We start from the raw sequence: 56,105 nt of genomic DNA on the forward strand, positions 1-56,105 counted from the left end.
CACCGTGATGTAGCCGTCCTCGTCGATCTTCGCCCCGTCCTCCGGGAAGTACACCCACTCATCGGCCTCCTCGTCGGAGTACTCCGCCCAGTACTCCGAGACGAACCGCTCGTCGTTCTCGTACAGCGTTCGCAATATTCCCGGCCACGGCTTGTCGACGGTGAGATAGCCCGCGCGGCCGGCCTCGACCTCCTCGCCGCTCTCGTCGACGATGCGGGCGTCGATACCCGGAAGCGGGGGGCCGGCGCTGCCGGGCTTCATCTCACCGACGCCGGGGAGCGTGGTGACCATCATGCCGCCGGTTTCGGTCTGCCACCAGGTGTCGACGACGGGACACTCCTCGCCGCCGATGTGCTTGTAGTACCACTTCCACGCCCGCGGGTTGATCGGCTCGCCCACCGTTCCCAGCAGTCGCAGCGAGGAGAGGTCGTGGCGCTCGGGGAACTCCGCGCCCCACTTCATGAACGCCCGGATCGCCGTGGGCGCGGTGTACAGCTGGTCGACGGCGTACTTCTCGACGATCTCCCAGAGGCGGTCCTTCTCGGGGTAGTCGGGGGTGCCCTCGTACATCACCGTCGTGGTGCCGAGCGCGAGCGGGCCGTACACGATGTAGGAGTGACCCGTGATCCAACCGATGTCCGCCGAGCACCAGTACGTGTCCTCCGGCTTGATGTCCAGTACGGCCTGACTGGTCCAGCTGACGTACGAGAGGTAGCCGCCGGTGGTGTGTTTCACGCCCTTCGGCTCGCCGGTCGTCCCCGACGTGTACATCAAGAATAGCATGTCCTCCGCGTCCCGCGACACCGGCTCGACGCGCTCGCCCTGGTAGTCGGCGACGAGGTCGTCGTAGTCGTGCGCGCTGTCGCCGAGGAAGTGGGTGAGCTCGTCGCCGAGGCGGTCGACGACCACCACGTCGCTCACCTCGTGGTCGACGCCGCGGAGCCCCTCGTCGGCCTTCTGCTTGTGGTTGAGGGCGTCGCCGCGGCGGTAGTAGCCGTCGCAGGTGACCAGGTACTCCGAGTCGGCGCTGTTCATCCGCGTCGCGAGCGCGTCCGCCGAGAACCCCGCGAACACCACGCTGTGCGGTGCGCCGATACGGGCGCACGCCAGCATCGCGATGGGGAGTTCCGGCACCATCGGCATGTACAGCGTCACCACGTCGTCCTCCTCGACGCCCATGTCCCGCAGCGCCGCCGCGAACTCGTTGACCTCGCGGTAGAGGTCCTGATAGGTGTACGTGCGTGTCTCGCCCAGTTCGCCCTCCCACTTGATGGCGGCCTGGTTCTTCCGGCCGCTTTCGACGTGGCGGTCGATACAGTTGTACGAGGCGTTCAGCGAGCCGCCGGTGAACCACTCGTAGAACGGCGCGTCGGAATCGTCGAGCACCTGATCGTACTCCTCGTCCCAGTCAAGCAGGTCGGCCGCTCGCTCCCAGCACTCCGGCCAGTTCTCCTCGAACTCATCGTAGATGTTCGGGTCCGAGACGTTCGCCTGCTCCTCGAACGACTCGGGCGGATCGAACGCCTCCTGTTCCTCGAGCCGCGCCTCGAGCTGTACGTCCGGGGATTCGTCATCGTCTGCCATACTAGACGCTTTCACGACAACCTTGTTAAACGTACCTCAAGGAGTAAGCGAAACCGCAAGATGGCGCGGGGCGAACCGCCGGTGAGCGCTCGCGGGCAGCGGCGGCGACAGAGGAGTGGTCGTATCCGCAGACCGGTATCGCCGACCCCGTGGCGGCGAACTACGGACCCGACTTCCGGCTGTCCCTGTCAGGCGACACTCGCGGTCTCCTGGTAGGAGCCGTAGCGCTTCTCGAACACCTGCATGATCTCGCCCATCGTGGCGTAGGCCTTCACGGCGTCGACGATGGGCGGCATCACGTTGTCGTCGCTCTCGATGGCGTCGTCGATGGCCGCGAGGGCGGCCTCGACGGCCTCGTCGTCGCGCTCCTCCTTGACGCGCTCCAACCGGTCGCGCTGCTTGCGCTGGACGTCCTTGTCGACCTTGAGGATCTCCGGGCGGGTGTCCTCCTCGATCTCGAACCGGTTGACGCCCACGACGACCTCGTCGCCGCGCTCGACGCGCTCCTGGTACTCGTAGGAGGCGTCCTGGATCTCCCGGTGGAAGTAGCCGTTTTCGATGCCCGTGAGGACGCCGTCGCGAACCGACCCGTCGCCCATCTCCCGGATCTCCTCGATGTACGCCATCGCCTTCTCCTCGACCTCGTCGGTGAGCGCCTCGACGGCGTAGCTGCCGCCCAGCGGGTCGACGATGTCGGCGGCGCCGCTCTCCTCCGAGATGATCTGCTGGGTGCGCAGCGCGACCCTGACGGCCTCCTCGCTGGGGAGCGCGAGCGCCTCGTCGAAGCTATTCGTGTGGAGGCTCTGGGTGCCGCCGAACACGCCGGCGAGCGCCTGGATGGTGACGCGGACGATGTTGTTCATCGGCTGCTGGGCCGTCAGCGACTGGCCGGCGGTCTGGGTGTGGAACTTCAGCTGCTTGGACTCCTTGCGTTCGGCGTCGTACCACTCGTCCATGACCCGGGCGTAGATGCGCCGCGCGGCGCGGAACTTCGCCACCTCCTCGAAGATGGAGTTGTGCGAGTTGAAGAAGAAGGAGAGCTGCGGCGCGAACTCGTCGACGTCGAGCCCGCGGTCGAGGCAGTCCTCGACGTAGGCGAACCCGTCGGCGAGCGTGAAGGCGAGCTCCTGCACGGCGGTCGAGCCGGCCTCGCGGATGTGGTAGCCCGAGATGGAGATGGGCTTGAACTTCGGCGTCTCGTCGACGGCGAACTCGATGGTGTCGGTGACGACGTCGAGGCTCGGCTCCGGCGGGACGACCCACTCCTTCTGCGCGATGAACTCCTTCAGCATGTCGTTCTGGAGCGTTCCGCGGACCTCGTCGCGGGGCACGCCCTGCTGGTCGGCGAGCGCGACGTACATCGCGTAGATGACGGGCGCGCTGGGGTTGATCGTGAAGGAGGTCGACACCTCGCCCAGGTCGATGCCGTCGAACAGGATCTCCATGTCCCGCAGGGTGTCGACGGCGACGCCCTCCTTGCCCACCTCGCCGTCCGAGAGCGGGTCGTCGGAGTCTTTCCCCATCAGGGTCGGCATGTCGAACGCCGTCGAGAGGCCGGTCTGGCCCTCCTCGGTGAGGTAGTGGAAGCGCTCGTTGGTCTCCTCCGCGGTGCCGAAGCCGGCGAACTGCCGCATCGTCCACGTCCGGCCGCGGTACATCGTCGGGTAGACGCCGCGGGTGAACGGCGGCTCCCCGGGGAAACCCAAGTCCTCCGCGTAGTCCGTCTCCGAGACGTCCTCCGGCGTGTAGAGGCGGTCGACTTCCAGGTTCGACACCGTGGCGAAGCGGTCGCGGCGCTCGCCGTAGCGCTCCAGTACCGGGTCGAGCGTCTCCTCCTCCCACTCCTCCCTGGCCTCGCGGATGTCCGCGAGTTCGTCATCGTCGTACATGATCGTAAATATTGCCGGACCGCCCATTAAGGATTCCGGGAGCGGAAGCGGGGACCGGCGAGACGGAGTGAGAAGAACCGACCCGCGCCCCGCCTACTGCAGACGCTCGGTCGTCTCGACGAGCGGGTGCCGCGCGTAGTCGACCACCTCGACGTCTTCCAGCGACTCCAGCCCCTCGTTCGCCGCGGTGCGTTCCATCCCCAGTTCGACGCCTTCGTCGACGACGATGACGTAGGCGTCCATCTCGTCGATGTCGAGGCGGTCGGCGGCGAGGACGCGGTGGTGCCCGTCGGCGAGCAGGAGCTTCCCGTCGTTGTCGATGACGACGAGCGGCTCCGCGAGACCGCGCTCCAGCTCGTAGCGCCGCCCCTCCAGTTCGTCCGCGTACACCCGTCCCTGCGTGGGCGTAAGCTCGGCGAGGGGGACCTCGCGGCGCTCCTCGCGGAGGTCGAGGTCGTGAATGCTCTCCAACGTCCGGCGGAGCTTGCCGACCTTCTCGGGCGTCGCGCGCTCTATCTGGCTCCGGATCACGTCGGCGTTGCTGATGATCCCGACGAGGTTGCCGGCGTCGTCGACCACCGGCAGCTTCTGGATGCCGGAACGCAGGATGACGCGCGCGGCGTCGGTCACCTTCATCTCTGGATGGGCGACGATGAGGTCGTCAGTCATCACCTTGAACAGCGGGTCGGCGTCGTCGGCCAGCAGCAGGTCCCGCGCGCTGACGAACCCCTCGACGCGACGGCGGTCGGTGACGGGGAAGCCGGAGTGCTCCTCGCTCTCGGCGATCCGTTCCGACACCTCGCCGACCGTGTCGTCCGGCGACACCGTCACCACGTCGCGGGTCATGTACTCCCGCACTCGGGGGTTCCCCTCGTCGGCATCGCTCATACGTGCAGGACGCCGCCTGCGAGCAAAAAGGTTCCCGGACTACGTCCCGTGGTCGCCCGGCGAGTCGTCAGGGTCGGCGGCCGCAAAGGGGAACTCGAAGCTCCCAGTCTCGTTCGAGAACGAGGTCGTCCGGTCGACGCGGGTGTCCTGCACCGCGTCGAAGAAGCGGTCGGTGATCACGTCCCGAACGACGCTGTCCAGCCGCTCGTCGGCTTCCACCTCGCCGATGACCCCGAGCGGTATCTGCGCCCCGGCCATGTCCGCGTGGCCGCCGGCGCTGCCGATCTGGTCGTAGGCCGACCGCAGGGTCTCGCCCAGGTCCAGCGTCGCCCCCCGCGACCGCGCGGAGAGGTAGATGACGCCGTCCGCGTAGCCGTACACGACCGTCGTGTGGATCCCGTCCATGTCGAGCAGCCTGTCCGCGGCCTGTGCGAGGGCGTCGCGGTCGCTGATCTCGCCGACGCAGGAGCAGAGCACGTCGTCGCGGACCTCCCGGTTTCGGACGGCGCTGGCGACCGTCTCCAGCGTGTCGGTGCTGACGCTCGGCGACTCCACGCGCTCCAGCACGCCGGCGTCGACGTGGGGCAACAAAAGCGCCGCCGCGTCGAAGTCGGCGGCCGACACCTCGCGGCTGAAGTCCGCGGTATCGATCCGGATGCCGTAGAGCAGCGCCGTCGCCACGGTCCGGTCTATCTCCAGGCCGAACTGGTCGAGATACCCCGTCATGAGCGTGCTGGTCGCGCCGACGTCGCTCCGGAGGTCGACGAACTTCGCCTCCACGGGCGCTCGCGGCGGGTGGTGGTCGATCACCACGTCGATCGGCGTGTCCTCCGGGAGCTGGTCGTTGACGCCGGGCCGCGAGTGGTCGACCAGCGCGAACCCGTCGAACGCGTCCAGGTCGTCGTCGGGGCCGAGCCGCCGGAGGTCGAGGTCGAGCAGGTTCACCAGCGCGCGGTTCTCTTGGTGGCTGATGTCGCCGTAGTAACACGCGACCGCGTCGATGCCGACGGTCTCTGCGACCAGCGACAGCGCGATCGCGCTGGCGATGGCGTCCGGGTCCGGGTTGTCGTGCATGACCACCGCCAGCGTGCCGCCGATCCGCTGGAGCGTCCGGCGCAGGCGGCGCGCCTGCACGCCCTCCTCGCTCGCCACGAGGTCGATCAGGTACGCCGCCGTCGCGCCGCCGGGGTCGACGACCGCGTCGGCCGCCGCTTCGAGGGCGGCGCGCTGCTCGTCGGTCGGGTCGACGCCCGCGTACGCCAGGCGGAAGGCGTCGGGGTACGCCGTTGCCGCCTGCTGCGCGAGGCGGACGTTGCGCTCGGCGTCGTCGCCGGCGACCACCACCACGTCGACCGTGGCCGGCGCTGCCTCGTCGGCGATAGCGGGATCCGCCGGGTCCGCGTGCCGGGCGCGCACGTTGTCGTTCCGAAGCGTCTCGACGCGGTCGCGGTCGCCGCAGACGACTTCGAGGTCGCCGTCGCGGCGGGCGATCTTCTCGACGAGTCGCTGGCCGACCGCCCCGCACCCCAGCACCAGCCGGGAAACCATACCCCTACTCGCGGCCCCGGCGGTTAAAACGTAGCGCTCTCCGGGAGAGCGCGGAAACGAGCCGAGAACGAAACGCGAACGACGAACCGAGAAGCGGTCCGCCCGTCAGGGCACCAGCGCCGCCGCCGCGCTGATGGCCGTCTCGGAGACGGGGCCGAACGCGGGCAGGAGCGCGACCGTCATGACGGCCGCGAACACGATGGCGGCGTAGATGCCGACCGGCTGTTCGGTGACGCCGACCTTCGCGACGTCGTCGCTCGGGTCCTCGATCCACAGCGCCTTGACGACCCGGGAGTAGTAGTACAGCGACAGCGCGCTGTTGATCGCGCCGATCGCGGCCAGCCACCAGAAGCCGGCGTTGACGGCGCCCATGAACAGGATGTACTTGCTCGCGAAGCCGCCGAACGGCGGCAGGCCCGCGAGACTGAGCATGAACACCGTCATCGCCAGCGAGGCGACCGGGGCCCGCGACGCGAGACCGTTGTAGTCCTCGAACGTGCGGCCGACGTCCCAGTACTCCGCGAGTGCGACGAACAGGAACGCGCCGGTGTTCATGAAGCCGTAGACGACCAGGTGCATCATCCCCGCGCCGAGCACGAGGTCGCTGTTCGACCCCGTGATCGCCGCCAGGCCGATGAGCGCGTAGCCCGCGTGCCCGACCGAGGAGTACGCGAGCATCCGCTTGACCTCATCCTGGGTCGCCGCGGCGAAGTTACCGAGCGTCATCGTCACGACCGCGAGGATCTGGACCGCGAACACCCAGTCGACGCCGATCTCGAGGAACTGCTCGACCGGGAACGCGACGGTGAACACGCGGAACGCGACGACGAAGCCGGCGGCCTTCGACGCCGAGGAGAGGAACGCGCTGATGGGCGCGGGCGCGCCCTCGTACGCCTCGGGCGCCCAGAAGTGGAACGGGACGGTCGCGGTCTTGAACGCGACCCCGCCGAGCACCAGCAGGACGCCCAGACCGAGGACGCCGACGAGTTCGGTGCCCGCGGCCGCCTCGGCGACGGCGGTCAGCTGGAGCGAGCCGGTGACGGCGTACACCAGGCTGATGCCGTAGACGAAGATCGCCGAGGAGAGCGCGCCGATGAGGAAGTACTTCAGGCCCGCCTCGACGCTTCCGCGGTTTTCCTTGAGGAACGCGACGAGCGCGTACGAGGAGAGGCTGAGCAGCTCGAAGCTGACGAACACGGTCGCCAGGCTGGCCGCGCTGGCCATCGTCGCCATGCCCGTCGCCGCGAGCAGGACGAGCGAGTAGTACTCGGCCTGGTAGCTGTGACCGCGCAGGTAGTCGTAGCTCGCGACCGTCACCATCGCCGTCACGCTCGTGAAGATGAACGTGAACAGCAGGCTCATCTGGTCGACGACCAGCTGGTCGCCGAACAGCGAGATGACGCCCCGCCCGTCGGGGTCACCGACGCCGGCGGCCAGGAACCAGCCGGTAACGGCGAGCGCGAGCAGGGCGCCGGTCGTCGCGGTGCCGGCGAGCGCGGGGCGGTTCGACGAGTCGGGGTCGATGCTGTCGATGAGGAGCAGGACCAGCGATGTCGCCGCCAGGATCAGCGCGGGGGCGAGGCCGGCCCACTCAGGGAGTTCGTACAGAGCCATCAGTGACCACCTCCGAGGCCCGCTTCGACCAGGGGCATCTGGTTGACGGCGTCACGGATCATCTCGAAGAAGAGATCCGGCTCGACGCCCAGGACGATGACGAGCAGCAGCAGGGCGAAAAGCGGCGCCACGTCGTGCAGCGGCGCGGGGCCGACCTCGTAGTCGGTGTCGAGCCGGAACGGCCCGAACAGCGTCCGCTGCATCGCGAAGAGCAGGTAGCCCGCGACGATGACGATGCCGAACATCGCCACCGCGGTGAACACCGGTGCGCCCGAGAGCGTGCCCGAGCGGAACGCGCCGAGGAACACGAAGAACTCGGCGGCGAAGCCGGACATCAGCGGCAGCCCCATGTAGCCGAACGCGCCGCCGACGAGGATGCCGACGGTGACCGGCATCCGGTCGGCCAGCCCGGACATGTCCGTCACCATCCGGGTGTGGGTCGTGTTGTAGATGACGCCGACGGCCATGAACATCAGGCCGGAGATGAGGCCGTGGGAGATCATCTGGAACGTCGCGCCGCCGACCCCGTAGGTCGTATACGCGACGAGGCCGAGGAGTACGTACCCCATCGAGGAGACCGAGGAGTACGCGACGATGCGCTTGAGGTCCTGCTGGGCCAGCGCCAGCAGGGCGCCGTAGATGACGCTCACCACGGCGAAGATGGCGATTATCTCCGCGTACTGGGTGGCGACGTCGGCGAGCATCGTGAAGTTGAACCGCAGCAGGGCGTACGTACCCATCTTCAGGAGGACGCCCGCCAGCAGCACCGACACCGGGGTCGGGGCCTCGACGTGGGCGTCCGGCAGCCAGGTGTGGAACGGGACGACGGGCACCTTCACGGCGAACCCGGCGAACATCGCGACGAACGCGCCGGTCTTCAGCGCGCTCACGCTCGTCCAGCCGGGCGCCTGCAGCTGGTCGTTGGCCAGCGCCTGCGCGACCGTCGGCAGGTCGAACGTGTCGACGGGCAGGTTGAACACCAGCGCGACGAAGCCGATGAACATCGCCAGCGAGGCGACGTTGGTGTAGACGAACACCTTGATCGCCGCGTACTTCCGGCGAGGACCGCCCCAGACGCCGATGAGCAGGTACAGCGGGACGAGGACGGCCTCCCAGAAGACGAACCACACGAAGAAGTCGAGCGCCGCGAAGACGCCGAGCAGGCCCGCCTCCATGAACAGCACCAGCCCGTAGAACTGGGACTGGCGCTCGTCGATGGGCGTCCACGCCGAGACGATCGCGAGCGTGACGAGCACCGTCGTCAGGACGACCAGCGGCATGCTGATGCCGTCCAGACCGGTGTGCCAGTTGAGCGAGTACGCGCCCAGCGATATCCACTCGGCGGACTGCTCGAAGGCGAGTTCGCCGCCCATCAGGGCGTTGCCGGTTCCGTCGAACTGACTGTACATCACGAGGCTCCCGACGAGCGGGAGCGCGCTGATCCCGAACGCCAGTTCGCCGGCCCAGCGGTTCGGCGCGGCGAAGGTGACGAGCGAGCCGACGAACGTGACGACGATGAGTGTCTCGATCAACATTCAGAACCACCCTCCGTAGAGGCCGACGACGACGAGCAGCGCCACGAGCCCGAGCGTGAGCATGGCGGCATAGTTCGTGACCACGCCGGTCTGCACCTGCTTCAGGCGGCTCCCGGAGTCGAGGCTCACGCGGCTAACGCCGTTGACCGCGCCGTCGATGACCGTCTGGTCGAACTTGTTGGCGGCGCGGGCGATAGGCAGGGTCAGCCCCTCGGCGAGCCAGACCTGGTACTCGTCCTGGTAGTAGTTGTGTTTCAGCAGCGTGCGGATGCTGCCGAGCTTCTCGGTGTGGGGCTCGGGGTCCGGCACGTTGTACAGCGTGTGAGCGAGGAACGCGCCGGCGAGCGCGAGCCCCAGCGACAGCGCGCCGGGGAGGAACGGACCGATGTCGGACGCCTCGAAGTGCGCGGCGTCGTGGACGAGTTCCTCGTAGTGGTGGACCGACGTGACCGTCTCCTCGGGCCCGTCGAGCCACTGGTGGAGGAACTCGATGTTCGAGCCGGTGAGCTCGGCGACCGGCACCATGTTGACGAAGCCGATGAACGTCGCCAGCAGGCCGAGCACGACGAGCGGCACCTTGATCGACCAGCCGACCGCGTGCGGGTCCCGCGCGGTGTCGGATCGCGGTTCGCCGTGGAACGTCAGGAACACCATCCGGAAGGTGTAGAACCCGGTGAAGAAGACGGCGACGAGACCCATCGCGTACGCGCCGAGCAGCAGCGGCTGGTTCCCGAGGCCGTAGTGGAGCGCCTCGAACAGGATTTCGTCCTTGCTCCAGAAGCCCGAGAACGGGACGATGCCCGCGAGCGCGAGCGAGCCCGCGAGGAACGTGTAGTAGGTGACGGGTGCCTCGTCCTTCAGGCCGCCCATCTCCCACATGTCCTGCTCGTGGTGCATCAGCACGATGACCGACCCCGACCCGAGGAACAGCAGCGCCTTGAAGAAGGCGTGGTTCATCAGGTGGAAGGACCCGGCGACGAAGCCGCCGGCCCCGAGGCCGAGCATCATGTATCCGTACTGCGATATCGTCGAGTACGCGAGCACGCGCTTGATGTCGTCCTTGACGACGCCCATCGTCGCCGCGAACAGGGCGGTGAAGCCGCCCACGAACGCGATGAACGTGAGCACCGTCGGGCTCAGCGCGTAGAAGCCGTACATCCGGGCGACGAGGTAGACGCCGGCCGCGACCATCGTCGCCGCGTGGATGAGCGCGGAGACCGTCGTCGGGCCCTCCATCGCGTCGGGGAGCCAGGTGTGCAGCGGGTACTGCGCGGACTTGCCGATGACGCCGCCCAGCACGAGCATGCCCAGCAGCGCGACCCAGGCCTGCTCGCCGAGACCGAGGAACGTCGTCATCGCGTCCGTCTCGCCGTCGACGAGCGCGTGTTCGGCGAGCACCGGGAACGACTCCTGGCCGGCGAACTGCGCCGTGCCGAACGTGGCGATGATCCCGACGACGCCGATGAGGAAGAAGTAGTCACCGAAGCGGGTGACCAGGAACGCTTTCTTGGCCGCGCTCGCCGCGCTCTCGGTGCGGAACCAGAAGCCGATGAGCAGGTACGAGCAGAGCCCGACCAGCTCGAAGAACATGAACGCCATCAGCAGGTTGCTGGCGTAGACGAACGCCAGCATGCTGAAGGTGAACAGGCCGAGTTCGGCGTAGTACCGCGGGAGGCCCGTCTCGCCCTCGTCGTTCATGTAGCCCAGGCTGAACACGTGGACCAGGAACGCGACCAGGCTGACGATGACGAGCATCATCGCCGACAGCGGGTCGATGAGGATGCCGAAGGAGAGGGAGAGCTCCTCTGCGGCGACCCACGTGAACAGGTCCGGCTCGTTGTACACTTCGCCGCCGCTCACGGTGAGGAACGCCCACAGCGACAGCAGCAGCGACCCGCCCGTGGCGGCGATTCCGGCGAACGCCCCCTTCTTGGGCATGTAGCTGCCCACGGAGAGCGCGATCAGGAACGATACGAACGGAAGCAACGCGATCGCGGGCGCGTATTCGAACATGTAGTTACCACCTCATCGTTGCCGCTTTGGTTACGTCCACGTCCTGGAAGTTGCGGTAGAGGACGAGGATGATGCCGATACCGACGGCGACCTCCGCGGCGGCGAGCGCCATCGTGAACAGGCTGAACACCTGTCCGGTGAGGTTGCCGTGCTGGAACGAGAACGCGATGAAGTTGATGTTGGCCGCGTTCAGCATCAGCTCGACCGACATCAGGAACATCAGCGCGTTCCGCCGCGTGAGAATGCCGAACAGCCCGATGCAAAACACCGCGGCCGACAGCACGAGGTAGTACTCGACCGGCACCGCCATCAGAGCTCACCCCCCGGTTGCCCCCCTTCGGGCGCCGTCTCCTCGTCGTCGGCTTCCGAGCGCAGCGGGTTCACGACCTCGCCGCCCTCCTCGCGCTTGGCGAGCATGATCGAGCCCTCGAGCGCGGCGTCCAGCGCGATGCCGATGACGATAAGCGACACGAGGAAGCCCTCGGCGGGGACGGTCTGGAGCGTCGTCAGGTCGAACATCGCGTACCCGATGTTCTCGGTGATGCTCTCGCCGGCCGGGAACCCCGCCGCGTTGCCGAACGACGCGTTCAGGAAGACGTACGCGAAGACGGCGAACAGTGCGACCGCCCCCAGGCCGGGGAGGAGGTCCCTCCCCAGCCGCAGATCCGGTCCGTCGTTCATGTCTCGGCCACCTCCCGCGGCTGTTGTTCGCGCGTGAGCATCACGGCGAACGTGATCAGGATGAGGACCCCGCCCACGTAGACGAGGACCTGCATCGCTGCAAGGAACTCCGCTTGCAGCATCACGTAGTGCACCGCGACGCTGAGCAGCGCGACGCCGAGCAGTAGTGCGGAGTGCCACACGTCCCGCATCAGCACGACGCCGAGACTGCTCGCCACCGTGATAGCGGCGAACAGCGCGAACGCGATGGTCTCGTATGGTGCCATTGCTATAACCTCTCGGCGGATGCCCTTTCAAGATTTCGAGACGGCTACGACGGGCCAGAACCGATAGTCGGGATTCTCAGGATATCTCGCCTGATTTTTCGAGTTGTGTTACCGAGGATCATACGCGCCGCCGAAGCGGCTCGCTGGCAGGTAACGCGCGAGAAAAAGGTCAGAACGCTACTGGTAGTCGAGTTCGCCCTCGCCCTCGCCGATCCAGGCGCCGCGGTCCGGTTCGCGGGATTCGAGCGGGTCGATGTCCTTGTACCACGGGACGTTCTTCAGCTGCTCCTTGTTGTACACCAGGTCGTCCTTGGTATCGCCCGTGAACTCGAAGTTTTGGGTGAGCAGGATGGCGTCGACCGGACAGACCTCCTCGCAGAGCCGGCAGTAGATGCACTGCCCGATGTGGAGGTTGTACTGCTCGGCGTTGCGCTGTTCGTCGGTGACGATCTGGATAGTGTCGTTGGGGCAGACGTTCTCGCACTGCCGGCACCAGATGCACCGCTCCTGGCTGAACTTGTGTACCCCGCGGAATCGCGGACTGACCTCCGGCGCGGTCTCGGGGTACTCGACGGTGAACGTGTTCCCGTCGAGCGCGTGTTTCATCGTCGTCGCCATGGATTTCAGGAGTCCGATCATACTATCACTCCCACGATGATGGCCGTGAGCACCAGGTTCGCGAAGCTCAGTACGAGCATGCCTTTCCAGCCGATCTGGATAAGCTGATCGATGCGGACGCGCGGGATGGCCGAGCGGAACCACTGGGTCAGCAGGAAGACGGCCCAGATCTTGATGATGAACCAGACGATGCCCGGCAGGATCGGGCCCGCGGGACCGCCGAGGAACAGCGTCGCGATGATGGCGCCGCCGAGGAAGATGTGCAGGAACTCGCCGAGGTAGAACAGGACGAAGTAGACGCTCGAGTACTCCGTCTGGTACCCGGCGATGATCTCCGTCGGCGCTTCGGGCGTGTCGAACGGGTTACGCCCGACCTCCGCGAGGTTCGCGACCACGAACAGCACGAACGCGAACGGGTTGACGAACGCGAACCACGACGGGATGGTCAGGCCAGCGACCGTCAGCAGCGGCTCGGCCTGCACCTCGACGATAGTGGACATCCGGAGCGAACCGGTGAAGATGACCACCGACGCCGCCGTGATGACCAGCGGGATCTCGTAGGCGATGTTCTGCGCGATGGCGCGCAGACCGCCGAGCAGCGAGTACTTGTTCGCGGACGCGTAGCCGCCCATCGCCAGCCCGATGCTCGCGATGCCGGCGACGGCGAAGACGTACGCGAGGCCGACCTCGGGGTCGGCGAGGTGGATGCCGTTCCCCATCGGGATGACGGCGAAGCCGAGAAGCGCCGAGGACGCGACGACGATCGGCGCGAGGTCCCACGCCGGCCGGTCGACGTTCTCGGGGACGATGAGCTCCTTCGACAGCAGGCGGACGGCGTCGGCCACGATGATGAACAGGCCGAACGGCCCGATGCGGTTGACGGCGATGCGGTCCGTGAACGCGGCGGTGATCTTCCGCTTGGCCCACGGGCCGGCGACGCCGGTCATCGCCAGCATCAGGTTGCCGACGAGGAAGGCCGCGAGGAAGGTCGCGACCAGGTCGCCGGCCATCCCGAACTGGTTGAGGCCGAGCAGGTCGCCGACCCGCTCGGGCAGCAGGGTCTTCTGCTGGGCGATCATCAGCGGTCCACCTCCCCGAGGATGATGTCGAGGCTACCGAGCGAGGCGATCATGTCTGCGATGTACTCGCCGTTGGCCATCTCCGGGAGCACGGAGAGGTTGTGGAAGCAGGGGCTGCGGATCTTGAACCGGGCGGGCTTGTCCGTGCCGTCGCTCCGGATGTAGATGCCGAGCTCGCCCTTCGCACCCTCGACCGCGCGGTAGATCTCCGTGTCCGGGTCGGGCTTGAGCGTCCGCGGGACGTTGCTCTGGATGGTGCGTTCCTCCTCCGGCCAGTCCTCGAGCAGGTCGATACACTGCTCGATGATCCGCGCGGACTGCTCGACCTCCTGCAGCCGGACGAGGACGCGGCTGTAGTTGTCGCAGCCGTCCTCGGTGACGACGTCCCAGTCGAGTTCGTCGTAGTAGCCGTACGGGTCGTCGCGGCGCAGGTCGTAGTCGATGCCGGACCCGCGGGCGACCGGCCCCGTCGCGCCGTAGGACTTGGCGACCTCCGGTTCGAGGATCCCCGTGTCGATACAGCGCGACTGGAAGATCTCGTTGCCCGTCAGCAGGTCGTGGTACTCCTCCAGCGCCCCCGGCAGGTCGTCGAGGAAGTCCCGCGTCTTCTCGAAGAAGTCCTCGCGGGGCTCCGGCAGGTCCCAGGCGACGCCGCCGAGCCGGAAGTAGTTGAACATCATGCGCTGGCCGGTCAGGTCCTCCAGGATCGTCTGGACCTTCTCCCGGTCGCGCATGGCGTACATGAAGATGGCGGTGAAGTCGCCGTACACGTCGAGCGCGAACGTGCCGACCGCGAGCATGTGGCCCGCGATGCGGCACAGCTCCGCGCCCATCGTCCGAATGACCTGCGCGTACTCCGGCACGTCGAGGTCCGCGAGGTCCTCCGCTGCGCGCGCGTACGCCCACTCGTTGAGTAGGCCGGCCGAGGAGTAGTCCCAGCGGTCGGGGTACGGCATGATCTGGTGGCGGTACGTCCCCTGCTGGGCCATCTGCTCCTCGCAGCGGTGGAGGTAGCCGATGTCGGGTTCGACGTCGGCGACCGTCTCGCCGTCGAGCGTCGCTTCGAGGTGGAGGACGCCGTGGGTCGCCGGGTGGTGCGGCCCGATGTTGACGAACATCGTGTCGGACTCGGCGTCCTTGTGATCCTCCTCCAGCGGGTTCGCGTGCTCCTCGAAGGTGACGATCTGGGGCTTCTCCTGGTCGAAGTCCTTCGCCAGGGGGTGACCCGTCCACGTCTCCGGCAGGAGGATGCGGCGCAGGTCGGGGTGCCCCTCGTAGTCGATACCGACGAGGTCGTACGCCTCGCGCTCGTGCCAGTCGGCCGTGCGGTAGACGGGCTCTGCCGACTGACTGACGGGGTCGTTCTTCGTCGTCGGCACGACGACGCTGACCTCCTGGGTCGGGTCGTCGTACTTCTTGAGGTGGTAGATCGACTCGTACCGGTCCTCGTACTCCTGTGCGGTCACGCAGGAGAGGTGGTCGAAGCCGGCCTCGTCGCGCAGGGCGAACAGCGCGTCCTGCACCTCGTCGGGCCGGACGACGAAGCCCTCCGCGTTCAGGTGGGACTCGCGGTCGATCGCCGTCTCGCCGAGCAGCTCAGCGAGCGCGTCGTAGTCGACGCCGTCGGCGACTTCGAGGTCACCTTCGGGTTCTTTCTGCGTGCTCATGGCGAATCAGCCCAGTTGTAGCGCATGACGAGCGTCTCCTCGTCGATCTCCTTCGCGAGTTCGTCGACGATCTCGTCCTGATCCAGGTCGGCGAACTGCTCGAGTTCGTACGGCTTCACCGTCACCGGCGCGGACTCGCCGTTGGCGACGCGCTCCTGCAGCTTGGCGACGCCGTAGACGAGCGCCTCGGGGCGGGGCGGACAGCCAGGGACGTGGATGTCGACCGGGATGACCTCCTCCGCGCCCTTCACGACGTTGTACCCCTCCTGGAACGGGCCGCCGGAGATGGTACACGAGCCCATGCCGACGACGAACTTCGGCTCGGGCATCTGGTCGTAGACGCGCTTCATCCGGGGGGCGAACTTCGAGACGATCGTCCCCGGCACGATCATCACGTCGGCCTGCCGCGGCGAGGCGCGCGGGACGCCCGCCCCGAAGCGGTCCAGGTCGTGTTTGACCGCGTACGTGTGCATCATCTCGATGCTGCAGCAGGCGATGCCGAACTGGAGCATGAACATGGAGGACCCCCGCACCCAGTTCATGAACTTGTCGAACTTCGTGAGGATGAACGGCGACGAGCCGAACGCCTCCCGCAGCTTCGAGTTGAAGCGGTCGTCGACGCCCTCGCCCATGCGGGCCTCGCGCGTCTTGTTCTGCGGCGCTGTGCTCCCGACGATCGACTCCCGCGGTTTATCGCTGCTCATTGGTTACACTCCGTGTTTGCTGGGGGCTCCGCGCCCACTCGACTGCGCCGTTGCGCCAGGCCCACGCGAGCGCGACGACGAGGATGCCGATGAACACCAGCATCGGCGCGAGAACCTGCATCAGGCTGGCCCCGCCTTCGAGCGCGTTCCGGTACATGACCGTCCACGGGAAGATGAGGACGGTCTCGATGTCGAAGACGACGAACAGCAGAGCGACCATGTAGTACTGGATGTTGAACCGGATCCGCGTCGTCCCCGTCGGGATCTCGCCGCTCTCGTAGGTGGCGCGTTTACTGTCTTCCGGGACGCTCGGCCGGAGGAGACTCGACACCGCCATCATTCCGAGCGGAATGAGTAGTCCCACCAGACCCAGCGCGCCGACTGCTATCCACTGGTTCATTCTCCGTAACGTCCTGAGGTTAGAAACGCACCCATATAAGGGTTGATTCTTGCGTTTTTGCGAGCGTTCGCGGCCATCGCGGCAGCTACGGCGGCTATCCGGATCTCACCCGCCGCGCAGGGTCGCGGGCGGGCGGTTTCGCGGCTGGTCCGTCAGGCGTCCCGTTCGCGGAACCCGGGCGTGCCGAGTTCGTGCAGGTCGCGTGACACCTCGCCGACGGACTGCTGGAGGCCGTCGTGGTACTCGACGAGGCGCTCGCGGAGTTCGTCGTGCTCGCGCGCGAGCATCTGCGCCGCCGACAGCGCCGCGTTGAACGACTTACCGGCGTCCACGGCGACCAGCGGCGCGCCCGTCGGCATCCCGATGACGGAGTCGACGGACTTCTCCTGGACGGGGACGCCGACCACGGGAACGGGGTATGCGATGGAGGCGGTCATGTTGGGAAGGTCGGCCGACTTCCCGCCCGCCCCGGCGATGATGACGTCGATCCCGCGGGCCTCGGCCGTCTCCGCGTAGGCGTACATCAGTTCCGGCGTCCGGTGAGCCGAGGTGACGTACGTCTCGAACGTGAACCGGGACTCCGGCGGGTCGTCGTAGTCGGTCACCTCCTCGAAGCCGAGCTCGGTCAGCGCGTCGTACGCGCCGGGGTCGTCCTCGGTGCCCATCATCACGTCGAGGTCCGAGTCGCTCCCCATCACGATGCCCACGTCGGGCGTGTCCTCGGAGTCGCGGTCGCGGTCGGCCTCGGCTTCGAGCGATGCGATCAGGTCGGAGACGGAGTCTGCCTGTGTCATGGTCGTGGTGGTCAGGTCGGTGGCGCCGGCCGTCAGGAGTCGAACGTCAGTCCGTCGCGCACGTCGCGGGCCTTCGCGAGCAGTTCGTCGGGGTCGCCGCCGTCCTCGACGGCGGTGACGTGGCCCATCTTCCGAAGGGGGTACACCTCGCGTTTGCCGTACCAGTGGAAGCCGACGGCGGGGGTCGCGAGCGCCTCGTCGACCCCGTGGAGTTCGGCCGTCTGTCGCTCGTCCACGTCCTCAGAATCCGAGGGATTCTGATGTGCTCGCGAATCTTTCGATTCGCGAACGTCGCCGAGGATATTCGCCATCGCCGTCGTCGCGCGCAGCTCAGTCGCGCCGAGCGGCCGGCCCGTCACGGCGCGGACGTGCTGTTCGAACTGCGAGGTGAGCGCGCCCTCGATGGTCCAGTGCCCGGAGTTGTGCGGGCGCGGGGCGATCTCGTTGACGAGGATCTCGCCCTCGCCGTCTCCCGGCTCGCTCGCCTCGAACAGCTCGATCCCGTACACGCCGCGGCCGTCGAGGAACTCCAGTACGTCGCGGGCCACCGCCTCGGCGCGCTCGCGCACCGCGTCGCTCGTCCGCGCCGGGACGACCGTCTCGCGGAGGATCTCCTCCTCGTGGACGTTCTCGCCGACGGGGAACGTCGCGACCTCGTCGTCGCCCTTCACGCCGATGACCGAGACCTCGCGCTCGAAGTCCACGAGCTCCTCGACCATCGCGCCGCCCTCGCCGGCGCCGACGGCGTCGAGGACGGCCTCGGCCTCGTCCGGGTCCTCGACCGGCGCGTTGCCGCGACCGTCGTAGCCGCCGGTGCGGGCTTTCACCATGGCGGGCGCACCGAGGTCGTCGAGGGCGTCCCGCAGGTCGTCGGCGTCGTCGGCGCGGCGGAACGCGGGCACCGGGATCCCGGCCTCGGCCAGTTCGCGCTTCTGAACGAGCTTGTCCTGGATCGTCCGGAGCGTGTCCGGCGAGGGGTGGACCGGAACGCCGGCTTCCTCGCCGACCGTCTCCAGCAGGTCGGGGTCCGTGAGTTCGATCTCGAAGGTGAGGAAGTCGGCGCGGTCGGCCAGTTCGCGCACCGCGTCCGGGTCGTCGAAGTCGCCGACGATCTGGTCGCGGGCGACGGGCGATGCGGGGCAGTCCGGCGTCGGGTCGAGCACGACGAGTTCGACGCCGAGCGGCGCGGCGGCCTCGGCCATCATCCGTCCGAGCTGGCCGCCGCCGACCACGCCCAGCGTCGGTCCTGGCGTCGAGAGCGGCGAAGTCATCCTGTGAGCGGCCGTTTCGCCCGCCGTCGCTTAAGGGTTACCACATCGGGATCGACGGCAGGCCAGCCTACAACTGTCTGGGCGTGGTACGCCGTCCGAATGGTCGAGACACTCGTTCAGGCGCTCACGTACACGATGATGGCCGTCGTGGCAGCGCTCGTCGGCGGGCTGGTCGCGGTGTATCGACCGCCGAGCCCGCAGATGGAGAGCAACGTCCAGCACTTCGCCGCTGGCGTCGTGTTCGCCGCCGTCGCCGCGGAACTGCTCCCGGACATCCACACCCGGGCACCGGGCGTGGTCGTCGTCGGGTTCGCGATCGGCGTCGCGACGATGCTCGGTATCCACCGCCTCAGCAAGACCATCGAGAAGCGGGACATCGGCGGCCGCGCGGCGGGGGCGGCGGGCCTGCTCATCACCGTCGGCATCGACATGCTGATCGACGGCGTGCTGATCGGCGTGACGTTCCTGACAGAGGCGGCCACCGGGATCCTCCTCGCCGTGGCGCTCGCCATCGAGGTGCTGTTCCTCGGCGTCGCCGGCGTCATCGCGCTCCCGAAGAAGATGGGGACGGCGAGGAAGATGGCAGTGCCGGTCGGGTTCGGCCTCCTCCTTTTGGCCGGCGTGACCCTCGGGACGTACGCCTTCGACGGGGTCACGGGGGCGCCGGTCGCGCTCGTGCTGGCGTTCGGGTCGGCCGCGCTCCTCTATCTCGTGACCGAGGAACTGCTCGTGAAGGCCCAGAAGGTGCCGGAGACGCCGACATCGACCACGCTGTTTTTCGTCGGGTTCCTGGTCATCTTCCTCCTCGACATGCTGCACTGACGCCCCGGTGCGGTCCGTCGGGGCGATTCGACCTCACGAGCCGCCCTCTACGGCCTCGAGGTCGACGTAGATCACGATCTCCGTCCCGGGCGCGGTGAGTTCGTACGTCCGCGACTCGTAGCCCTCGGCGACCTCGTCGACGAGCGCGCGGTTGCCGGCGCGCGTGACGATCACGGGCGGCGACTCGGCCTCCACCGTCCGGGCGAGTTCGGACTCGTTGTCGGCGCTCGCCGCGGTCGCGTCGTGGGCCTCGAAGTACCAGGGGAGGGGGAGGCGGTTGTACCAGTTCGAGTTGTCCTCCACGAGGAACCCGTTCTCGCCGGTCGCGTTCTCCACCGGGAGCGCGACGGCGCGGCTCTCGTTGTCGACGTGGAAGAACTCGCCGTAGTACAGCACGTCGAGGCCCTCGTTCGCCTCGGCCGCCGCGCCCGCGTCGGCGAGCGTCCCCTTCATCTCCCCGGCCGGCTGGCCGTACTGGACCATCGGGTTGTCCGGGGACTGCGGCGCGACGTGCGCGTAGTGGACGCCGCCGCCGGCGACGCCGACGACGGTGACGAGCAGGAGGAACGCCGTGAGTCCCGCACTCAGCGGGTCGTCGTCCGCGATCGCCTCCGCGCCCCAGCGGTAGACGAGCGCGAGGCCGACTGCGGCGGGGACGGCGAGCGGGACGACGATATGGACCATCGTCCAGGCGGCCTTCGTCGCGCTGACGATGGGGTAGAAGACGACGCTCGCGCCGCCCCAGTACGCCGCGAGCGCGACGAGGTCGCGGGGGCCGTCCGCGGCGTAGCGGTCGGCGAGGAAGCCCACCACCGCGAGCGCGACGAGCGGGCCCGCGGCGACGAGCAGGGTTTCGAAGTAGTACACCAGCCACGAGACGTAGGGGTGGCTCAACTGGACGCCGCTGGTCCAGAAGCCCACCCTCTCCCAGGTGCCGAGCAGCGCGGCGTCGAGGACGGCCGGCAGGAGCGTCGGGTCGCCGAGGGCGTTGCCGAGCGTCGCCTCGCCGGGGTCGTCGCCCCGCGGCGCGTAGAACAGGACGAGCACCGCGACGACCTCGACGAGCGCCAGCGCGACCGGCCCCGTCCAGTACCGCAGTTCGTCGGCGTGGCTCGCGCCCGCCGAGCGGAGGTAGTCGGCCCAGTCCGTCCGCCCCTCGTCCGCCGGTGCGGTCGCCGTCTCGCCGCCGTCGGCCGACGGTTCCGCGGCGTCACCGTCCTCCGGCGATACCGCTTTGTCGCCGCCCGCGTCGTCCCCGCCTTCCCCGTCGGTGGCGCGGAGGATCCGGTGGTCGACGAGGAGGAGCGCCGCCCCGGCCCACGCGAGCAGGTACAGCAGGGCGTTCTCCTTGGTCGTCAGTCCGAGCGCCAGCGCAGCCGCGCCGGCGTAGAGGTGCGGCGGCGAGCGCAGGTCGTAGGCACGGACGAGAAAGCCGAGCGCGAACAGCATGAACGCGGCGACGAGCACGTCGTTGCGCGCGAACCGGGAGTAGTACAGCAGGATCGGGTTCAGCGCGAGGAAGAAGCCGAGCGCGACCGTCTCGTCGTCGGCCAGTCGACCGCGGAACAGCAGGGCGGCGAGGGGGAGGACGCCGCCGACCAGCGCGACGACCAGGCGGGCCGCGAAGTCGGAGGGGCCGAGCAGCCCGAACAGCGCCTCGTTCACGTGAAAGAGGAACGGGCCGTGCAGCGCCGGGTCGTACGCCCACGCGCCAGAGTCGGCGTAGCGAAGGGTCGCGTAGCCGAGTCGCCCCTCGTCCCAGTGGGCGACGCGGGACCCCAGCGCGACGAGGCGGGCGGCCAGCGCGAGGACTGCGAGGGCGACGACCGCCTGCATCGTCCGGTCCCCAGGGCGGTTGCGGACGGCGGGGGAGGGGTCGGCCGTCCCGCCGGCAGGATCGTCTGTCATCGTCACTGTGAGCGTAGCCCGGGGTTGAAACTCTTTATATCGCGGACCGGTCCGCGCGGCCGGATCCGCGGTCCGACGCGGCGACGTCGCTCCGTTCGCGGAGCGGGAGTCGCCGAGACGCGGTCCTGACGCGGGTCGGCCCGCTCCCGGTCGGAACGGCAGGCCTTATGTTCGCCGTCGCGGAATCGGGGAGTATGGTAACGCTCGGACTGGTGGTCGCGGAGTTCAACGCCCCGATCACCGAGCAGATGGAGGAGTCGGCCCGCGAGGCGGCCGACGAACTGGGCGCGGAGGTCGCGGAGACGCTCCGGGTCCCCGGCGCGTACGACTCGCCGCTGGCCGCCGACCGACTGGCGCGCAGGGACGACGTCGACGCGGTGGCGGTCGTCGGGGCGATAATCACCGGCGACACGGACCACGACCAGAAGATCGCCGAGGCGGCCTACGGCCGGCTCACCGACGTGAGCCTCGACCGCGACACGCCGGTCGCGCTCGGCATCTCCGGTCCCGGCATGACTCCCGACGAGGCCCGAGCGCGTACCGACAACGGCGCGAAGGCGGTCGAGAGCGCCGTCCAACTCGCCGAGGAACTATAACATGTCCATGGACTTCGCAGACCGCGTCGAACGAGTCGAACCGAGCGCGACGCTCGCGATCAGCAACAAGGCCTCCGAACTCGAGGCCGACGGCGTCGACGTCGTCGACCTGAGCGTCGGCGAACCGGACTTCGACACGCCGGAGAACATCGTCGAGGCCGGCAAGGAAGCGATGGACGCCGGCCACACCGGCTACACCACGTCGAACGGCATCCCCGAACTCCGGGACGCCATCGCCGAGTACCTGCAGGAGGACTGTGGCCTCCACTACGAGCGCGAGAACGTCATCGTCACGCCCGGCGGGAAGCAGGCGCTGTTCGAGACGTTCCAGTCGCTGATCGACGACGGGGACGAGGTCGTCCTGCTGGACCCCGCGTGGGTGTCCTACGAGGCGATGGTGAAGCTGTCGGACGGCACCGTCTCGCGCGTCGACACCGCGCAGCACGACTTCCAGCTAGAGCCGGCCCTCGACGACCTCGAAGCCACCGTCTCCGACGAGACTGAACTGCTCGTCGTCAACTCGCCGGGCAACCCCCACGGCGCGGTGTACTCCGAGGCCGCGCTGGAGGGCGTCCGCGACCTCGCCGTCGAGCACGACGTCACCGTCATCTCTGACGAGATCTACCGCGAGATCACCTACGGCGTCGACCCGGTCAGTCTGGGGACGCTCGACGGGATGGAGGATCGCACGGTCACGATCAACGGCTTCTCCAAGGCGTACTCGATGACCGGGTGGCGGCTGGGCTACGTCGCCGCGCCGGAGGAGCTGATCGACCAGGCCGGGAAGCTCCACTCGCACTCGGTCTCCTGCGCCGTCAACTTCGTCCAGCACGCCGGCGTCGAGGCCATCCGCAACACGGACGAGGCGGTCGCCGAGATGGCCGAGGCGTTCGAGGAGCGCCGCGACATGCTCGTCGACCTGCTCGCCGACCACGGCGTCGACGTCGCCGTCCCCGACGGCGCGTTCTACATGATGCTTCCCGTCGACGACGACGACACGGCGTGGTGCGAGGGCGCGATCGAGGACGCCCACGTCGCGACGGTCCCGGGGAGCGCCTTCGGCACGCCGGGCTACGCCCGTATCTCCTACGCCAACAGCAAGGAGCGCCTCCGCGAGGCCGTCGACCGCCTCGTCGAGGAAGGGTACCTGTAGCGCCGACCCGTCCTCACCGTTTTTCGCCGCTGGTTACCCACCGCATCACCGCCAGGAGCCCCGCCGCCGCGCCGGGGACGCTGAACCCGGACTGGCCGGTCGATGCGGACTCGCCAGTGTCGTCGTCTCCGTCGGTCGCGTTCTCGTCGGTCGCGTCGTCGCCTTGCGTACGGGTTCCGTCGCCGTCTTCCCCCTCTTCCGCCGGTTCGATCCGGAAGACGACGCCCGTTTCGCCCTCGGGCGCGAGTTCGAGGCTCGTCAGCGCGTAGAGCCGGCCGTCGGCGTCGCGGCCGAGCGAGAGGAGGTACCGGTCGAGCGACCCCGACACCGGCACGAGTCGTTCGACCGCCCACTGCCCCTCACCGTCCTCGGGCGGCGTCGCGGCGAACAGCGTCCCCGAGGGGTTTCCGAACGAGGCGCTGAAGTCGCCGAAGACGAACCGTCCCTCCAGCGCCGGAACCGCCCCGGTCTCGGCGAGGTAACCCCCGACGGTGGAACTGCCCACCGACTCCCCGTCTGCCCGCTGCGGGTACTCGATGACCGGGTCGACGAGGGGTTCGCCGCCGCGGACGTCCTCCGGGGTCGCGTCGGGACAGTCGTCCGGCGGGTCGGTCGGGCTGTCGGGACTGAAACAGCGGCTCCCCTCCTTCACGTTCCACCCGTAGTTGCCGCCCTTCTCGACGAGGTTCACCTCCTCGAACAGCTCCTGGCCGGCGTCGGCGACGAACAGGCGACCCTCCGAGTCGAACGAGATCCGCCAGGGGTTGCGCAGCCCCCACGCGTAGTACTCGTCGAGGCCCTCCTCGCCGACGAGCGGGTTGTCGTCGGGAACGGCGTACGGATCGGCATCGCCGTCCACGTCGATCCGCAGTATCCCTCCGAGCAGGTTCTCCGTCACGTCCTGCCCGTTGCCACCTGCGTTCTCGTCGTACCAGTCGTCGACGTGGCCCCGCCCCGTGTCGTTCGCAGCACCGCCGTCACCCGTCGCCACGTAGAGGTAGCCGTCGGGGCCGAACGCCACCGCGCCGGCGTTGTGGTTGCCCTGCGGCTGCGGTATCTCCATCACGGTCCGCTCGCTGTCGGGGTCGATGCGCTCGCGGTCGTCGCCCGCGCGGAACTCCGAGAGGACGAACGTGTGGCTGTAGCCGCTCGGCGTCCCCTCGCGCGGCTCCGCGCTGTACCTGACGAACAGGCGGCCGTTGTCGGCGAACGCGGGGTGGAACGCCGCTCCAAGTAGCCCTTGCTCGCCGAACCCCGTGATCGCGTCGCGCAGGTCCAGAAACGGCTCGTCGCGGAGCCCGTCCGGACCGTGCACCCGGACGAGGCCGATCTGGTCGACGACGAAGCGGCGGTCCCGGTCCTCGTTCGCCACCTCGAAGCCCAGCGGCGCGGTCAACCCCTCGGCGACCGGTTCGAGCGCGACGGTCGGCCCGTCCGGGATCGGTTCGCCCTCCTGCGGCCTGCCGAAACCTGGGAGGCGGCTACAGCCCGCCAGCGACCCGCTCGCGCCCGCCAGCGCGACGGACCGGAGGACCGCCCGTCTCGACGGTCGGTTTATCACACTCAGCGTACGGACCGAAGGGAGTAGTGCTTTGGCGTCGGCTCGGTCGCGTTCGCGCCGCTCAGGGCCGCATCTCCTGCAACACCGGTATCTCCTCGATCGTCTCCTCGTCTAGCACGTCCCAGTCGATCCCCGTCGGGCGGTCGTACTCGCCGGTCGTCTCGATCGTTCGCTCCGGCGTCACGACGTAGTCCATCGGCACGTCGTGCGCCGAGGTCGGCAGGGCCTCGTCCGACACCTGAATCTCGTGGACCGTCGTCGCGACGGTGACGTCGTCGACGAGGCCGAGTTCGCGCAGGACGGCGAACTCCAGGTCGCTGTACCCCTCGCCCTTCCCGATCCGCGCGCCGCGGTCGTCGACGACGACGCTCCCGCTCACGACGAAGTCGACGGGGTCCATCTCGTCGGGAGCGACCTGCACGCCGAGCTCCGACGACCCCGAGATCGTCGTCGCGGTGTCGTAGTCGTCGATGTGCACGGGGTCGAGTTCGAGGAAGCACTCCTCGTCGCGCAGGCGCGGGACGGCCATGTACACCGTCTTGCCCGCTTCGAGGGCGCGCCGGCGGACGGGCCGCTGGGGAGAGTCGGGATTGGCCTTGACCGCGTCGGCCGCTCGCCACTCGTCCAGTTCGGCCAGGCGGTCGGCCGCCTCGTCGGCTCCTGCAAAGTTGGGGATGCGGCCGTGCGGCGGGAAGGGAAACCGCGCGTCGCCGCTCTCCTCCAGTTCGTCCCAGACCCGCTCGCGGAGCGACTGCTTGTCCATACCGACCCGTCCGGTTCCGGCCTAATAGAACGTCGCCGTTCGGAGCGCCGGCCGGCCGTCACTCGGTCCGACACTGAGCGCTGAACTCCGGATCCCCACTCTCGACGGTCGCTTCGACGAGGTAGTCGTTGCAGTCGTTCGGGTTCCACGTGGTGCCCCGCTGGCTCCCCGCGACGTCGATGGTCACCTCGTGACGCTCGTCGGTCGGGCGGAAGGTCGCGACCATCTCGACCCACCGCTCGCGGTTCGCGGGGAGGACGCCGAAGAAGCTGTTGGTCGCGTCGTCGCCCTGCCGAACGACGACCTCGTACTCCCGTTCTGCGTCGTCCCGGTTCCTGAGGCGGACGGTGACCGTCGCCTCCGGGACGGCGGTCGTCGTGGCCGTCGAGTCGTTCGTCTCGCCGCCGCTCTCCTCGTCGCCGGTCGAGAACTCGGCGCACCCCGCGAGGGCCGCGCCGAGACCGGCGCCCGAGAGCGAGAGGATCCGGCGCCTGCCGACGCCCGGCTCCGAGCTACGGTCTGTCACGTCGGAACCGACGGCGTCGATCGGAAAAACGGTTCGGACCGAAGCGGGCTCGAACTGCCGCGATCGTGGCTCAGCCGCGCTCTTCGAGGATCCGGTCGATGATCCGGCCGGTCGACAGCAGTTCGCCCTCGAACCGGGGCTCTCGACCCGACGCCCGCCGGACCTCGCAGTCGATGCCGCGCCGGTGGAGTTCGTCCTCGATGGCCGCCTCGTCGTGGTGCTGGTCGTGACCGAGGACGATGTAGTCCGGATCGATCTCCTCGATCGGGACGAAGATGTCCTCGCGGTGGCCCAGTCGCGCGCGGTCGACTATCTCCAGTGCGTCGACCATGTCGCGGCGCTGGCGGTCCGGGAGCACGGGTTTCGCCTTGTGCGTGACGTTCTCCCGCCTGGCGATGATGACGTGTAGCTCGTCTCCGAACGTCGCCGCCTCCCGGAGGTAGTGGACGTGGCCCGGGTGGAGCAGGTCGAAGGTCCCCTGTGCGATCGCTTTCGTCATGTAGGTCCTCTCATCGTCGTCGGTCGTTGTCGTCGCGTCGCAGTTCGTCGTCGATGTCCATCTGCGTGAAGTCGAAGAACTCCTGCGCGTCCGGGACGGACACGTCGATGACGTCCAGGTCCCGGGGGTCGCCCTGACTGTCGAACGCCTTCCAGTCGTCGCGGCCGTACGGCGCGCCGATGATGATGTGCACCTCGCCGGAGCCGAACGTCCGCAGGTCCGCGTCGCTCGGGCGGAGGACGCCGTTCGGGTGCGAGTGGACGGAGCCGAGCGACTGCACGTCGTTCGGCTTCATGCTCGTTTTCACCGTCGCGCTGACGCTGTTGGCTTCGGTCCCCGGGATCACCACCACGTCGGTGATGACGGTGCCGTCCCGGTCCAGTCCGAGGTCGCGGGCGTCGGTCCCCCGGAGAAAGCCCATGTACTCGTTCGGGTGCGTGTCCTCAGAGGCCTCCAGCGCGAACTCCAGCGTTTCGCGGGCGATCCCGAGGAGTTCGCTCGACCGGAACAGCGACCCGAACAGTCCCATGTGCTCACCTCGGGGGCTCCGGATCCTAAACGTTCCGGATGCGAAGCGGATGTTGATAAGGGTTTTACCCGGGCGCTTCGAAGTACGTGCCAAGATGACCGCTGACGATGCCGGACGCGAGAGCGCCGGCGACACGACCGTCTACGATCTAGCGCCGGACTGCACGATAGATGCCGTCGAGGAGGACGAACTGTATCTCGCGACCGTCAACGGCGTCGTCGACTACGGCGTCTTCGTCGACCTCTCCGAGCACGTCTCCGGGCTTGTCCACGAGTCGAACCTCTCCGGGACGTACGCCGTCGGCGACGAGTTCGTCGTCGAGCTCGACCAGATCCGCGAGAACGGCGACGTCGCGTTCGCCGCCGCCGAGGTCGACGACTACGTCGTCGTCGGCGTCGAGGCCGAGTACGACGTGGCCGACGCCGAGAACCTGACCGAGCGGGTCGGCGAGACCGTGACGCTCGAGGGCGAGGTCGTCCAGATCAAACAGACGGGCGGCCCCACCATCTTCCACGTCCGCGACGAGACGGGGATCATCCCCTGCGCGGCGTTCGAGGAGGCCGGCGTCCGCGCCCATCCCGAGGTCGAAGTCGACGACGTGGTCCGTATCAGCGGCGACGTGGAGCGCCGCGAGGACGCCATCCAGGTCGAGGTCGACTCGCTGGAGGCGCTCGACGCCGACGGCGCCGAAGCGGTCCGCGAGCGCCTCGCCGAGGCGATGGCGGAGCGTGCCGAACCCCGCGACGCCGAGCCGCTCATCGACTGGCCCGCGTTCGAGAAGCTCCGCCCCGACCTCCGCGAGGTCGCGAAGCTGCTCCGGGAGACGGTGCTGGAGAGCCGCCCCATCCGCGTCCGGCACCACGCCGACGGCGACGGGATGTGCGCGAGCGTCCCCGTCCAGTACGCGCTGGAGCGGTTCATCGCCGAGACGCACGAGGACCCCGAAGCCCCCCGACACCTCCTCAAGCGCCTGCCGAGCAAGGCGCCGTTCTACGAGATGGAGGACGCCACGCGCGACCTCAACTTCGCGCTTGAAGACCGCGCCCGCCACGGCCAGAAGCTCCCGCTCCTCCTGATGCTCGACAACGGCAGCACGGCCGAGGACGTGCCCGCCTACGAGAACCTCGCCCACTACGACATCCCCATCGCCGTCGTCGACCACCACCACCCCGACCCCGACGCCGTCGAGGACCTGCTCGACGCGCACGTCAACCCCTACCTCCACGACGAGGACTACCGCATCACGACGGGGATGATGTGCGTCGAGCTCGCGCGGATGATCTACCCCGACATCGAGGACGAGCTCCGCCACGTCCCCGCCGTCGCCGGCCTCTCGGACCGCTCGAAGGCCGACGCGATGGACGACTACCTCGACCTGGCCCGTGAGGAGGGCTACGACGAGGAGACGCTCCGCGACATCAGCGAGGCGCTCGACTACGAGGCCCACTGGCTGCGCTACGACGCCGGTCGCCACCTCATCAACGACGTGCTGAACGTCGACTGCGACGACGAGGAGCGCCACCGCGAGCTCGTCGAGTTCCTCGCCGACCGCGCCCGCGAGGACGTCGAGGACCAGCTCGACGCCGCGATGTCGCACGTCAAGCACGAAGAACTGGACAACGGCGCGCACCTCTACCGCATCGACGTGGAGAACCACGCCCACCGCTTCACCTACCCCGCGCCGGGCAAGACGACAGGCGAGATCCACGACCGCAAGGTCAAGGAGACGGGCGACCCCGTCATCACCATCGGCTACGGCCCGGACTTCGCCGTCCTCCGCTCCGACGGCGTCCGCCTCGACATCCCGACGATGGTGTCCGAACTCGACGAGGGCATCGTCGGCGGCGGCGTCAGCGGCGGCGGCCACCTCGTCGTCGGCTCGATCAAGTTCGTGCAGGGGCGCCGCGAGGAGGTGCTCGACTCGCTCGTCGAGAAGATGGCCGCCGCTGACATCGACGAGGAGCTGTCGAGCACGGTCCAGCGGGACTGAGCGTTACTCGAACTCGATTTTCCGCCGTCCGTACCACGTCGCCGCGAGCACCACCAACCCCAGCACCGCCGCGACGCCGCCGGGAACCCGCCACGCCCCGCCGCGCCAGTCCGCGCGGAAGAGGCGGGCGTAGTACGCTCCTACCTCGTCCCCAACCAGAACGAGAGCCACCTCGCGGTTCTCCCGGAGGGAGTTGTTGTTCCAGTTGACGCTTCCCAGTATCACCCGCCGCTCGTCTATCACGACGCCTTTCGCGTGGATCTTCTCGAACCGCGAGCGCGGCTCCGCGACGCGGGCCTCCAAGTCCAGCCCCTCGCGCTCGGCGAGCGCGTTCAGCCAGCGCACGCGCTCCCGGTTCTCCTCGCGGGCGTACCACGCGCCGGAGAGGAGGACCCGCACGCGGACGCCCCGGCGCGCCGCGTCGACGGTCGCCCGCACGGGCGGCGTCTCGCGGCCGCCGAGCGACACCTGTTCGACCAGGAGGGACTCCTCGGCGTCGCGGATCTCCCGCACGATCCCCGCTTCGGCGTTGTCCGGCGCGGTCAGCAGGCGGACGCGCTCGACGGAGACGTTCCGCGGCGCGAAGCGCTCGGGATAGGACTCCCGACTGGCGTTCCCGCTCACGGGGTCGACCGTCTCGCGGTGCTCGCGCCACGGGACCGCGTCGCGGGCGTTCCAGTCCCCGCGGAACACGGCGGCGAGGTCGTCGGCCACGGCGGCGTCCCGGACCAGCGCACCCCACCCCCTGCTCGACCCGCCGCCGGTGCCCGACGGCTTCCAGTTCTCCGTCATCACCAGCGCGCGGCCGTCGACGACGGCGTACTTCGGGTGGTGAAAGCGGTATCGCTCGCGCTCGCCGCCGGCGACCCGCACGGTCGCGTCGCTCTCGGCGAGGCGGTTCAGAGCGGCGACCTGTCGCTCGCTCGTCCCGCCGACCGGGCTGTCGTCCACGAGGACGCGGACTTCGACCCCTCGCGCTGCCGCGCGTTCGAGTTCGCGGACCGCGCGCTCGGAGGACAGCGTGTACCCGGCGAGCAGGATCCTGTCATCGGCGCCGGAGAGCGCCTGGACCGGGACGCCCGGCGAGTCCGGGAGCGCGAACGCCTCGACGTCCGCCGGTCCGGAGACCGCGGGGTCGTGGTCGCTTGCACCCATCGGGACCCACCCGTCGCGCGTCAATCGTTCGCCCTCGCGAGAGCGCTCGTAGGTCGCCGCGTCGACGGTCGCGTTCCCCCGCCGAAGTTCGATCGTCTCCCCGCCGTTCGCCAGTTCGAGGCGGCCGTCGAGCGGCAGGACCGGGGTGTCGGTCAGGTTTCGCGCCGCCGCGGGGTCGGCGCTGACGGCGACCCTGCCCTCGACGGTACGGTTCGGGAGCGGGGCGACCGTCTCGCCGTCGGCGATCGTCCACCCCGAGAGGTCCGTGGGCTCGGGGAAGTCGACGACGACGAACTCGCCGCGGTCGTCCGCTTCAACGGGGTCGGGATAGACGGCGACGATCCGGGGGTCCTCCGTCGCGCGTACGGGCACGGACGCCGCCGGGACCGCGCCGCCGCTGGCGGGAACGGCAAGCGCGACCAGCACGAGGACGACGAACGCGCGCGAGAGCACGGCGGTGCTGGCCGCTCGTTACGGTATAAACCTGCGGGAGAACGAGGGGGCCTCAGACCGCCTTCTCTGCCTCGGCCTGCACGCGGTAGGCGCGGTCGTCGGCGTAGTCGCCGAGGACGTCCAGAGCGCGCTCCGTGCCGATCTGGTTGAGCGCCCAGGCGGCGCTGGCGCGCACGGTGTTCGAGTCGTCGTCTTCGAGCACGTCCGCGAGCGGTTCGATGGCGCGGGTGTCGCCGAGCAGCCCCAGCGAGCGCGCGGCGTGGCTCCGGATCTCCTCGTCGTCCGCGACGAGGTTGTCCGCGATGGGCTGGGTGGCCTCCTCGCTGCCGATCTCGCCAAGCGCCTTCATCGTCACCTTCTGGAGGCCGGGGTTGCCGTCCTCGCCGACGTACTCGACGAGCGTGTCGACCGGCTCCTCGCTCCCGATCTTGCCGAGGATCTCGATGGCGTCCTGATCGCGCTTCCCGGCGCGCTGGAGCATCGGCTCGACGGCCTCCTCGGGGGCGAGGCGCTTCAGCATGTCGAGGCAGTGCTCCTCCATGAACTCCGACTCCAGTTTCTCCAGCGCGAGCAGGACCATGTCGGCACGGCCGCGCTTGGTCCAGACCTTCAGTGCGCCCCACTCCGGCGGGTAGTCCTTCCGGTGGTCGAGCACGTCGTAGAAGCCCTGGGCCTGCAGCTGCTCGCGGACGGAGAGGTCGCTCCACTCCTCGGCGTCGTCGAGGTCGCTCAGCAGTTCCTCGGACGCCTCCAGCAGCGCCGCGATCGTGTCGGCGTCGTCGTCCGGGTCGAGGTCGGCGGTCTCGACCGCCGCACCGGCGTTCTCCAGCGCGGCGGTGAGGTCCTCGATGGAGTCGCTCGCGACGGTGACCGACTCGCCGAGGATCTCGTCGACGCTCCCGACGAACGACTCGACGGCCTCGGCGACCTCGCCCTCGCCGCGCTCGGTCCACTCGGTGTCGGCGACGGTGGACTCGGCCTCGTCGACGTCGGCGACGACGTCTTCGGCGTACGGGCCGCGCTGCTCCTCGAGTTCCGACGCGAGGTCCTCCTTCTCGCTCTCGATCTCCTCGGCCGGGTCCGCCTCGTCCTCGTCTTCGGCCTCGGGGAGGTCCGCGCCTTCGAGGTCGGCTTCGAGGTCCTCGATCTCGGCCTCGACCTCATCGAGCTCGTCCTCCGTCTCGGCCTCCTCCAGGCGCTGCTCGATCGCGTCGAGGCGCTCGCGGAGGGACTCGACCGTGACGGCGGTGGCGGGTGCCGTCTCCTCGGTCTCTTCTTCGGAGGTATCTTCCTCCGCTTCGTCCTCGGAGGTGTCTCCCTCCGTATCCTCCGGCGTCTCTTCTTCAGAGGCCGCTTCCTCCTCGTCGGAAACCTCTTCCTCGGGAGTTTCCTCCTCGGTCGTCTCCGGTTCCTCGCTCTCGTCGCCGCTCATGCGGCCACCTCCGGAGCAACACTCCGACTAGGTGCGCGACGCGTGACGACTGTCGACGGCGCACTCGGGTTCATATGCCTGAAACTGTGTCCGTACGTCCCCTAAGCGTTTCCTTTCTCGCCGGCCTCGCCGTCGCGCCAGTAGAACCACGGGCTCAGGGTCAGATACGCCACGCCGAGCGTGAGCAGGGCGTACGGGAACGTCATGCCGAACGCCCGCGGGAACAGCACCGCGAGCGAGTGGACGACGCCCATCAGGAGCGCGTCCCGCGCCAGCAGGTCCGGGTACTGGACCGTCGACACCATGAGGTAGACGAACGCGGCGGTCCCCGCAAGCAGCACCTGCGGCGTCGTGATCCCGGCGAGGACGGCCGACGCGAGGATGGTCGCCGCGAGCGTGCTCGGGGTTCCCTCCGTGTACCACGTCGCCGTGTCGTAGGCCGTGTACATGCCGAGTCGCGTGACGGCCATGGCGACGAACAGCGCCGGGAGACCGACGGCGAGCGCCGTCTGTGCGTCCGGGACCGCGAGCGAGAGGTCCCACCCCTCGCGGACGACGGCGACCACGACGACGGCCGGCGCGACCGCGAACGAGGCGACGTCCGCGAGCGAGTCGAGGTACTCCCCGGCGGGCGACCCGCCGTATCGCCGTGCGACGACGCCGTCGAGCCCGTCTGCGACGGCCGCGAGCAGGACGAGACGGGCGGCGAGGTGCGCGTCGACCGACGCGACGACGACCGCGACGAAGCCGAGGGCGGCGTTCGTCACCGTCACCGCGTCGGCCAGGCTGAGTCGCCCGACGAACCGGGGTTGCATACTCTCCGGGTTGAACAGCGCCTCCTTACGTTTTTATGTTCGGTGCGGCCGCGCCCGTCGCGACCCGAACCGGCGGACATATCCCGCCGACGGCCCGAGGTGGAGTTATGAAGCGCCGCACGTACCTCGCCGGCCTCTCGGCCGCGGGCGCGACCGGCCTCTCGGGATGTCTCGCGTCGATCGGGTCCGCTGGCAACGCCTGCGACGGGGACTGCGACGTCGGGATGTCCGCGAAGGACTTCACTCCGCAGGAGTACGAGGTGTCCGTCGGGACGACGGTCACCTGGAAGAACACGAGTTCGAAGGGACACACCGTCACCGCCTACGACGACGGGATCCCGGAGGGGGCCGAATACTTCGCCTCGGGCGGGTACGACTCCGAGAGCGAGGCGCGAGACGGATGGCGAAGCAACGAGGGGCTGCTCACCTCCGGCGACACGTACGAGCACACGTTCGAGGTCGCCGGCGAGTACGACTACGTCTGCCTCCCGCACGAGAACGGCGGGATGGTCGGCACGATCGTCGTCACGGAGTGAGGGCGCCGACCGCCCCTACTCGTCGTCGCCGATCTCGACCTGCGTCGGCGAGATGTCGATCACGTACCTGTTGTCGCTCGACGCCTCTTCCCCGTCGTCCGGTGGACCGCCGCTGTACCCGTTGTCCGTGTCGGCGTCGTACAGGAACACCGCGTAGTCGGTGTGGCTCCCGTTCGCGCTGTCGAGTTCCACCAGGATTATCGCCTGGTCGTCGCCGAGGTCGAACTCGCCCCCGCTGTGGAGGTCGTCGTCGAGGACGCTCTCGATGCCGGCCTGCCACCACGCGGTCGAGATGGTCGGCAGGTCGTCCCCATCCCTGAAGATCCGGTGGTCCGAGTCCGAGCTGTTGTCCGCGCTGTCTATCGTTCCGGTCGTGCCGTTACACGTGGTGTGGGCGTACGTCTCGTTGTCGTGTTCCGACTCAAGGCCGGTCTCGCTCGCTCCCGCGCAGTCGACCGACCGCGCCGAGAACGACAGCAGCGATCCCACGTCGATCCCGTCGACCGCGAAGGCGAGCGACCCGTTGTCAGTCGGGTCGTTAATGGCGCTCGCCGACCCGTCGGGGTCGACGGGGCCGTCGGCCGCGGACGGGTCGAGCGCGTACGTGTCGCCGCCGATCTGGACCTGCGCCTGCACCGTCTTGTGCTCGACGGCGCGGACGCTGTCGTTAGTGACGTCGCCGGCGATCTGGTCGAAGATGTCCTCCAGGCCGTCGGCGTCGTCGACGCCGTAATAGTCACCGCCAGTCTCGTTTGCCCAGTACTGGAGAAGGCTATCGTCGACACCGTCTCCCAGCCCCACCGTGTAGATGGTGATGTTCTCGTCGATCGCCCGCTGGACGCTCCTGTTCGTGTTGTCGTTGAGGGATTCAGGATCGTTTTCGCCATCGGAGAGCAACACGATCACGTCCTCGCCGTCCGGCCTCGCCTCATGCTGGTCTATCGCACTTTCCAGTCCGGCACTGATGTTCGTCCCACCGACGGCGGCGGGTGTGAGGCTCTGGTTGGTCGCAGTGAAGTTCTGCGTGAGCGATTGCTGAAGGTACGACCTGCTGTTGAACTCGACAGCCCCGACACTGTCGTTGTTCGCGTCGAGGGCACCGATGAAACTCCGAGTGGCGTCGATCCGCTGATTGTCAGGGTCGTTCCCCTCTCTGTAGCAGCCCTCGAGTTCGCCTGTTTGCGTCCAGACGGACGTATCCGGTGACAGGCTCAGCGTTTCGCCCTGGTAGTAGTAGTCACTGCGGTGGTAGACACGCAATCCGGAGGGAACCACGTACTCGTTCCCGTTCACCGCTCCCCACTCGATATCGGTCGCCTCGGAGTCCTCCCATTCGCCTGACTCGTCCCAGCTACATCTGGCGTATTCGGGTACCCGCCAGCGATCAGGTTTGTACTGCGGACCCATCGATCCGGAGCGGTCCAGCACGAACATCACGTCCAGGGGCTCGCGCTCCGCGAGGGTCTCGTTGACCGTCCGCTCCTCGCCGATCTGCGTTCCGACGAGTTCGATCGTGCCGGAGGAACTGTTGACCACGAGCGCGTTGGCGTCCTCGTCCGCGGAGATAGCGCCGCAGCCGTTGTCGCCGCCGCCGCTGACGCCCTCGCACTCGTCGGCGTGATCCGGCACGCCGTCGGAGTCGGCGTCGGCGTAGGGGCTGTCGCTCGCCGCGTCGGTGAGAATAGTTAGATAGCCGTCACGCCTCTCATCCACGACGGACGCGGTGACGTTGTACCGCCCCGGCGACGAGGGGTTCTTCACCTTGCTACTGGAACGATCGCCGTTGTGGCCGTACTCGACCACGACGACGTCATTCTCTTCCAGCGTGACCGTCCCGTCGAACCGGACGGTGACAGTCGGCGTACTCCCCTCACTGACGCTGACGCTGTCGACGATGCTACTGTTGATGTCTGTCGTCCCGTTGGTAGACCTTACTTCGGAGGCGTCGAAGTTGATGTGACCTCGGCTACCGCCACCACCGTTCCAGGCACGCACGAAGTCCACTTCGCCGTCTCGGTACCGTATCTCGACCTCGTCAAGGCTCTCGCCGGCGAGGTCCTCCCCCACGCGGTACCGCAGGCGGTGGTTGGCCTGCGAGTCGTTCGTGTTCGGCGTCGCTTCGAGCAGCGGGACGCCGTTGCCGATGGACAGGTCCGTCCGCCCGAGCGGCAGGTCGCTGACGACGACCGTCCGGTTCCCGTCGTACACCGTAACGTCGCCGACGTCGCCCATCTGGGCCTCGAAGTAGCGGCCCCACGCGTCGTAGTAGGTGCTGTTCCTGACGACGATCTCTAGGCTGCGGACGCGGGTTACGTTCCCGTCGCCGTCGTCGCGGCAGAACATCTCCCGCTCGATCGCGGCCTGGCGCTCGCGCGACCGCGTCCGGTTCACCGACGCGGTCGTCTCGCCCGCGTCGTCGATCCGGCCGGTGAGGTTCTCGACGCTGAAGTCGAACGTCCGGTACTCCTCGCCCTCTATCTCCTCGGAGCGGTAGGAGAGGGCCGGCGGCGACACCATCGTGCTCCCGCCGTTCGTTCGCTTCCAGACGCCGCCGCCCTGATAGGCCACGCGCTCTCCGTTATCGTTCTGGTACTCGAACGCGCTGAGCGGCATGTTCGTCGTGCAGTCGCTCCTGTAGGTCCGATCGTCCGTCCAGCCGTGGACGGTGAAGGCCATCTCGCCGTCCGCGACGATGGAGACGCCGTCGTCGACCTGTAGCTCCGTCGAGCCCTCTCCCCGGGACGACAGCGACGCGATGTCCGAGCGGACCTCCTGCATCGACATCTCCGCGGAGCGAGCGTCGTTCTCCTGTTTCAGTTCTTCCACCGCCATGCCGCCGGCGAGGAACACGAGCGTCGCGCCCAGAAACACCAGTCCGAAGAGGATGGTGAGACCGAGCACGTTCGATGCACCCCGATCCTCGGACGCCCCCACCCAGGACGATCCGTCCGTCATTTTTCTTTTCCTTCCGGAGAACGACTCTTTGTCCTGTAATAAATTTACCGACAACTCGTCTAAACTGAAGTCGTCTGGGAGGAAAACTCCGATCGCTACGATCGCTAACTCAGCGGAGCGCCTCGGGCGGCCCGCCGGGGAGGCGGTCGCGGTCGTGCGGCGCCGCGAAGTCGAGGTCGGGACCGACCGGGACGATCCCCTTGGGGTTCAGGTCGGTGTGGCTCCGGTAGTAGTGCTCGGTGATGTGGTCCAGATTCACCGTGTCGGCGACGCCGGGGAGCTGGTACAGCTCCCGCAGGTAGCCCCACAGGTTGTCGTAGTCGACGATCCGCCGGCGGTTACACTTGAAGTGGATGTGATAGACGGCGTCGAACCGGACGAGCGTCGTGAACATCGCGACGTCGGCCTCGGTCAGGCGGTCGCCTGCGAGGTAGCGCTGGTCGGCGAGGACGTCGTCCCACCGGTCCAGCGCGTCGAACAGTTCGTTCGCGGCGCGCTCGTAGGCCGCCTGGGTGTCGGCGAAGCCGGCCCGGTAGACCCCATTGTTGATGGGGTCGTAGATCTCGTCGATGATCCGGTCGACGTCGTCCCGGTAGCCCTCGGGGTACAGGTCCACGTCGTTCGCGGCGAGTTCGTCGAAGGCGGTGTCGAGCATTCGCATTATCTCCTCGGACTCGTTGTTGACGATGGTCTCTCGCTCCCGGTCCCAGAGCACGGGGACGGTCACTCGTCCGGTGTACTCGGGGTCCGCCGCCGTGTACACCTCGCGGAGGTAGTCCGACCCGTGGAGACTGTCCGCCGTGCAACCGTCCTTCTCGGGGGCGAACTCCCAGCCGTCGTTCCGTCGATGTGGGTCGACCACGTCGACCGAGACGGCGTGGTCGAGGCCCTTCAGCGCCCGCGTCACGAGCGTTCGGTGGGCCCACGGGCAGGCCAGCGAGACGTAGAGGTGATAGCGCCCCTCCTCCGCGGGGAACTCCGCGTCAGGGTCGGCGCTGACCCAGTCGCGAAAGGACGTCTCCTGCCGGTCGAACTCCCCGTCGTCGTTCGTCGATTCGTAGGCGTCGGTCCGCCACTCGCCGTCGACGAGCATGTTCATGGCCGCTACTAGCCGTGCGGGACGGAAATACCCCGCGACGCCGGAGCCGGCTACCGTCGACGCCACAACCCGTAAACAGGATAAATTAATATAAATAAGAAGAAAATAATGAGTGATCAGAGGTCCGCACACTTGAAGGGGGAAGCGAACCGTTCGATGCAGGTACGGGGCGCGCCGACGACGGCTGGCCGCCGGTCGGATCGTTCGGCGCGGGGCTGCCCACGGGGAGACAGGGGATCGACACGGGGCGTTAGTTCGGACGTGGGGAGGTCCCGGGGTCGCCGCGAGACGCGGCTACCAGTCGCCCTGAAACATCACGCGGAGCCCCGCCGCGTTCGCGAGTTCCTCGACGACGACTCGCGTCGACGCGGCGTCCAGCGTCGCGAGCAGACAGTATCCGTTCGCGAGTTCCTCGTGCGCCGCCATCGGCGTTCCGTCGGGATGGACGGGGTCGTGGTTGAGCACCGCTTTCCCGGCGTCATCGCCGGCCTCCGGGCGCCAGGGGAGCGAGATGCCTCCGTCCACCGCGTGCTGGTCGATCAGGTACTCGACCGCGCTCGCCAGCGTGCCGACGGGAGTGGCGGTTCCGACCGCGCCGACCGACGTTCGGCCGTCGAAGAACCTAACGATGTACTCGCCGTCCTCCGTCGCCGCGGGAGCGCCCGTCGCCTCCGGCGAGGTTTCGGAGCCGCCCGGCGGGGTTCCGGTCCTCCCCGAGGGAGTTTCAGACCCGGACGACCGGGTTTCGTCCGCGTATAGCCCATCCGGGGACGCTTCGGACCCGCCGAGCGTCTCGACGAGATCGTCGAGGAACGCCTCCGTCGCCGAGGCGAGTTCGTCATCGGCCGCCCCGTCGGCGGCGGCGACGAGTGTCTCGGTCAACCGCCGGGCGACCGCCTCGCGACGGTCGTCGAGGCGCTCGGCCGCCGCCGCTCGCTCGGCGTCGGAGGCGATGCGCGACTCGGCCGCCGCCTTCGAGTACAGCGCGACGACGTCCTCGTGGTCCGGGAGGTCGACGAGCCGGCACCGCAACCGTTCGACGTCGTCGCCGCTGCGTGTCAGGAACGCGAACGAACGGCCGTTCGTCAGGATACCCCAGTCCACGCCGGCGGAGGAAAGCGCCGCGTCCAGTCTGTCGACTTCGGCCTCGTCGAGCGGGTCACCGCAGGCGGACACGTCGACGAACACCGCCGGTCGTCCCTCGACCAGGAGCGCGTAGTCGACGGGCTCGCGGTCCGCGGGTACCGCCAGGTCTGCCTCGACCGATGGCCGGTGGACGTCCCAGCCGAGCGTCGACAGGAAGGGGTGGACGAGTCGCAGTTCGGTGTTTCTGAGCGAGAGGCTCGCGGCGTCGTCGAGACCCTCCCGTGCCCGCTCGACGTACTCCCGCAGGTCCGTTCCGTTCATCGGCTACCCGTTTCGCCTGAACCGTAGAAGTAGCTACGGATAGAAGAGGTCGGCGTGGTCGTACTGTCTGCCGCAGTCCGGGCACTCGTAGTCCGTACCGTTTCCGGTCTTGAGGACGGTCCCGCAGTGAGGGCAGTCGGAGCCGTTGGTAAACGTCATTCACCTCAGGTGGGCGGTCGTCCGGTAAAACAGTTTCCTAACAGTTCATCTGGTTTTCACTTCTCGCCGAGACGGTCGCGGACTTCCGGGGCGTTCTCGGCGGGTTCGACGCCGGCGATCTGGGAGTCGAAGTCGACGACTCTGAGAGCGGTGAGTTTGGGGAGATGCGTCGCGTAGACGTCGGCCTTCACTTCCTCGACCGCCTCGTCGGACACGCGGTTCGGAGCACGGTCGCGCTCCTCCGCGACGATGCGGCGCGCGATGTCGACGACCGGTACCGGGTCGTCGGCGGGCAGCACCGCCGCCAGCAGTAGCCGCCGACGGGGAGACGCAAGCACCTCCGCGATGACGTCGTCCGGGAGGCGGCCGCCACCGTTCGCCTCCGCATTCGGGGAGTCTGCGGACATAGATGGCGCTACGAGATCCCGGGATAAATATGGTACCACATATCACAGCTCTGGCGGGTTTCCCGGCTACCGGTCCCAGCGAGGCGGCGGTCCAGTCGCGTTCAGTTCCTCGCCGCGCCGCTGAAAATATCCGTCCGGAACACTGTTATCGTATTTGATAATATGCGGGGAGCATTTATGTACGTGTGGCGACGGTATCGAGCATATGATAGGCGGCCTTCGACAACTGGTCCCGAAGTTTATAAGGAGGAGATACGCGCTCAAGTTCGGTATCGCCCTCCTCGTTCTCGGTCTGTCCGTCGGTGCGATAGGGTACGTGGGGACGGCACAGATCCAGAGCGAAGTGACGACGGACGTGAACCAGGACTACGCGGACCTGGCACAGCAGGAAGCCGAGAACATCCGGCAGTGGAACGAACGAAACAAGTTACTGACGGAATCGGCGGCGACCTCTGACACCGTCAAAAACGGTGACGTGGACCGCATCAACAACGAGTTGAACACGCGCCACGCGTACTCCGGCGGCGAGACGATCAGCATCGACTACGTCGACATGGTCGACGAGACCATCGAGGCGAGTTCGAACTCCCAGCGCCGCGGCCTGGCGTTCTCGGAGGTCAACGAGCCCTGGACGGGCGATATCGACACCGGCATGGGCAACGACGTGTACGTGTCGCAGGTTTACACCAAGGACGGCACGGCGACGGTGAGCTACGTCCGGGCCATCCCCGGTAGCTCGGACCACGCGGTCGTGTACACGCTCAGCGCCGACGCGTACTCGCACCGGTTCCAGAGCTCCGACGACGAGGACGTGCTGACCGTCGTCGCGACGACGGAGAACCGGATCCTCTTCGACGACACGAACGAGCACTCGGGCGTCCAGACGTTCGGCGAAACGTACTCCGCCAACGAATCGTTCGTCACGACCGCGACCACCGATGGACGGTCGACCGTCATCGACCGCCCGACTGAAGGGATCGCCAATCCCGAGTACGACCTCCCCGATAGCGAACACGTCGTCGGCTACGCGAAGGTCGAAGGCACGAACTGGGTCGTCCTCGTCCACGAGTCGACCGACAGCGCGTACGGGTTCGTCGGCGACGTTTCCCGATACGGGACGATGGCGACGATCGGCGGCGTCCTCCTCATCGGTCTCGTCGGCGCGGTGCTCGGCCGCAACACCGCGGCGTCCATCGACCGCCTGCGCTCCAAGACCGAGCAGATGGAGCAGGGGAACTTAGACGTCGAGTTCGAGACGAGCCGGATCGACAACATCGGACGGCTGTACGAGGGCTTCGCCAGCATGCGCGACGCGCTCAAAGAGCAGATTCAGGAGGCCCGCGAGGCCCGCGAGGAAGCCGAGACGGCCCGGGCCCGAGCAGAACAGATGAACCGGCACTTGGAGGCGAAAGCCGACGAGTACAGCGCGGTCATGCAGGAGTGTGCCGACGGCGACCTCACTCAGCGCATGGACTCCGAGTCCGAGAACGAGGCGATGCAGGACATCGCCGAGGAGTTCAACGAGATGATCGCCGAGATCGAGGACACCACCCAGCAGCTCAAGGACTTCGCGAACGAGGTGGCCACCTCCAGCGAGGAGGTCACCGCGAGCTCCGAGGAGGTCCGTTCCGCCTCCGAGCAGGTCACCGAGTCCATCCAGGAGATTTCGGACGGCGCCGACCGCCAGAACGACTCCCTCCAGTCCGTCTCCCAGGAGATGTCCGGCCTCTCGACGACCATCGAGGAGATCGCCTCCTCGTCGAACGAGGTGGCGGACATCGCCGAGCGGACCGCGACGACCGGCCGCGAGGGTCGTCAGGCGGCCGAGGCGGCGATCGAGGGCATGCGCCAGATCGAGACCGAGTCCGAGCAGGCGGTCGACGAGATCGAACAGCTCGAGGCCGAGATGGAGCAGATCGACGAGCTGATCGACTTCATCACCGAGATCGCCGAGCAGACCAACATGCTGGCCCTGAACGCCAACATCGAGGCCGCGCGCTCCGGCGAGTCCGGCGAGGGCTTCTCCGTCGTCGCGAGCGAGGTCAAGGAGCTCGCCGAGGACACCAAGGAGGCCGCCGAGGAGATCGAGGAGCGCCTCGAACAGATCCAGGACCAGACCGAACGGACCGCGGACGAGGTCCAGCGGACCAGCACGCAGGTCGCAGAGCACACCGACTCCGTCGAGAACGCTGTCGACGCGCTCGAAGAGATCGCCGGCTACGCCCAGGAGACGAACTCCGGCGTCCAGGAGATCAGCGCGGCGACCGAGCAGCAGGCCGCCTCGACCCAGCAGGTCGTCGCGATGGTCGACGAGGCCGCGACCATCAGCGAGGAGACGACCGCGGAGGCCGAGAACGTCGCGGCCGCCGCCGAGGAACAGACCACCGCGCTCACCGAAGTGTCCCGCAGCGCGAGCGACCTCGCCGGACAGGCGTCCCGCCTGAGCGAGGCCCTGGACCGCTTCGACACCGACGCCGAGGTCAGCGGCAGCCTCCTGGAGAAGGACGACGAGGAACCGCTGGTGGACGACGGCGACGAGACGGTCGACGCCGACGAGGCCGACGCTGGAGACGCCGACGAAGCGGACCCGTCCGGCGCCGACGAGGGGATCGACCTCGGTCCCATCGAGGGCGAGGACTTCGACGTTCCGGCGGAGGGGACGGCCGACGACGGATCGATAGCCGCCAACCCCGCCACGTTCGACGACGCCGGAGGTGACGGCGACGAGGCGTCGACCGTCGACGACCCCGCCGCCTCGGCCGACGGCGAGGCTGCCGGCGCCGAGGCGGTCGACGCCGGCGGACAGCAGGCGCAGGTCGAACCGGCGGGCGACGACGCGCCGGCCGACGACGACTTCGGCGGCGACGCGGTCGGCGACGGCCGCGAGGGCGACGATCCGCTCTCCGTCCCCGACGACCTCGACGGGGAAGCGTCGGACGCCGTGACGCTCGACGACGCCGCGGAAGACGCGACGGACGCGGATGCTGACCCGCTGGCCGCGCCCGCGCCCGATGAGGCCTCGGCCGCGGACGACGCAGGGGCGGACGAGAACGACGCGGACGACTTCGACGAATCCGACGTCGACGAGGCCGTCGCCTTCGACGACGAGTCGGACGAGGCCGTCGACGAGGGCGAGGAGCCCGAGAGCGGCCTGTCGTTCGAGACGTCCGACGTCGAACCGGACGCCGCTGACGAGAGCGCGGAGCCCGCGGCGGACGAAACCGCTGAGAGCGAGGAGAGCGATGCCGCAGAAAGCGACGAGGGCGACGCCGCGGATGCCGACGGCAGCGACGACGAGGACATGTTCTCGTTCGTCCAGGAAGACCCCGACTCGTAAGCCCGACTACTGACTCAGCTTTTTTCGCGCCGGTTCGACGGTTCCTTTCGCGTCGCTTCGTCTCGCGAGCGCCGGGTGTCCACGACGCCGCGTTCGGTTCACCTGCTTCCCGAAGTTTCGTGCAGGCGTCGCTACGGTACGCTCGTGAGCGTTTCAGTAATAGCGGCGAGGGCGGTTTCGTCGCAGTGCGCCGAGGTGCGGCGGACCTGTCGGTGGCAGTGTGAGGGTGTCGCGCGACGGGCGTCGTCGCCCGTCAGTCGCGCCGGTAGATGCGCAGGCGGCCGTCGAGAACGGTGAACGCGGACTTCAGGTTCGGCGGGATCGTCTCGGCCTTGCCGATGACGAGGTAGCCGCCGGGGCGGATCGACTGCGCGATGGTTTCGAGGATGGGCCGCTTGTACTCGTTGTCGATGTAGATGAACAGGTTCCGACAGACGACGAGGTCGAACCCGGACTTCGGGTCGTCGTTGATGAGGTCGTGGTGCTCGAAGGTGACGTGGTCGCGTATCTCGTCGCGCATCGTGAAGGTGTCGCCGTCCCGGTCGACGAACCGGAGGTAGTGCGAGAGGTAGCCGAGCTGGTCGTCGATGTCGATGGTCCGGGTGCTCTCGTAGACGCCCTCGCGTGCGTGGTCCAGCGACTTGTCGTTGATGTCCGTGGCGAGGACCGAGAGCTTCTCCTCGTCGACCCGCGGGTCATCGTGGGCGAGCATCGCGAGCGAGTACGGCTCCCGGCCGTCCGCGCAGGCGGCGCTCCACGCCCGGATCGTTCGCTGGGACTCGGAGAGGTCCCGGAGGACGTCCCTGATCCCGTCCCAGACGTCCTCGTTCCGGAAGAACCCCGTGACGTTGATGCTGAGCGCGTCGAGCAGGGCTTCCTGCTCGTCGGCGTCGTCGCGGAGGAGCCGCAGGTACTCCCGGTAGTCGTCGGAGCCGGTCCGACGCATCCGGGAGGCGAGCCGCCGCTGGAGGTAACTGTCGTTGTAGTGACTCGTCGCGAAGTCCATCTCGTCCTCGATGAACCCGGCGAGTCGCGCGAACGACTCGTCGGCGCTCACAGCTCCGTCACGCCCCCTGCGTCCTCGTCGGAGGACGAGATCGTGAGAACCCCCGTTCCCGCGTCGAACTCGACGGTGCGGCCGCGCTGGCCGCCGACCTCCTCCGCGGCGATCGGGACGCCGAGCTTGTCGAGTTCCTCGCGCGCCGCAACGACGTTTCGCTTGCCGACCGCCTCGCCGAAGCTGTCGAACTCGAACATGTCGCTGCCGCCGGCGATCTTCGCCTCGACGTCCGTGTACGTCGCCCCGCGCTCGACCATCTGGCGGAGCATCGCGCGGATGGCGGTGTCGGCGAACTTCCCGGGGTTCTCCTCGCTGGCGTCGTTGCCGTCGCCGTCCGGGAGCATCACGTGCGCGAGGCCGCCGACGCCGGCGTCGTCGTCGTGCAGGGCGACGGCGAGACACGACCCGAGGCCGTACGACTTCAGGGTCACGTCCTCGTCGGTGACGTAGAACTCCGAGATGCCGACCTGGATCGGGTCCGGCGTCGGTGCGCCGGGTTCGCTGCCGTACGTCTTCATGATGACTCGACTTCGTCGACCGGGAACTCCGCCGTCGTCTTGGCGTCCTCGACCCGGTCCACGTCGAGGTCGTTCAGCGCGCGCTCCAGATCCTCCTCGTTGGGGATGGCGTAGATGTCGCAGTCGAACTCGCGGCCCTCCGCCTGGATCTGGGTGTCGAAGACGAACGCGTACTCCTGGTTCTCGCCGAGGTTGATCACGACGGGGTCGATGACCGCCGCCCCCATGTCGTGGATGAACTCGGGTGTGGAGTGGTCGATCGTCGTGTCGAGCACGTTCGCCCAGCCGTCGAGGAAGCCGCTGGCCATGATGTTGCCCAGTTCCTTGATGGCGCTCGTCCCCATCTCGCCGAACTCGTCGTCCGGCGGGGACGGCACCGTCGCCTCGACGACCTCGCGGGCGGACTGCTCGTCGAACAGGAACAGGAGGTAGCCGCTCGGCGTCCCGTCGAAGGAGAAGGCGACGCCGACGAGCTTCTCGTCCGCGATCTCCTCGGGGATCGTCTCCAGCGAGACGAAGTTGAGCCGCCGGATGTCGACCGACGTCTCGATGCCGGTCAGCGTCGTCACGGCGCTCGCGACCTCCGTCGCGCCCTGCTGGGCGAGGCGGTCGAACCCGACCAGCTTGTCGTACTCGATGCCGTCGCTGTCGTCGTCGCTCTGGCGTTCGAGGATCTCGGACATCGAGTCGTGCTCGGGGAGCAGGTAGTGTCGGTACCCGATCTCCGTGCCGACCGCCTCGATCTGGCTGTGAAACAGCAGCGCGAGGTCCTCCTCGCTCGGCGCCGTCTCCAGGTCGCCGAAGAACGGCTCGGCGGTCTCGCCCTCGATGAAGTCGGGCGTCGACACGTCGATGACCGTCCCGAGCACGTCGGCCCAGCCGTCGATGAAGCCGTTGGTCATTATCTGGCCGACCTCCATGACGGCGCTCTGGTCCATCTCGTCGAACTCGCCGGACGCCTCGTCCTGGACGAGCGTCTGGACGACCTCGCGGGCGGCCTCCCGGTCGAAGATGATGATCGAGTGGCCCTCGAGGCCGGCGCTCAGTTCGACGCGGACGCCGACCTTGTCGCGCCCGTCGTCGATCTCGGCGCGGATCTCCGAGCCGCGCATGAAGTTGAGCTTCGTCACGCCGACCCGGGTCTGGACGCCGGTCATGCTCGTGAGCCGGCCGGCGGCCAGCCCCGCGCCCTCCCGCGCCATGCGGTAGAACGTACCGAGTGCGTTGACGTCGAGTTTCATGACGGCTGCGCCTCGATACCGTTGACCATTTCGACGAACTCTTCCAGGTCGGGGAACGCGTAGATCTCCGCCTCTATCTCGTAGCTTGGGACGTTCATGCTGGAGTCGAAGAACAGCGCGAGGTCCTCGCCGCCGAGTCCCGCGGTTCTTTCGACTACCTCGCCGGCCGGCGCATATACGAGTTGCGGGGTGGCGATGTCTATCGTCCGGCCCAGCACGTCGGCCCAGCCGTCGATGAAGCCGCTGGCCATCATGTTGCCCAGTTCCTCGACGGCGCTTCTGGCCATCTCGCCGGAGACGCCGGAGAGGTCGTCGACCATGTCCGACAGCATCAGGGCGGTGATCTTCTTCGCGCTCGCCTCCGGGAAGAGGATGAGGATGTGCCCGTGCGGGGGCTCCATGAGCCGGACGCGGACGCCGACCCGCTTCCCGTCGTCGAGCTGCGCCTTGATGTCCTCGATGTCGATGAAGTTGGTCTTGGTGACCTCCATCCGGGCGTCCTCGCCCGTGAGCTTGCTCATGTTGTCGGCGACGCCGTTCGTCCCGACCTTCGCCATCTCGTTGATGAAACTCAGCTTCCGGATATCGACCATCAGACTCATAGTTGCCTCCTCGTGTGTGATTTCCCTGTCATAGTGACTCCACGTCCAGAATGTTGACCACGTCACCCTCGCCGAGCACCGTCGCGCCGCTCAGGCCCGGCACGTCGCCGAGCACGCCCTCGTAGGGCTTGACCACGACCTCCTGCTGGCCGCGGACCTCGTCGCAGTGCAGCGCCACGGGCCGGACGTCGTCGCGGATGCTGACGAGCATCCCGTCGCCGTTCCGGTGGGTCCCGGGGGTATCGAGCGTCTCGCCGAGCCGGAGGAGGGGGTACTCCGATTGGTCCTCCTCGTCGCCGCGCACGACGACCTCGCGGCCGTCGACGGTTTCGACGTCGCGGACGGGACCGATGTCCTTGACGTCCTTGATCGGGATGCCGTACTCCTCGTCGCCGGACTGGACGAACAGCACGTCCGCGATGGCGACCGTGACCGGCAGGGTCAGCCGGACCGTCGTGCCCTCGCCGGGCGCGCTGTCGACGGCGACGTCGCCGTCTAGGTCGTCGACCGTGCTGGCGACGACGTCCATCCCGACGCCGCGGCCGCTGACGTCGGTGACCTCCTCGGTCGTCGAGAACCCGGAGTGGAAGATGAGGTCGTACACGTCGTCGTCGTCCATCTCGGCGATCTCCGACTCCGTCGCGACGCCCTGTTCGACGGCCTCCCGACGGAGGCGGTCGACGTCGAGGCCGCGACCGTCGTCCTCGATCTCGATGACGACGCGGTCGCGCTCGCGGCGCGCGCGGAGTTCGATCGTGCCGGTGGGCTCCTTGTCGGCGTCCTCGCGCTCGTCCGGCGACTCGATGCCGTGGTCCACAGCGTTGCGGACGATGTGGACGAGCGGGTCGCCGATCTCGTTCAGGATGCTCCGGTCGATCTCGACGTCGTCGCCGTGCATCTCGAAGGAGACCTGCTTGCCCTGCTCGCGGGAGATGTCCCGGACGATGCGGGGCAGCTTGTTCGCCACCGTGTTCAGCGGGACGAGGCGGATGTCCATCACCGTGTCCTGCAGTTCGCCGGTGATGTCCTCAAGCTCGTCCAGCTCGTCGTCGAGGACGGCCAGCGACTCGCCGCGCTCTATCGCCCGCCGCAGGCGAACGCGGGAGGTGACCATCCCCTCGACGAGGTTCATCAGGGTGTCGACCTTGTCGACGTCGACGCGGACCGACTGTATCTCCTCGGACCCCGTCGACGGGCCGCTCTGGTCGACGGCCGAGCGGGGCCCGTCGCCGTCGTCGGCGTCGTCGGCCGACGCGTCCGCGGCAGCGCCGTCCGCGTCGGAACCGGGAGCCGCCGCATCGCCGGCCTCGTCGGCTCCGTCCTCGCTCTCCTCGGTGTCCGGGGACTGGAAGCCCTCGAACTGGTCTGCGGTTCCGGTCGACGTGTCGAACGCCGAGCCGGAGTCGTCGAGGTCGAGGTCGCCGAATTCGCCGGTGTCGACGCCGTCGCCGGCGTCGGCAGCGGTGCCCTCGTCGGTCGGTTCGTCGGCGGTTGCGTCTGCGGACGCGTCCAGCGCGTTCGCGCCGTCGGCGTCCGTACTACCGAGGTCGGCGCCGGCGGCCGTCGCGTCGTCATCGGCGGTGTCGGTCCCGAAGTCGACGTCGCCGAAGTCGTCTGCGGGCTCCTCGCTCCCGCCGGCGGTCGCGTCGTCGGTGCCGGTCAGCGAGTCGCTTTCCGTGGATTCGTCGTCGCCTCCCGCGGGCTCGTCGCCGAACCCTTCGCCGAAGTCGATGTCGCCGAACGGGTCGTCCTCGGCGTCGTCCTCCGAGGCGCTCTCGGGAGCGTCCCCGACCGAGGGCTCGTCCACGCTCGTTCCGACCGCATCCTCGGCGTCGCCGTCGGTTCCGGCGTCCGCGCTCGCGTCGGCGGGTTCGCCGTCGTCCCCGAAGGCAACGTCACCGAACGCGTCGTCGGCGCCGCTCGCGTCGAGGTTGTCCCCGTCGTCGATCCCGAGGTCGTCATCGGCACCGACGCCGAGGTCGTCCCCTCCGTCGTCGAGGCCGAACTCCGCCTCGACGTCGATCTCTTCGTCGCCGTCGAGTTCGGGCTCGGGCGCGTCGGCGTCCTCGCCGAGCAGTTCGTCGAACCCGACCTCGTCGTCGCCGTCGAGCTCGTCGAACTCGAGCTCCTCGAGTTCGTCCTGTAGCTCGTCGAAGCCGACCGGGTCGACCTCCTCCTTGAGCTCCGCGAACGTGCTGGAGGCGTCCTCGACCTCCTCGTCGGGGCCTGGCTCCGACTCGGCGTCGGCCGCCTCGACCTCCGACTCCGCCTCGTCGAGCAGTTCGTCGACGTCGGGCTCGTCGTCCGCGGGGTCCGCGTCGGCGTCCGCGACGGTCGAGACGTCGGGGTCGGCGTCGATGTCGGCGAAGGAGCCGGCGTCGCCGAGGTCGTCTAACCCCTCCATGTCCTCGACCTCGTCGACCATGGAGTCGAGGTCGTCGAACTGGTCGACCTCCTCGTCAGCGAGCAGGTCGTCGACCGACATGTCCTCCGAGTCCGTCGCGTCGGCCTCGGCCGCGGAGGCGTCGGTCGCCTCGGCCGTCCCGCCGTCGTCGGCTTCGTCGGCCGCCGGGGCGTCGGCCGTCTCGGCGGCGATCGCCGTCGCGTCCGTGATGATCGCCTCCTCGACCGCGTCGACCGGTTCGAGCGCGGCGCTTATCGCCGCCTCGCCGACGGGACTGGCGAACGCGGCGTCGAAGGCGGACCCGTAGTCGTCGTCCTCGATGACGTCCTCGGACGGGTCGGTGCCGAGGAGGTCGAACGCGTCGCGGAGCGCCTCGACGACGAGGACGCCGTTGTTCACGTCGCCCTCGGCGATCGCGAGGCGGACGTGGTACACGTCGTGGCCGGCGTCCGCCGGGCGGTTCACCGACGACAGCAGGTCGCGGACCTCGTCGTCGTCCGGGTCCGCGATGCCGCCGGCGTCGCCGTGCTCGCGGAGGGCGTCGATGGTCGCCGAGGGGTCCGTCCGCGGTTCGCCGTGGCGGCGGACCTCGTCGATCATCCCCTCGAGGAGGTCGACCCCCTCGAACACCTGGTCCATCAGGTCCGGCGTGACCTCGGCCGACCCGGTGCGGACCTCCTCGAGGAGGTCCTCCAGGGCGTGTGCGAGGTCGCTGGCGTCGGAAAAGCCCATCGCGCCGCAGTTCCCCTTGAGGGTGTGGGCGGTCCGGAAGATCTCCTCCATCGCCGCGTCGTCGTCCGGGTCGTTCTCCAGTCGCAACAGCGCGTTGTTCAGTGCCGTGATGTTCTCTTCGCTCTCCTGAACGAAGTCCCTGACGTACTCATCCATGCGTATCACCGTCCGTGGTGGCCGCGTCGACGATCCCCCGCGTGAGGTCGCCCACGTCGAGGACCGAGTCGACGCAACCTGTTTCGATAGCCTGCTTCGGGATACCGAAGACGGGGCTCGACGCCTCGTCCTGAGCGACCGTCGCACCACCCGCCTGCTTTATCGCCTCGATGCCGGCAGCGCCGTCTCTCCCCATGCCGGTCAGGGCGACGCCGACGAGCGGGGCGGGGACGACGTCCGCGGCGGACTCCATCGTCTCGTCGATCGCCGGACGCACGCCGTGGCGGCGCTCGCCCTTCGTCAGCCGGAGGCGGAGTTCGTCGTCGCTCGCTTCGGCGACGCGCATGTGGAACCCGCCTTTCGCGATGACTGCTTCGCCGGGGCCGACGCGCCGGCCGTGGCTCGCTTCGGAGACGTCGTACTCCGAGAGCGCGTCCAGGCGGGCGGCGAGCCTGTCCGTGAAGCTCGCGGGCATGTGCTGAACGACCAGCACGCGCGCCCGGAGGTCCGCGGGGAGCTCGTAGAGTATCCGCTCGACGACCTTCGGACCGCCGGTCGACGCGCCGATGACGATCGTCGGCGCGCCGTCAGAGAGGTCGCGGTCGACCGTCGTGACGGGGCCCTCGCCTGCGATATCGGGTGTGACGGTCGTTTCGACGCCGGACGCGCCGTCGACCGTGCTCGTGCCGACGGTCGTCTCCGCGGCGGAGTCGACGACGGCGGCCGTCCGCTCGGCCGACTCCGCGGCGCGCGACGCCGCTCGCGCGGCGACGACGGACGAGACGTCCGCCCGTTCGACCGCGCGGACCTTCTCTGTCAGCCGCGACTCCAGTTCGCCGACGTCCGACGGGCGCTCCTCCTCGTCCTTGGCCATGAAGTCGACCGCGCCCTTCGCGAGCGCCTCGAGCGTGGCGTCGGCCCCCGCTTCGGTGTGGGCCGACAGCATGAGGATGCGCGTCGGAGACGTCGCCATGATCTCGTCGACAGCTTCGATGCCGTCCATGCCGGGCATCTCCACGTCCATCGTGACGAGGTCCGGTTCGAGGTCGCGGGCGGTCTCGACGGCGCTCTCGCCGTCGGCCGCGCGGTGGACCTCGTAGCCCTGCTTGGACAGGATGTTGCCGATCACAGTTCGCATGAACTGCGAGTCATCGACAACCAGGACGCTGGTCATGCCGGAACGACGTCCTTGAGGGCCTTCCTGACGCTCGGCTCCTCGAACGGCTTCGTCACGTAGCCGTCCGCGCCGGCTTTGACCGCGAGCTTCATCTTCTCGCGCTGCCCGACGCTGGTACACATGATGACCCGCGAGTCGGGATCGAGCTTCTTGATGGCCGCCGTGGCCTTGATCCCGTTACACTTGGGCATCACGATGTCCATCATCACGATGTCCGGGTTCTGTTCTTTGTAGAGTTTTACCGCTTCGGCTCCGTTGGACGCCTCTCCGACGATGTGATAGTCGTCTTCGAGAATCTGTCTGAGTAGATTTCGCATAAAATGAGAGTCGTCCACTATGAGGACCCCTGTCGACATTCAGTTGATACACCAGAAACTGCTAGATGTAGCGGAACCATAAATGCTATCGCCCCGTTATCACCGGTGATAACGGCCGGAGAACCGGGGTAGCGGACCGCTGCCTCCGTTAAACGGTCAATAAGACGATAAATATCTCCGCGAGAGGGGAAGGCAGCCGGTGGTCACCCGGCGCTCTCCACGAGCAGGTCGGCGTCGATGACCGAGATGCGCTCGGCGGGGGCGTCCGCGTCGTCGTCCTCGGGCGGGATCTCGACGACCGCCTTGACGAGGTCGCCGGCGGGCATCTGAAACTCCGGTTCGTCCCGCCGGATCCGGCTGACGGGGAACGACTCGACGCCCTCCACGGCGTCGACGCGGATGCCCGCGCTCTGCTTGTCGGATGCGCGGTCGAAGACGACGACGCGCTGGGTGTCCTCCCCCTCCGCCGCGCTCGAGACCGGGAGCAGGACGCCAGGGTCGATGACCGCCGTGATCTCGCCGCGGAGGTCCATGACGCCCTCGACGGCCTCGCTCGACCGGGGCACGCGCGTCCGCTCGCCGACCTCGACGATGCTTCGCACGTCCGCGACGTCGAGGCCGTAGGACTGCTCGCCGAGTTTGAACACGAGGACGCGCTCGTGCTCTTCCGGCTCCTCATCGCCTTCACCGTCCTCTCTCACGTCCGCGTCTTGCTCGTCGTCGAGGCCCACCTCGTCCACGCCGAGTAGTTCTTCGGGGAGGTTCGTTGACATTGGTTGGTAGAGTATTCGAGGTCAGACACAAAAGCATTGACCTCGATACCTATCAGTTAGATATTATTACCTGCTCAGTGGGAAAAGTTCACGGTCGTGTGCCCCTACTCCGGTCGTATGACGAGCGAACGACGGATGTTGGCGTTCGATCTCGACGACGAGACGTACTGCGTCGGGATGGAACGAGTAGCGAACGTCGTCGAACGGGGGTCGCTCGACCCCGCCGACTCCGCGCCGGAGTTTCTCGCCGGGCGGATGGACCTCTCGGACCGGACGCTCCGGGTCGTCGACCTCAAGCGACTCTTCGGCGTCACCACGTCGGTGCGACGCAGCGGCGAGATCGAGGAGGGCGAGCACGTGATCGCCTTCGGCCCCCGCGGAGACGGGGAGGTCAACGCGTGGCTCGTCGACGAGGTCCGGGACGCCGTGACCGTCGATACCGACGACTTGCTCGAAGCGAGCGGCCTGGCCACCTACGTCGAGGGAGTCGTCCCCGCGGACGGCGACCAGGTCGTCTGGGTCGACGCCGAAGCGATAAACGCGGTCTGAGCCGTCGTCGAACGTACCAGACAGCCGGAAGATTCAAATATGATAATTTAATACCTCTTCGAAAGGATGGCCGCCACCCAGACCGAAGACGTCGACTCCAGATCCCTCCTCGCCGCGCTCGGGAGCAAGTACAGCGTCGAGATCCTCCACGCGACGCGCACGCCGACCTCCGCACAGGAACTGAGCGACGAACTGGACGTTCCGATCGCGACCTGCTACCGCCGGATCGAGGAGTTGGTCGACGCCGGGCTCCTCAAGTGCGAGGGGCGACAGCTCTCCGAGGAGGGCCGACGGACCAATGTCTACCGGCGGACGCTCGACGAGCTCACCGTCGATCTCACCTGCGAGTCGCCGACGGTGCAACGCAAGGAGCGCTCCGAGGCGAAAAACCGCATTCAGGACCAGATCGACGGCTGACCCGCCTCGCCCTCCACCTCTCTCCTACCTCCTCGTCGCGCTGCCAAAGAGAAGACTGAAGTATTCTCTGGGGATACCCTCGCTATGACCGAACGTGACGACCGGCCAGGCGAGCGCGTCCCGTCCGCGAACGACGGCGACCCGCCAGCGGACGAACGCGTCCTCCACGTCGGCCACGATCGCCCGATCCGCATCAGTGCGGGCCACAGACTCCTCCATCACGACGGCAAGTGTAGTCGCCCCCACGGCCACAACTACGATATAACCGTCCGCGTCGTCGGCGAACTCGCGCCCGAGGGGTGGGTCGTCGACAAAGGAGATATTACTTCAATAATATCCGAGTGGGACCACCGGTTCCTGCTGGAGCGCGGCGACCCGCTCGTGGAGGCGTTCGAGTCGACCGGCGACGACGACGGCGTCGTCGTCCTCGACCATCCGCCGACCGCCGAGGTGATGAGCGTCCTCCTCGAACGGCGCCTCGCCGACTGCCTGCCCGACACCGTCAGCGACGTGTCCGTGCGGGTGCGCGAGACGGCGGAACTCTGCGGCGGGGGGTTCTGAGTGCCCGTCAGCAGCGAGGTTCGGACCGCGGACGACGCCGACGGCGACCTGCCGGTGAACGAACTGTTCTACTCGCTTCAGGGCGAGGGAAAGCTCGCCGGCGTCCCCACCGTGTTCGTCCGCACGAGCGGCTGTAACCTCCGGTGCTGGTACTGCGACTCCTACCACACCTCCTGGGAGCCGACTCACGCGTGGATGGACCTCGACGACGTCGTCGACGAGGTGCGCGACCACGAGCGCGCCGACCACGTCGTCCTCACCGGCGGCGAGCCGATGATCCACGACGCCGCCGTCGACCTCATCGAGCGACTGGACGACGCGGGCTACCACGTCACCGTCGAGACGAACGGCACCGTCTTCCGCGACGCGCCGATCGACCTGGCGAGTATCAGCCCGAAGCTCGAGAACAGCACGCCGACCCCCGAACGCGACCCGAAGGGCGAGGGCGAGTGGGCAGACCGCCACGAACAGCGCCGCATCGACGTGGACGCGCTCACCGACCTCGTCGACGCGTACGACTTCCAGTTGAAGTTCGTCGTCACCGAGGCGGGGGACATGCCCGAGGTGAACGACCTCGTCGCGCGCGTCCGCGAAGCGGCGAGCGCTCCCGTCCGCGACGACGACGTCTTGCTCATGCCCGAGGGCGCGACGCGGGACCGGCTGAACGAGACGCGCGAGCGCGTCGCCGAACTCGCGATGGAGCACGGCTACCGCTACACGCCGCGCCTGCACGTGGACCTCTGGAACGACGCGCCCGAGACCTGACGACCTTTCCGAACCAATGACCGACGACTCACCTCCCACGACCGACGAACCGACCGAGAAACGCGCCGTCGTCCTCGCCTCCGGCGGCATGGACAGCGCCACCGCCGCCTACGAGGCGATTGAGCGCGGCTACGACCTCTACCTCCTGCACACCTCCTACGGCCAGCAGACGGAGGACCGCGAGTACGAGTGCGCCAGGAAGCTCGCCGAGGAGACCGACGCCGCGGACTTCCTGCACGTCGAGACCGGCCACCTCTCGGCGATCGGTGCATCCAGCCTCACCGACGAGGAGATGGTCGTGGCGGACGCCGATATGGAGGGCGACGAGGTGCCCAGTTCGTACGTCCCGTTCCGCAACGCGAACCTGCTGTCGATGGCCGTCTCCTACGCCGAGGCCAACGACTGCGACGCGGTGTTCATGGGCGCACACAGCGAGGACTTCTCCGGGTATCCCGACTGCCGCCCCGAGTTCTTCGACGCGTTCCAGACCGTGGTCGACGTCGGCACGAAGCCCGACACCGACGTCGAGATGGTCGCGCCGTTCGTCGAGTGGTCGAAGACCGACATCGCCGAGCGCGGCGTCGACCTCGGGGTGCCCTACGAGCACACGTGGAGCTGCTACCGCGAGAACGAGCCCGCCTGCGGCACCTGCGACGCCTGCGCGTTCCGTCTGCAGGCGTTCCAGCGGATCGGCGTCCGCGACCCCGTCGAGTACGCCGAGCGCCCGGAGTACGCCGAGTAGCTACGCCGCGCCGTCTTCTCTCGCCGTCGTCGTCACGTAGATGCCGCCGAGCACTATCGCTCCCGCGACGACGGTCGCGGTCGACGGGACCTCCGCGAGCAGAACCATCGCGAGCAGCGTGCTGCCCACCGGTTCGCCGAGCAGGGAGACGCTGACGACGCTCGACTCGACGTGTTCGAGCGCCCAGTTGATCACGGTGTGGCCGAACACGCCCGGGCCGACCGCCATCCCGAGAAAGAGGAGCCACTCCCGGGGCGGGTAGTCGAGCAGCGGGTAGCCCCGAGCGAGGACGACGACTAGCAGCGCGGCGGCGCAGGCGACGTAGACGACGGTGACGTACGGAAAGAGGCTCACGCGCTGGCGGATCGACCGCCCCGCGAGGACGTAGCCGGCGGCCGTCACCGCACCGAGGAGAGCGAGCGCGTTGCCGAGCAGCGCCCGGCCGGTCGTCGCGGCGCCGCCGGCGTCTCCCAAAGACATCGCGGCAGCCCCGACGAGCGCGACCCCGATGCCAGCGACGGTTCGGCGGGTAACGCGCTCGCTCAACAGGAGGAACGCGCCGGCGGCGACGAACAGCGGCTGAGTCTGGACGAGCGTCACCGAGGCCGCGACGCTGGTGTGGTTCAGGCTCTCGAACCACGCCGCGAAGTGGATTGCGAGCGCGAGGCCCGCGAGGACGGCCCAGCCCCCGTCGCGAGGTGAGAGCCGACGGAAGTCGTCGCCGTGGCGCGCGGCGGCGACCGGCGCGACCAGACCGGCGGTGAAGACGACGCGGTAGAACGCCTTGACCACGCTCGGGGCCTCGCTCCAGCGGACGAGGATCGCGCTGGTACTGACCGCGAGCACCGCGACCGCGAGCGCGGCCATCGGCGACACTGGGCCGTCGCGGGCGTCGCTCATCACCGGGTAGTCCAGTCGGGATCGCTTACCCGTTGCGGTCCGCAGCCGCGCGACCGACCACGTCGTCTGCCGACCGATCGCGTCGGGCGGGCGTCGCCCGCTCGAACGTCACTCGGGCGTGTCGAAGTCGTGGACGGGTTTGCCCGCCTCCGCGCTCATGATACCGAGCGCGGCGGCCGCGCCGTCGCCCGCGGAGATGATCGCCTCTATCTTCTGGTCGCGGATCATCCGCCCCGCGGCGTAGGCCCGGTCCACGGTCGTTTCGTTGTCCTGGTTGACGACGGCCACGGTGCCGTCGTCGTTCCGGTCACAGCCGAGGTCCGCCGCTAGATCGCGGGAACCGCCCGCCGCGAAGACGACGTAATCGGCGTCGTACTCGCCGTCCTGCGTCCGGAGCGAGAACCCCGAGCCGGTCTCCTCGACGTCCGTCACCTCCGCGTCGTGGCGTTCGACGCCGAACTCGTCGACCTGTTCTCGCCCGCGCTCGACGAACTCGGTGCCGCCGATGTCGTCGATACCGAGGTAGTTGTACAGGTGC

At 68.2% G+C, this 56,105-nt stretch carries 52 protein-coding genes (1 of these 52 running past the window's edge); 11 read left to right on the top strand and 41 right to left on the bottom strand.

The window, feature by feature from the left end:
* From D8670_RS00005 to D8670_RS00085, 17 genes are all read right to left on the bottom strand, one after another.
* The coding region (locus D8670_RS00005; RefSeq protein ID WP_121816048.1) for an acetate--CoA ligase at positions 1–1,584 on the bottom strand (1,584 nt) is incomplete at its 3' end.
* A 188-nt stretch (positions 1,585–1,772) separates the two neighbouring features.
* Complete coding sequence (locus D8670_RS00010; protein WP_121816049.1) at positions 1,773–3,473, bottom strand: acyl-CoA mutase large subunit family protein; 1,701 nt, start codon at positions 3,471–3,473, stop codon at positions 1,773–1,775.
* Positions 3,474–3,566: 93 nt separating this feature from the next.
* On the bottom strand, positions 3,567–4,361 hold the full coding sequence (locus D8670_RS00015) for a CBS domain-containing protein (RefSeq protein WP_121816050.1): 795 nt from the start codon (positions 4,359–4,361) through the stop codon (positions 3,567–3,569).
* 39 nt (positions 4,362–4,400) lie between these two features.
* Positions 4,401–5,909: a DHH family phosphoesterase gene (locus D8670_RS00020; protein ID WP_121816051.1), complete on the bottom strand. Its 1,509-nt coding sequence runs from the start codon at positions 5,907–5,909 to the stop codon at positions 4,401–4,403.
* Positions 5,910–6,014: 105 nt separating this feature from the next.
* Positions 6,015–7,523, bottom strand: a complete 1,509-nt coding sequence (locus D8670_RS00025; RefSeq protein WP_121816052.1) for an NADH-quinone oxidoreductase subunit N — start codon at positions 7,521–7,523, stop codon at positions 6,015–6,017.
* Entirely contained in the window at positions 7,523–9,058 is a 1,536-nt protein-coding gene (locus D8670_RS00030) for a complex I subunit 4 family protein (protein ID WP_121816053.1), read from the bottom strand. Before D8670_RS00030 ends, D8670_RS00025 begins: the two co-directional genes overlap by 1 nt.
* Complete coding sequence (gene nuoL, locus D8670_RS00035) at positions 9,059–11,071, bottom strand: NADH-quinone oxidoreductase subunit L (RefSeq protein WP_121816054.1); 2,013 nt, start codon at positions 11,069–11,071, stop codon at positions 9,059–9,061. It abuts the gene before it with no gap.
* 4 nt (positions 11,072–11,075) lie between these two features.
* Positions 11,076–11,381 (bottom strand): NADH-quinone oxidoreductase subunit NuoK, encoded by a 306-nt coding sequence (nuoK, locus tag D8670_RS00040; RefSeq protein WP_121816055.1) that lies wholly within the window; start codon positions 11,379–11,381, stop codon positions 11,076–11,078.
* Complete coding sequence (locus D8670_RS00045) at positions 11,381–11,752, bottom strand: hypothetical protein (RefSeq protein WP_121816056.1); 372 nt, start codon at positions 11,750–11,752, stop codon at positions 11,381–11,383. Before D8670_RS00045 ends, nuoK begins: the two co-directional genes overlap by 1 nt.
* Positions 11,749–12,018, bottom strand: coding sequence for an NADH-quinone oxidoreductase subunit J (locus D8670_RS00050; protein WP_121816057.1), 270 nt, complete (start codon positions 12,016–12,018; stop codon positions 11,749–11,751). The genes D8670_RS00045 and D8670_RS00050 overlap by 4 nt, the downstream gene beginning before the upstream one ends.
* Before the next feature lie 177 nt (positions 12,019–12,195).
* A complete protein-coding gene (locus tag D8670_RS00055; RefSeq protein ID WP_121816058.1) occupies positions 12,196–12,657 on the bottom strand; it encodes a NuoI/complex I 23 kDa subunit family protein in 462 nt (153 codons plus the stop codon).
* The gene (locus D8670_RS00060) at positions 12,654–13,715 is read right to left on the bottom strand and encodes a complex I subunit 1/NuoH family protein (RefSeq protein ID WP_121816059.1); all 1,062 of its coding nucleotides are present in this window, start codon (positions 13,713–13,715) and stop codon (positions 12,654–12,656) included. The genes D8670_RS00055 and D8670_RS00060 overlap by 4 nt, the downstream gene beginning before the upstream one ends.
* Positions 13,715–15,382 (bottom strand): NADH-quinone oxidoreductase subunit D, encoded by a 1,668-nt coding sequence (locus D8670_RS00065; protein WP_121816060.1) that lies wholly within the window; start codon positions 15,380–15,382, stop codon positions 13,715–13,717. The genes D8670_RS00060 and D8670_RS00065 overlap by 1 nt, the downstream gene beginning before the upstream one ends.
* Positions 15,379–16,086 carry an NADH-quinone oxidoreductase subunit B gene (locus tag D8670_RS00070; RefSeq protein ID WP_121816061.1) on the bottom strand — a complete coding sequence of 236 codons (708 nt, stop codon included), beginning with the start codon at positions 16,084–16,086 and terminating at the stop codon, positions 15,379–15,381. Before D8670_RS00070 ends, D8670_RS00065 begins: the two co-directional genes overlap by 4 nt.
* Entirely contained in the window at positions 16,073–16,486 is a 414-nt protein-coding gene (locus tag D8670_RS00075; protein WP_121816062.1) for an NADH-quinone oxidoreductase subunit A, read from the bottom strand. Before D8670_RS00075 ends, D8670_RS00070 begins: the two co-directional genes overlap by 14 nt.
* Positions 16,487–16,638: 152 nt before the next feature.
* On the bottom strand, positions 16,639–17,280 hold the full coding sequence (gene purE / locus D8670_RS00080) for a 5-(carboxyamino)imidazole ribonucleotide mutase (RefSeq protein WP_121816063.1): 642 nt from the start codon (positions 17,278–17,280) through the stop codon (positions 16,639–16,641).
* 32 nt (positions 17,281–17,312) lie between these two features.
* Complete coding sequence (locus tag D8670_RS00085) at positions 17,313–18,551, bottom strand: 5-(carboxyamino)imidazole ribonucleotide synthase (RefSeq protein WP_121816064.1); 1,239 nt, start codon at positions 18,549–18,551, stop codon at positions 17,313–17,315.
* A 99-nt stretch (positions 18,552–18,650) separates the two neighbouring features.
* Here D8670_RS00085 and D8670_RS00090 point away from each other — a divergent pair, with 99 nt between their 5' ends.
* Positions 18,651–19,373 (top strand): ZIP family metal transporter, encoded by a 723-nt coding sequence (locus D8670_RS00090; protein ID WP_193569460.1) that lies wholly within the window; start codon positions 18,651–18,653, stop codon positions 19,371–19,373.
* 33 nt (positions 19,374–19,406) lie between these two features.
* On the opposite strand, the gene D8670_RS00095 is transcribed toward D8670_RS00090, so the two are convergent.
* A complete protein-coding gene (locus D8670_RS00095; RefSeq protein ID WP_121816065.1) occupies positions 19,407–21,281 on the bottom strand; it encodes a flippase activity-associated protein Agl23 in 1,875 nt (624 codons plus the stop codon).
* 194 nt (positions 21,282–21,475) lie between these two features.
* Between D8670_RS00095 and ribH the strand changes: the two genes are divergently transcribed.
* Both ribH and D8670_RS00105 read left to right on the top strand, forming a co-directional pair.
* On the top strand, positions 21,476–21,877 hold the full coding sequence (gene ribH, locus D8670_RS00100; RefSeq protein ID WP_121816066.1) for a 6,7-dimethyl-8-ribityllumazine synthase: 402 nt from the start codon (positions 21,476–21,478) through the stop codon (positions 21,875–21,877).
* A 1-nt stretch (position 21,878) separates the two neighbouring features.
* Entirely contained in the window at positions 21,879–23,030 is a 1,152-nt protein-coding gene (locus tag D8670_RS00105; RefSeq protein ID WP_121816067.1) for a pyridoxal phosphate-dependent aminotransferase, read from the top strand.
* A 13-nt stretch (positions 23,031–23,043) separates the two neighbouring features.
* On the opposite strand, the gene D8670_RS00110 is transcribed toward D8670_RS00105, so the two are convergent.
* From D8670_RS00110 to D8670_RS00130, 5 genes are all read right to left on the bottom strand, one after another.
* Positions 23,044–24,591 carry a PQQ-dependent sugar dehydrogenase gene (locus D8670_RS00110; RefSeq protein ID WP_233752171.1) on the bottom strand — a complete coding sequence of 516 codons (1,548 nt, stop codon included), beginning with the start codon at positions 24,589–24,591 and terminating at the stop codon, positions 23,044–23,046.
* 61 nt (positions 24,592–24,652) lie between these two features.
* Positions 24,653–25,354, bottom strand: coding sequence for a 5-formyltetrahydrofolate cyclo-ligase (locus D8670_RS00115; RefSeq protein ID WP_121816069.1), 702 nt, complete (start codon positions 25,352–25,354; stop codon positions 24,653–24,655).
* Between the two features lie 58 nt (positions 25,355–25,412).
* Positions 25,413–25,880 carry a hypothetical protein gene (locus D8670_RS00120; protein ID WP_121816070.1) on the bottom strand — a complete coding sequence of 156 codons (468 nt, stop codon included), beginning with the start codon at positions 25,878–25,880 and terminating at the stop codon, positions 25,413–25,415.
* A 70-nt stretch (positions 25,881–25,950) separates the two neighbouring features.
* Complete coding sequence (locus D8670_RS00125; protein ID WP_121816071.1) at positions 25,951–26,379, bottom strand: FAD synthase family protein; 429 nt, start codon at positions 26,377–26,379, stop codon at positions 25,951–25,953.
* 10 nt (positions 26,380–26,389) lie between these two features.
* Positions 26,390–26,908 carry a Mov34/MPN/PAD-1 family protein gene (locus D8670_RS00130; protein ID WP_121816072.1) on the bottom strand — a complete coding sequence of 173 codons (519 nt, stop codon included), beginning with the start codon at positions 26,906–26,908 and terminating at the stop codon, positions 26,390–26,392.
* Positions 26,909–27,002: 94 nt separating this feature from the next.
* Here D8670_RS00130 and D8670_RS00135 point away from each other — a divergent pair, with 94 nt between their 5' ends.
* Positions 27,003–28,898, top strand: a complete 1,896-nt coding sequence (locus D8670_RS00135; protein ID WP_121816073.1) for a Hef-associated nuclease — start codon at positions 27,003–27,005, stop codon at positions 28,896–28,898.
* Positions 28,899–28,901: 3 nt separating this feature from the next.
* Here the strand turns inward: D8670_RS00135 and D8670_RS00140 are convergent, their stop codons facing one another.
* From D8670_RS00140 to D8670_RS00150, 3 genes are all read right to left on the bottom strand, one after another.
* Positions 28,902–30,506, bottom strand: a complete 1,605-nt coding sequence (locus D8670_RS00140) for a phospholipase D-like domain-containing protein (protein ID WP_121816074.1) — start codon at positions 30,504–30,506, stop codon at positions 28,902–28,904.
* A gap of 52 nt (positions 30,507–30,558) precedes the next feature.
* The gene (locus D8670_RS00145) at positions 30,559–31,938 is read right to left on the bottom strand and encodes a HEAT repeat domain-containing protein (RefSeq protein ID WP_121816075.1); all 1,380 of its coding nucleotides are present in this window, start codon (positions 31,936–31,938) and stop codon (positions 30,559–30,561) included.
* 101 nt (positions 31,939–32,039) lie between these two features.
* A complete protein-coding gene (locus D8670_RS00150) occupies positions 32,040–32,753 on the bottom strand; it encodes a protein sorting system archaetidylserine synthase (RefSeq protein ID WP_121816076.1) in 714 nt (237 codons plus the stop codon).
* A gap of 107 nt (positions 32,754–32,860) precedes the next feature.
* Here D8670_RS00150 and D8670_RS00155 point away from each other — a divergent pair, with 107 nt between their 5' ends.
* Positions 32,861–33,289, top strand: a complete 429-nt coding sequence (locus D8670_RS00155) for a plastocyanin/azurin family copper-binding protein (RefSeq protein WP_121816077.1) — start codon at positions 32,861–32,863, stop codon at positions 33,287–33,289.
* Between the two features lie 15 nt (positions 33,290–33,304).
* Here D8670_RS00155 and D8670_RS00160 read toward each other — a convergent pair whose 3' ends face one another.
* The 5 genes from D8670_RS00160 to D8670_RS00175 form a co-directional block, all read right to left on the bottom strand.
* Positions 33,305–36,244, bottom strand: coding sequence for a DUF7289 family protein (locus tag D8670_RS00160; RefSeq protein WP_121816078.1), 2,940 nt, complete (start codon positions 36,242–36,244; stop codon positions 33,305–33,307).
* Between the two features lie 109 nt (positions 36,245–36,353).
* Complete coding sequence (locus tag D8670_RS00165; RefSeq protein WP_121816079.1) at positions 36,354–37,343, bottom strand: glutathione S-transferase family protein; 990 nt, start codon at positions 37,341–37,343, stop codon at positions 36,354–36,356.
* Positions 37,344–37,637: 294 nt separating this feature from the next.
* Positions 37,638–38,750 (bottom strand): type I restriction enzyme HsdR N-terminal domain-containing protein, encoded by a 1,113-nt coding sequence (locus D8670_RS00170; RefSeq protein WP_121816080.1) that lies wholly within the window; start codon positions 38,748–38,750, stop codon positions 37,638–37,640.
* A 33-nt stretch (positions 38,751–38,783) separates the two neighbouring features.
* Positions 38,784–38,909, bottom strand: a complete 126-nt coding sequence (locus D8670_RS21600; RefSeq protein ID WP_255459098.1) for a hypothetical protein — start codon at positions 38,907–38,909, stop codon at positions 38,784–38,786.
* Positions 38,910–38,965: 56 nt separating this feature from the next.
* A complete protein-coding gene (locus D8670_RS00175; RefSeq protein ID WP_121816081.1) occupies positions 38,966–39,316 on the bottom strand; it encodes a DUF7344 domain-containing protein in 351 nt (116 codons plus the stop codon).
* A 316-nt stretch (positions 39,317–39,632) separates the two neighbouring features.
* Here D8670_RS00175 and D8670_RS00180 point away from each other — a divergent pair, with 316 nt between their 5' ends.
* The gene (locus D8670_RS00180; RefSeq protein ID WP_205254122.1) at positions 39,633–42,653 is read left to right on the top strand and encodes a methyl-accepting chemotaxis protein; all 3,021 of its coding nucleotides are present in this window, start codon (positions 39,633–39,635) and stop codon (positions 42,651–42,653) included.
* 253 nt (positions 42,654–42,906) lie between these two features.
* Here the strand turns inward: D8670_RS00180 and D8670_RS00185 are convergent, their stop codons facing one another.
* The 8 genes from D8670_RS00185 to D8670_RS00220 form a co-directional block, all read right to left on the bottom strand.
* Positions 42,907–43,659, bottom strand: coding sequence for a CheR family methyltransferase (locus D8670_RS00185; protein WP_193569464.1), 753 nt, complete (start codon positions 43,657–43,659; stop codon positions 42,907–42,909).
* Between the two features lie 47 nt (positions 43,660–43,706).
* Positions 43,707–44,231, bottom strand: coding sequence for a chemotaxis protein CheD (locus D8670_RS00190; protein ID WP_121816083.1), 525 nt, complete (start codon positions 44,229–44,231; stop codon positions 43,707–43,709).
* Complete coding sequence (locus tag D8670_RS00195; RefSeq protein WP_121816084.1) at positions 44,228–45,472, bottom strand: chemotaxis protein CheC; 1,245 nt, start codon at positions 45,470–45,472, stop codon at positions 44,228–44,230. The genes D8670_RS00190 and D8670_RS00195 overlap by 4 nt, the downstream gene beginning before the upstream one ends.
* On the bottom strand, positions 45,469–46,074 hold the full coding sequence (locus D8670_RS00200) for a chemotaxis protein CheC (protein WP_121816085.1): 606 nt from the start codon (positions 46,072–46,074) through the stop codon (positions 45,469–45,471). Before D8670_RS00200 ends, D8670_RS00195 begins: the two co-directional genes overlap by 4 nt.
* 28 nt (positions 46,075–46,102) lie before the next feature.
* A complete protein-coding gene (locus tag D8670_RS21710) occupies positions 46,103–49,366 on the bottom strand; it encodes a chemotaxis protein CheA (protein WP_121816086.1) in 3,264 nt (1,087 codons plus the stop codon).
* Positions 49,359–50,540, bottom strand: coding sequence for a chemotaxis-specific protein-glutamate methyltransferase CheB (gene cheB / locus D8670_RS00210; protein ID WP_121816087.1), 1,182 nt, complete (start codon positions 50,538–50,540; stop codon positions 49,359–49,361). Before cheB ends, D8670_RS21710 begins: the two co-directional genes overlap by 8 nt.
* The gene (cheY, locus tag D8670_RS00215) at positions 50,537–50,899 is read right to left on the bottom strand and encodes a chemotaxis protein CheY (protein ID WP_121816088.1); all 363 of its coding nucleotides are present in this window, start codon (positions 50,897–50,899) and stop codon (positions 50,537–50,539) included. The genes cheB and cheY overlap by 4 nt, the downstream gene beginning before the upstream one ends.
* 164 nt (positions 50,900–51,063) lie before the next feature.
* Positions 51,064–51,633: a chemotaxis protein CheW gene (locus tag D8670_RS00220; RefSeq protein ID WP_121816089.1), complete on the bottom strand. Its 570-nt coding sequence runs from the start codon at positions 51,631–51,633 to the stop codon at positions 51,064–51,066.
* 117 nt (positions 51,634–51,750) lie between these two features.
* Between D8670_RS00220 and D8670_RS00225 the strand changes: the two genes are divergently transcribed.
* The 5 genes from D8670_RS00225 to queC all read left to right on the top strand — a co-directional run bounded on the left by D8670_RS00225 (position 51,751) and on the right by queC (position 54,667).
* Positions 51,751–52,182: a chemotaxis protein CheW gene (locus tag D8670_RS00225; RefSeq protein ID WP_121816090.1), complete on the top strand. Its 432-nt coding sequence runs from the start codon at positions 51,751–51,753 to the stop codon at positions 52,180–52,182.
* Positions 52,183–52,248: 66 nt separating this feature from the next.
* Entirely contained in the window at positions 52,249–52,599 is a 351-nt protein-coding gene (locus tag D8670_RS00230) for an ArsR/SmtB family transcription factor (protein WP_121816091.1), read from the top strand.
* Between the two features lie 84 nt (positions 52,600–52,683).
* Positions 52,684–53,160, top strand: a complete 477-nt coding sequence (locus D8670_RS00235) for a 6-pyruvoyl trahydropterin synthase family protein (protein WP_121816092.1) — start codon at positions 52,684–52,686, stop codon at positions 53,158–53,160.
* Entirely contained in the window at positions 53,161–53,925 is a 765-nt protein-coding gene (locus D8670_RS00240) for a 7-carboxy-7-deazaguanine synthase QueE (protein WP_121816093.1), read from the top strand. It begins immediately after the preceding gene.
* 16 nt (positions 53,926–53,941) lie between these two features.
* Positions 53,942–54,667: a 7-cyano-7-deazaguanine synthase QueC gene (queC, locus tag D8670_RS00245; protein WP_121816094.1), complete on the top strand. Its 726-nt coding sequence runs from the start codon at positions 53,942–53,944 to the stop codon at positions 54,665–54,667.
* On the opposite strand, the gene D8670_RS00250 is transcribed toward queC, so the two are convergent.
* On the bottom strand, positions 54,668–55,567 hold the full coding sequence (locus tag D8670_RS00250) for a DMT family transporter (protein ID WP_121816095.1): 900 nt from the start codon (positions 55,565–55,567) through the stop codon (positions 54,668–54,670).
* A 108-nt stretch (positions 55,568–55,675) separates the two neighbouring features.
* Positions 55,676–56,105, bottom strand: partial view of an NAD(P)/FAD-dependent oxidoreductase gene (locus tag D8670_RS00255; protein ID WP_121816096.1) — the 3' portion only. The gene runs 119 nt beyond the window's last position; the window shows 430 of its 549 coding nt (coding positions 120–549); the start codon falls outside the window, past its right edge; the stop codon is at positions 55,676–55,678.

This window comes from Halostella limicola, from assembly GCF_003675875.1.
GTDB classification, from domain to species: Archaea; Halobacteriota; Halobacteria; order Halobacteriales; family Natronoarchaeaceae; genus Halostella; species Halostella limicola.

What these genes read in the sequence shown, in the direction of transcription:
- D8670_RS00010 (WP_121816049.1), bottom strand. Translation starts at nt 3,473, where the DNA reads ATGTACGACGATGACGAACTCGCGGACATCCGCGAGGCCAGGGAGGAG.
- D8670_RS00015 (WP_121816050.1), bottom strand. Translation starts at nt 4,361, where the DNA reads ATGAGCGATGCCGACGAGGGGAACCCCCGAGTGCGGGAGTACATGACC.
- D8670_RS00020 (WP_121816051.1), bottom strand. Translation starts at nt 5,909, where the DNA reads ATGGTTTCCCGGCTGGTGCTGGGGTGCGGGGCGGTCGGCCAGCGACTC.
- D8670_RS00025 (WP_121816052.1), bottom strand. Translation starts at nt 7,523, where the DNA reads ATGGCTCTGTACGAACTCCCTGAGTGGGCCGGCCTCGCCCCCGCGCTG.
- D8670_RS00030 (WP_121816053.1), bottom strand. Translation starts at nt 9,058, where the DNA reads ATGTTGATCGAGACACTCATCGTCGTCACGTTCGTCGGCTCGCTCGTC.
- nuoL (WP_121816054.1), bottom strand. Translation starts at nt 11,071, where the DNA reads ATGTTCGAATACGCGCCCGCGATCGCGTTGCTTCCGTTCGTATCGTTC.
- nuoK (WP_121816055.1), bottom strand. Translation starts at nt 11,381, where the DNA reads ATGGCGGTGCCGGTCGAGTACTACCTCGTGCTGTCGGCCGCGGTGTTT.
- D8670_RS00045 (WP_121816056.1), bottom strand. Translation starts at nt 11,752, where the DNA reads ATGAACGACGGACCGGATCTGCGGCTGGGGAGGGACCTCCTCCCCGGC.
- D8670_RS00050 (WP_121816057.1), bottom strand. Translation starts at nt 12,018, where the DNA reads ATGGCACCATACGAGACCATCGCGTTCGCGCTGTTCGCCGCTATCACG.
- D8670_RS00055 (WP_121816058.1), bottom strand. Translation starts at nt 12,657, where the DNA reads ATGATCGGACTCCTGAAATCCATGGCGACGACGATGAAACACGCGCTC.
- D8670_RS00060 (WP_121816059.1), bottom strand. Translation starts at nt 13,715, where the DNA reads ATGATCGCCCAGCAGAAGACCCTGCTGCCCGAGCGGGTCGGCGACCTG.
- D8670_RS00065 (WP_121816060.1), bottom strand. Translation starts at nt 15,382, where the DNA reads ATGAGCACGCAGAAAGAACCCGAAGGTGACCTCGAAGTCGCCGACGGC.
- D8670_RS00070 (WP_121816061.1), bottom strand. Translation starts at nt 16,086, where the DNA reads ATGAGCAGCGATAAACCGCGGGAGTCGATCGTCGGGAGCACAGCGCCG.
- D8670_RS00075 (WP_121816062.1), bottom strand. Translation starts at nt 16,486, where the DNA reads ATGAACCAGTGGATAGCAGTCGGCGCGCTGGGTCTGGTGGGACTACTC.
- purE (WP_121816063.1), bottom strand. Translation starts at nt 17,280, where the DNA reads ATGACACAGGCAGACTCCGTCTCCGACCTGATCGCATCGCTCGAAGCC.
- D8670_RS00085 (WP_121816064.1), bottom strand. Translation starts at nt 18,551, where the DNA reads ATGACTTCGCCGCTCTCGACGCCAGGACCGACGCTGGGCGTGGTCGGC.
- D8670_RS00090 (WP_193569460.1), top strand. Translation starts at nt 18,651, where the DNA reads ATGGTCGAGACACTCGTTCAGGCGCTCACGTACACGATGATGGCCGTC.
- D8670_RS00095 (WP_121816065.1), bottom strand. Translation starts at nt 21,281, where the DNA reads ATGACAGACGATCCTGCCGGCGGGACGGCCGACCCCTCCCCCGCCGTC.
- ribH (WP_121816066.1), top strand. Translation starts at nt 21,476, where the DNA reads ATGGTAACGCTCGGACTGGTGGTCGCGGAGTTCAACGCCCCGATCACC.
- D8670_RS00105 (WP_121816067.1), top strand. Translation starts at nt 21,879, where the DNA reads ATGTCCATGGACTTCGCAGACCGCGTCGAACGAGTCGAACCGAGCGCG.
- D8670_RS00115 (WP_121816069.1), bottom strand. Translation starts at nt 25,354, where the DNA reads ATGGACAAGCAGTCGCTCCGCGAGCGGGTCTGGGACGAACTGGAGGAG.
- D8670_RS00125 (WP_121816071.1), bottom strand. Translation starts at nt 26,379, where the DNA reads ATGACGAAAGCGATCGCACAGGGGACCTTCGACCTGCTCCACCCGGGC.
- D8670_RS00130 (WP_121816072.1), bottom strand. Translation starts at nt 26,908, where the DNA reads ATGGGACTGTTCGGGTCGCTGTTCCGGTCGAGCGAACTCCTCGGGATC.
- D8670_RS00135 (WP_121816073.1), top strand. Translation starts at nt 27,003, where the DNA reads ATGACCGCTGACGATGCCGGACGCGAGAGCGCCGGCGACACGACCGTC.
- D8670_RS00145 (WP_121816075.1), bottom strand. Translation starts at nt 31,938, where the DNA reads ATGAGCGGCGACGAGAGCGAGGAACCGGAGACGACCGAGGAGGAAACT.
- D8670_RS00150 (WP_121816076.1), bottom strand. Translation starts at nt 32,753, where the DNA reads ATGCAACCCCGGTTCGTCGGGCGACTCAGCCTGGCCGACGCGGTGACG.
- D8670_RS00155 (WP_121816077.1), top strand. Translation starts at nt 32,861, where the DNA reads ATGAAGCGCCGCACGTACCTCGCCGGCCTCTCGGCCGCGGGCGCGACC.
- D8670_RS00160 (WP_121816078.1), bottom strand. Translation starts at nt 36,244, where the DNA reads ATGACGGACGGATCGTCCTGGGTGGGGGCGTCCGAGGATCGGGGTGCA.
- D8670_RS00165 (WP_121816079.1), bottom strand. Translation starts at nt 37,343, where the DNA reads ATGAACATGCTCGTCGACGGCGAGTGGCGGACCGACGCCTACGAATCG.
- D8670_RS00170 (WP_121816080.1), bottom strand. Translation starts at nt 38,750, where the DNA reads ATGAACGGAACGGACCTGCGGGAGTACGTCGAGCGGGCACGGGAGGGT.
- D8670_RS21600 (WP_255459098.1), bottom strand. Translation starts at nt 38,909, where the DNA reads ATGACGTTTACCAACGGCTCCGACTGCCCTCACTGCGGGACCGTCCTC.
- D8670_RS00175 (WP_121816081.1), bottom strand. Translation starts at nt 39,316, where the DNA reads ATGTCCGCAGACTCCCCGAATGCGGAGGCGAACGGTGGCGGCCGCCTC.
- D8670_RS00185 (WP_193569464.1), bottom strand. Translation starts at nt 43,659, where the DNA reads ATGGACTTCGCGACGAGTCACTACAACGACAGTTACCTCCAGCGGCGG.
- D8670_RS00190 (WP_121816083.1), bottom strand. Translation starts at nt 44,231, where the DNA reads ATGAAGACGTACGGCAGCGAACCCGGCGCACCGACGCCGGACCCGATC.
- D8670_RS00195 (WP_121816084.1), bottom strand. Translation starts at nt 45,472, where the DNA reads ATGAAACTCGACGTCAACGCACTCGGTACGTTCTACCGCATGGCGCGG.
- D8670_RS00200 (WP_121816085.1), bottom strand. Translation starts at nt 46,074, where the DNA reads ATGAGTCTGATGGTCGATATCCGGAAGCTGAGTTTCATCAACGAGATG.
- D8670_RS21710 (WP_121816086.1), bottom strand. Translation starts at nt 49,366, where the DNA reads ATGGATGAGTACGTCAGGGACTTCGTTCAGGAGAGCGAAGAGAACATC.
- cheB (WP_121816087.1), bottom strand. Translation starts at nt 50,540, where the DNA reads ATGACCAGCGTCCTGGTTGTCGATGACTCGCAGTTCATGCGAACTGTG.
- cheY (WP_121816088.1), bottom strand. Translation starts at nt 50,899, where the DNA reads ATGTCGACAGGGGTCCTCATAGTGGACGACTCTCATTTTATGCGAAAT.
- D8670_RS00220 (WP_121816089.1), bottom strand. Translation starts at nt 51,633, where the DNA reads ATGTCAACGAACCTCCCCGAAGAACTACTCGGCGTGGACGAGGTGGGC.
- D8670_RS00225 (WP_121816090.1), top strand. Translation starts at nt 51,751, where the DNA reads ATGACGAGCGAACGACGGATGTTGGCGTTCGATCTCGACGACGAGACG.
- D8670_RS00230 (WP_121816091.1), top strand. Translation starts at nt 52,249, where the DNA reads ATGGCCGCCACCCAGACCGAAGACGTCGACTCCAGATCCCTCCTCGCC.
- D8670_RS00235 (WP_121816092.1), top strand. Translation starts at nt 52,684, where the DNA reads ATGACCGAACGTGACGACCGGCCAGGCGAGCGCGTCCCGTCCGCGAAC.
- queC (WP_121816094.1), top strand. Translation starts at nt 53,942, where the DNA reads ATGACCGACGACTCACCTCCCACGACCGACGAACCGACCGAGAAACGC.
- D8670_RS00250 (WP_121816095.1), bottom strand. Translation starts at nt 55,567, where the DNA reads ATGAGCGACGCCCGCGACGGCCCAGTGTCGCCGATGGCCGCGCTCGCG.